Here is a 57671-nt window from a genome sequence, read left to right on the forward strand (position 1 = left end):
TATTTCAGCCTCTTGCTCTGTTTGAGTTTTAATTTGTTTATTTTTGTCTGCTGCTAAATTTGCTGCTAGATATTTACCTCCGTTGGTTGACATACCAACCATATCTTGTAAATATTTCTTAGCTTCGACAAAATCACAATTTTTTTCTCTTTGTACTAAGGTAAATAAATCTCCTCCCTCTCCTGTACTAAAATCATGCCAGATACCAGCTTTACTGCCACCTATCTTCATCGCTATTTTACCATCTTTCTCCCAGCGAAGTAACTGGCTATTTGATAAATGCTTATTTGGACTACCAAGTAAGCTTCGTCCTATTTCTTCAGCTTTAAATGATAATTTTTGTTTTAATTCCAGTGCTTCTTGTTTATTAATAGCATTATAATCTATTTTATTCTTTGCCATAATATCCTCTTGTAACTTAACACTTATTGTTGTATCTTGTTTATTACAATTCGTAAGGTTATAAGAAGAGCTTTTTTGCTCTTCTTGGGCTTTATGGCTTGCGGCAAAATTTGTGCTGGTACTTCTTAAAATTTCTGCTACTTTAGCAGGTGATCTTGATCTCACTTTTAAGTGGTAATAGTTATCATTACTACGTAATCTATCCTTAATATCTTCTACTACCCCTTTAAACCAATCATCTACTTTATTGATAATATTAGGACTCTTATTTTCTTGATCTTGAATCGCTACTAATTCTTCTAAAGTTTTAAAATTAATGCTAGATAGCCTATTATCTATTTTACTAAGTTGCGATATTAAACTTGCCATATCCCTTGTGCTATCTTTATTATAGTAGAGTTTTACCTCTTCTATATGTCTGGTCATTGCAACATAAGAATTTCTGCTATTTCCTGCTAGATTATGTAATACATAGACATCTTTAATTGAGCTTCCTTGTGCTTTATACACTGTAGAAGCATAACCATGTTTAAATTCTATATGTTCAGGATTAAAGGTTATTTCTTTTCCGCTATCTGTTTTAGCAACAAACTTATCATTACTTACTGAAGTAATTGTTGCAAATTCACCATTTTCTATTTGTAAATCTTTATTTGTACTTTTAAACAAAATACGATCTCCTGCCATATAATCTTCATACTGCTTAGGTGATAGATAACATCTATATTCTTTACCAGTAAGCAAGCCTTTAACTTTTAGTAACTCCCTGATCCCTTGATTAATACTATCGACTTCAGCATTACGTATGGTAATTATTAAACGCTCATTTAGAGCAAATTTACTGTTATTCCAATCATTAATTAATCTTGCCATTGATTCTTCTAGCGTATGATCAATCTTTAAACATTTATACTGTTCTAATAACCGCAGACCACCAGCAATATCTGATCTTGCAAAGCATGAAGCCATTTCTCTTGCCCATACTTTACTTTGTCTTCTAATGTTACTTAATTCATATGAGCCAAATTTACTAGCCAATACTGCAAACATTCCTCCTCGCTCAACTGAAGTTAGTTGTCTCTCATCTCCAGCAAGTATCAGATTACAATTATTACTCCTTGCTACTTTTAGTAATTCTAAATAATCATTATTACCTACCATCCCTGCTTCATCTACTACTAACAAGCTATTTCTTGGTAGATTAGCTTTACCATTATACAATTTAAATAAAAACCCTTTTACTGTATGACATTGCTGGTAACCTTTACTTTTAAGCTCCGATGCTGCTTTATGAGTAGGAGCGAGTCCTATAATATTTTGCCCATGATTAGTGGCAATTTTATAAGCTTCAGCAAGTACTTGCGACTTACCGGTACCGGCCCTACCTTGAAGGATTCTAATACCTTGACTATTAATTAATATATGATGCAGGCTTGCTCTTTGTGCTTCATTAACACTTGCAAGATTATCGATATCACTCTTAAGCTTAATAACGTTATTAAAATGAATCTGACTATTGATCTTATCTGCTATTCTTAGTATCCTTAATTCTTCATCCCTTATGTTTTGAGTAGTATAGTATTTAGTATCAGTGCCATCTTCATTATATAGTTTTACCAGCCTATCTGAATTTAATACCTCCCTTACTAGTTTTTGCTTTTCTGCTTCTTCCGGAATCTCTTTTACTGCTTTTTCTATATCCAATTTAGTAAAAATAGCTTGATGACGAATAATGCGATCAAGTACCCCATCTGCTCCTTTGATGATCTCAAGATGGGCTAGCCTGCATATTTTATTTTGCTCAGATATTTCATTGATAATACTTCGCATTCTAGTAGGACCAACATGCTGCTCAGGGCTAAAGCTTATCGGGTCTACTCTGATTTCTAAACCTAACTTAGCAAAATATTTATTGATTACTTCTTTAGCTCTTTCATGAATAATTTTATCTTCGGGGATAATAAACGCTTTGCCACTCACCTTGGCAAATTTAGGATTTAAATCTACTGCCTTAGCTCCTAATGTTTTTCCGTCTTCTGTAAATCTTCTGGTAGTCACAAGCACATGGGCATGCCAATTTTTTTCGTACGTCTGTGGCTTATGAATATCAACCTGAACTCCTAGGCCATTTCTTACCCACCCCATCTCTTCAATGATTTCATGAGTAATTGCTATTCTATCATCTAAATCCAATTCTTTATCATCAGGCAGTGCTATAACTATATCTTTTAATAATTGACTATTTTTTCTTTTCTCACTCCTTTCCACTTCGTTCATCAAGATACTTGGATTTTTGAATTTCTGATCTACGTGGCTAGGTAATAATACTGCATGATAAACATTATCGCCTTTTTTGCTAAAATTATAAGTAATGTTAGTTCTCTCATCTTTAATAATCAGCCTAGCATTATAGGCAGCTTTACAGCAGCTATTTCCTCCTGAACTTCTACCTACTATCTCTATTCTTGCAAACTGTATTGCCATGATTCTTTTTCTTATGATTATTACAATCCTGCATTACATTAGCATGAACGTTTTTCATCATCTATTGAATCAGCAATAAATTAGCAAATAATAAAAAATAAACCTTTAGGTTTATATATTGCGTGGTGCTTTGTTTTATCAAACAAAGACCAACCTCTCTATCTGCTAATTGTCAACGTAGTTTGATTAATAGCAACCATCTTTGCTTATTTCTGTTGATCTTAGTTTGCTGGTTCAGTTAGAGGTATGGGGATTATCTTGATTTTGCATGGCTGGTTATTTTCTTGCTATGCTAGACTCTGCAAGTTTGAAGTTGTATACAGTACTAACCTGTTTGAGAAAAAAATTTGTAGAATTCCTTAACACTGATAATTATGGAGTTGACTTCCATAATTTATTGATGATTCATGATGATTATAACAATCAAAAATAAAACTATCTCTATGGAGAATGTCATAAAACGTAGATTAAAATTAGAACAAAAAAAAGCTAAAATTATTACTGAAGAAGCAAGACTTAAAATTCAAGCAAGGAAAGCTCGCACCCGTCATTTAATTGAAATCGGCGGCTTAGTTGTTAAAGCTAAACTTGATGATTTACCCACTAACAGTTTACTAGGAGCTTTTGTTTCTTTAAAAGAAAAATTAATACAAAATCCTAATATCCAAGATCAGTGGACTAAAATCGGCAAAAACATTTTTGATCACCTTAAGGATTAAGAGACGCAACTATACTAAAATTATTGTTGTTTGAATCTTTTACAATGATTGTAATTATTATACCTTTTTCAGCTATATCTGCATTTTTGCGGAAGTCCTGACTGTGTACAAAAAAGGTATTATTACTAACTTTCATTATTAGATTTGAAAGTATTGGTACTATTATTATTTAGTACTACCTTAAACTTAAACTCTTTACTATAATTTTGTGGTTTATTGATTTTTTCCTTCTATATCCATTTTTTAAAATATGAAATAGTTTTTTTAGTAGATTACGCCTTTAAATTTCTTGGGAATCCCATAGTTTTTTATATAAGCTGTTTTGATTTTGGATTAATTGTCATTGTCAAATAAAAAGGGACCAGTAAATTGCACGAAAAAGGGACCACTATATGTAAAAATTTTTATGTCAAATGACCTCCAAATTTATAGTTATTAATACGATAACTTTTACCTGTGATGTTTAGTATATGTGCATGATGTACTACTCGATCAATAATTGCATGAGTTAATAACTCATCAGCAAATATTTCATTCCATCTTTCAAAATCCTTGTTTGTGGTAATAATGGTAGATTTATTTTCATATCGTTTAGCAATAATATTAAAAAAATCATCTACTGAATGTTTTGGTAATTGCTTAAAACCTAACTCATCAAGAATTAATAAGTCAAATGATAAGAGTAATTTAACTTTTTTGTGATAGCTATTATCTGCTCTTGCAATATGTAAATTATAAAGCATATCCGATACCGTAGTAAAATATACAGAGTATTCTCGTGTTAAAGCTTTTAATGCTAATCCAATAGCAAGATGAGTTTTGCCAGTTCCAGAATTACCTATGAATATGTGTAGAAGTCAAGATTTGATCTTACAGGCACTATAAAAATTATATCTGAATATCTGATAAATTATGACTGTCAGATGAGTATTCAAGATATAAGATTTCATTGTTCTTTTCAATAGCTAATTTCTTACTATCCTTAAAAGTTTGCATAGGCGTTTTACCATAACAATATTTTCCTGAATGTGGTCGCTCATTATTGAAATGCTCTAACCAAATATCAAGATCTAATTGTAAATCATCAAGATCAGTGTAGATCTTTTTCCGCATAGCTGTATCAAAGAATTCTTGTTTCATAGTTTTATTAAAACGTTCACACATACCATTTGTTTGAGGAGAATATGCTTTAGTAATAGTATGTTCTATACCTTCGATACTTAGAAATAATTCAAAAGCATGATGCTCTATATTTCCCTTATATTCTGACCCACAATCTGTCAGAATACGAAGTATTGGTATGCCTTGAGTTTCATACCATGGTAACACGCGGTCATTAAGCATATCAGCAGCAGTTAAAGCTGTTTTATCAGTATATAGTTTAGCATCAGCTACTCTGCTATAGCTATCAATAAATACCTGAGAATAAACCTTACCTATACCCTTAAAATTTCCTACATAATATGTATCTTGGCATCCTAGATAACCTGAATGCTGTGTCTCAATCTCGCCATGGGCTTCTTTTTCGCTACGTCGTTTCTCTAGTACTTGTAACTGAGATTCAGTAAGTACAATACCATCCTGAGCCATCCTTGCTTCTAATGCTTTAAGCCTTTTATTGATATTGTTTAAATCATTACGTAACCAAATTGATCTCACTCCTCCAGGTGATACAAGTATACCGCTCTTCTTAAGCTCATTTGATACTCGAATCTGTCCATATGCTGGATATTCTATTGCCATATCCATTACTGCCTTCTCTATCGCTGGATCAACTCTATTCGCTATTATTGGCTTCTTCCGGCTAATTGTCATTGCTAAAGTAAAAGGGACCAGTAAATTGCACGAAAAAGGGACCAGAGAATTTGGTGTAACCTAATAAGGTTATAATGTGCAATATTCACTAGATAATTAATTAAAATAAATATCTAGTGATACAATGATAAGAATAAATATGTACACAACAATTATCACCCTTTATAAGCAAGGCAATAGTCAAAGAAATATTGCCAAACTAACGAGAATAGACCGTAAAACAGTAAGAAAAATAGTAAACCGTTATGTAGAGTCTGGTACAGAATCTCCTGCACCCTATGAACGATCTTCAGCACTGGATTCTTGGCACGAACAAATAATTGAGTTATTAGAAAAGAATCTAAGTTACATAAGAATTTTTGAAGAGTTAAAAATTCAAGGTTATACAAAAAGTTATGGTTCGCTAACCCGTTATATCAAAAAATATAAGATACAAAATAACAGTTGCATTCGTTTTCATACTTTAGCAGGAGAGGAAGCACAAGTAGATTTTGGTGACATAGGCTTACAGTATAATTCTAAGGGGCGTAGAGTTAAAGCATATGTATTTAATATGCGTTTAAGTTATAGTCGCCTTGATTATTATGAAGTAGTGTTTGATCAAAGTTGTCAAACATGGATACAATGTCATATCAATGCATTTAATTATTTTGCTGGCAGTCCAAAAGTAATAAAACTTGATAATCTTAAAGCTGGAGTGGTAGATAGCAATTTCTATGAGCCCGTATATCAGAAGGAATACAAACGTTTAGCTGATCATTATGGAATTTTACTTTCTCCTTGTCGTGTATATCAACCTCAAGAAAAAGGCAAAGTAGAATCAGGAATAAAGTATGTCAAAAATAATTTTTTTGCTGGACGTAAATTTCATAGATATGAAGAATTAACACATGATCTTGCTAACTGGTTAAATAAAGCAAATAACCGAATACATGGTACTACTAAAAAAATTCCTCAGGAACTATTTGAGCAAGAAGAAAGTAATAATTTAATGCCTTTACCATTAGAAACGTTTGATTTGTCATCGTGGCATAATCGAAAAGTAGCAAAAGATTGTCATATCACCATAGATAATAATTATTATTCCGTACCGGCAAAATATATATACAGTGAGGTACTGGTACAATTATCACCAAAACTTGTTCAAATATTTTCTATCCAAAATGATTTAATAGCAAGGCACGTTAGAACAGATGGCAAAGGAATATTTACCACTAATCCGTCTCATTATGCCAAATATAAACGTCTATGCCCAGGTTTTATAGAATATAGTGAACATTATCAACAACAAATGCAGCAGATAGGAAATAATTGCAGTTTATTATTAGAGTTATTACAACAAACACGAGTAAATGATTGGCAACGTTGTGCTAGAGGTATTATTTCTTTACGTAAGGTTTACAATGATGAGTTAATAGATAAAGCTTGTCATAGAGCATTACATTACGGTATAAGTTCTTACTCTAAAATTAAAAATATCTTAAATAGTAATGCAGTAAACTTACCATTGCCAGAGTTTGGAGGTCAGAATGCAGAACTTGCTTAATGACCTACGTAGTTTTAGATTATCAGGTATAGTCAATAGCTTAAATGAAAGGATTATTTATGCTCAAAATAATAAACTAGGATTTAAAGAATTTCTCTCACTATTATGTGAAGATGAAAAATCTCACCGTAAGGATAATAATTACCGTCGTCGTAAAAGTGCTGCTAAATTACCAGTCACTAAAAATTTAGAAGACTTTGATTTTCAGTTCCAACCAAGTATTGATGCCAAAGTAATAAGTGATTTATCTACTTGTGATTATATTAATACTAAGGGCAATGTCATATTCATAGGTAATTCTGGAACTGGCAAAACTCATCTTGCTATTGGATTAGCATTAAAAGCTTTAACACGAGAATACTCTGTATATTTTACTACGGTATCGGATATGCTTTATAATTTACATATTGCAAGAGCAGATAATAGCTATCACAAAAAAGTTAAATTACTCTTATCATTTGACTTATTAATTCTTGATGAGTTAGGTTTTAAGCAATTACCAAAACATTCAGTAGATGATTTTTTTAATATTATTGCTAAACGATATGAAAATAAATCTACCATTATTACCACAAACAAGGATTTTGAAAGATGGAATGAAATATTTGCTGATGAGTTATTAACTCATGCAATTATTGATCGAGTAGTACATCATGCACATATACTAAACATCACAGGTAAAAGTTATCGTATTAATAACTATAAATTTGGAGGTCATTTGACATAAAAATTTTTACATATAGTGGTCCCTTTTTCGTGCAATTTACTGGTCCCTTTTTATTTGACAATGACACTAATCTCATACAACGCTTCTTCACCACCAGTTTCATACAGTTCTTTAAATCTGTAATAACTATCTCTACTATATCACATCGCTTTACATGCTGATGATATGCTACCAAGACTCTTAGCGAGTTCTAGTAATCCTAATTTTGGCTTTATTATTTTTTGATTTAAGTTCATTTCTTATCTCCATTTAATAATTATTTGACCAAAAACAAGATTTGTTACAAAAAAAGAAGAGAAGAATTAAATAGAAGAGTAAAAAGTTTACTTGAGCAAAAGAAGCAAGCCGCAAACACAACAAATTAATCTCTTAGGGTTTAATTCCCCGAAGCTCTGCTTCGTGATATACTAGATGCATGGAAGAAAGCAGTTATATACATAAAAGTCATAATGTCACAGTACTAATATATCATTTAGTAACACCGGCAAAGTATAGAAGAGTAATATTCAATGAGGAACTAGACGATTATTTATGTAAAATTTGTGAGGACATAGAAGCTCGTTATGAAATTAGCAGGAGTTTCGCACTTAGGAAAATTGCATATCAGTTAGAAGCCATCTAATGTTATTCTGAATTGATGTTTTTATAACTTCCCAAGTTTGTTGATATAAAGTAATTTTTTCATTTATCCTCCTTTTGTTCATATCAAGCCATGCCAATACAGCAAGGCAAATATGATTTCTTTGAGCTCGACCCGTGCGTGCCTGACAGCTTTCAATACCACAAGTTTGTTTTAATTCTCGATGATAAACTTCTATAGACCAACGTGCCTTAACAATTTTCTCTATTTGCTCACGTGTAGGGTTTTCTAAATTAGTTGTTATGTAATCAATGCGACCATTTTTTGCCACAAACTTAAATACCGTTACCCAACCGTATCCACGTAGATGAATTTTTAGCCCTTCATCGGGAATCTCCAAAGTGTCCAAGCTAACATTACGATTAACTTTTCTATTTCTTCTTAGGTTAGTAACCCATATCCAACCTAAATTACGTATATGTTTTAAATTATCCAAACCACTATACCAAGCATCCATGACTATGGCATCAGGATTGATACCTCTTTCTTTAGCTAAAGTAAGCATATCACAAAAATGCTCGTTCTTTGTTTTGCCATCAGTTTCTTTATCATATATTCTATAATCTACAGGAGTAGATTGATCAATTTGAGTATTGTAATGCAGTAAGTTTACCATTCCTATACCAGGTATAACATCATGTACAGCCCCAGAATATTGATACTTTACAAGCTCGATCCTCTTACTGTATTGCTTTGACAATAAGGTGTCATCTCCTACTAATAAACAAGGCTCCTCTAGATCAAGATATTTTGACACTTTGCTATAGATTTCGCTAGGGCGAAAATCTTTACTCTTTAACCATCGACTTGCACTATCGTGCGATAGATCTACTGGGCTTACTTCAGATAATGCTTTGCCAGTATATCTTACACTACTTGCTTGTAAAAACGATTGATATAAATCTTTGCTACATTTTGATCTTGTCATTTTTATCTAAAACTATTTTTCTCTAGATTACCATATTCTTTGCTAAGAGCCTATCTTGAAAGACGAATATGCTCATTAAATAGTACTGCAACATATTACTTTAGCACTGTTTGATGTATCAAAAAATTTACAATTTTTAGCAAAATTACTGCTTTTTTATACAAATTGTAAACTGCTTGCTATGAATTAGTGTATTGTTTTTGTTCTCAATACACTTTCAAGACAGGCTCTAAGTGCGAAACTCCTGATTAGATTTTTGGAAATAGGAGTAGATAAAGATCATGTACATTTTTTACTACAGTCAATACCAATGTATAGCCCAACAAAAATAACTCAAATCATAAAAAGTATTACATCTAAGGAAATGTTTAAGAAATATCCAAATCTTAAAGAAAAATTATGGGGAAGTGAGTTTTGGAGTAAAGGATATTTTATGAGCACAGTATGTAAACATGGTGATGAGCGGAAATTACGTAATCAACGCGAGTTTCGTATTCAAAAAGTCGCTGTATAGCTGATAAACAGTGGGTTACGGGGATATTGATAATACTGTTTTTGTTATAAAGTGAGTACAAAATACAAATTGCTAATTAAAATATGGTATTTATAGTATAAGAAAAAAGTTTATAGGTTATTGAAAAAACTTTAAGAGCAATAACCTATGATAATGGATTTTACAGAAATATTTTGTTACGTCGATGATTTTTTTCAAGAATTAGACAAGCATACAAATTCAATTACTAACCATAACAACAAATCTGGTCCTAAAAGTCGACTTAACAGAAGTGAGGTAATAACAATTATAATAGGCTACTGGCAGTCATCTTATGATTGTTTTAAGAATTATTATCTGAAGCAAATATGGATTTATCATCAAAGAGATTTTCAATTAGTAAGCTATAGTCAATTTATAAAAATAATAGGTCCACATTTACCACTATTAGTACTGATATTCAATTCTATTTTGGATCAGTGTGATGGCCTTTCTTTTGTAGATTCAAGTAGTATAGAGGTATGTAAGAGATACCGTATTTCAATGAATAAAGTGTTCGCCGGCATAGCAGCACGCAGTAAGACAACAAAAGGTTGGTTCTATGGACTTAAACTACATCTAATAATTAATAGAGCCGGTGGTATAGTTAAAGCATCTTTTAGCCCTGGCAATAAGGATGATAGAAAACAGCTGGAACTGATGATCAAAAATCTTTTTGGTAAAGTATTCGGAGATCGTGGTTATATTTCACAACAATTATTTCAACAACTTTTAGAGCAAGGAATTTTTATGGTAACTAGGGTAAAGAAAAATATGAAAAATAAACTTATGTCTATGTTGGATAAAATATTATTGCTTAAAAGAGCATTAATAGAATCTGTGTTTAGTAAAATTAAACTATTGGGGAAGTTTGAGCATTCAAGGCATAGATCAGTTACAAATGCCTTTGTGCATATGGTTGCAGCACTGATAAATTATCAAATGTCTGATAATAAACCTTCTATTACATCTCTCTTGATATGCTAAATCCTATGCTATATTAATTCGAAACTCGCGTTATTAAGAAATGCTAACGCCTCTTTTGAACTCATCTGTTTAATCTTTGCTTCTATAGCATCGTAAACCTCTAGATTATTATTTTGATCTAGCTTACTACTACTATCTGTAACTACTTTTTTATTGCTCTTATGCGACACTCTAAATAATTTAGTGATAAAATGTCTGATTTTATTTTCTTTCTTTGCCTTAATATCATTCTGATGTCCTTGATCCTTACCATCCTGTGTTATAATAGGCTCTACTTTGCTAAAAGCTTCCCGGTGATTTGCTAATTGTTCCTTGTAAAAACCATCTAGTGGTTTTGTCTTACTGTCTTTTCTACTCATTGTCTTATATCCCTATATTACTAAATTGTTCTATTATTCGTTAATTGATTTCACTTTTCTTTAAACTGCTTAAATATTCTAAAATATCTAAATAACCGCTGCCTGCTGCAAGTGATAAGGCAGTATCTCCTTGTGATGATCCCTAAAATATATATCAGCACCATCTAATAACATACTCTCTCACTTTTTCTATATCTTCCTCTGCCGCAGCTCTCATTAATTCTTGATTAAGATTCTGTATTTCTGCTTTTTTCATAACCGCCACCTTAAATCAAAATTAGATATTTATTTTTAGCTTCATACTCCCCGCATGCGATATATATCTTCTCGCTTTACTACCATTATAAAATATACCCATTTCTATATTCTTCGATTTCACACTAAATCCCGTACCATAGCTAAAGTTCACTCTAGACCTGCTAATACTGACATCAGGTAATACTTCATTATTAGTAGCTTGCTGTATCCAAAATCTAATCACAGGCATTTTTGCAGCTACGTTCTTATGTACAAAACCATAAATAACAGGGGTTATACTGACACTGTTACTCAATGAATAATCATAATTCATCTTGATACCTGCCATTGTCTCTATAATTCTTTCTTTCGTTCTTGCAACAGATAAATTGTACTCTTCCTTTGCTCCCCCTTCTGATACTTCATCATATGCCGCATCTCGTATCTTGCTGTATTTTATGCCTAATTGCGGCACAATCTTTAGTCGCTCAGATAATTTATATTGAGTGCCAACCATGCCCTGAATGATATTGCTATATGCCTTATAACTACTTATAGCACTACTGTCTAAACCTCTTTGTGCACTGCTTTTTATATTACTTATGCCGTATATCCCTATACCACTTATGAATATGTTTTTATTGTATGGCTCTATCTGTCCATATAATGTATAAAAATCACTCGTTACTTTCGATCTATCACCTAACTTGTTATTACTGAATTTCAGATGGTTATCTGCTTTTGTATAACTCATACCAAGCAGCATGTTATCTTGAGCATAAGTATCAAGACCTATTGTTATCCCCCGACTATGAGAATGATAACCGCTGATGCTCCCCGTTTCTTTTTGAGATGCCTTACCAATAATAGGATTTATGTAGCATCCGCTATCCATGCCTGTCCCTGATGCTTCCGTATCATCATCGCCCGCTGCTACTGCCGCCATCCCCATAACCTCAAATCTCTTCGATATATTAGATGACAAGGCATCTGTATTATGATTAATCGCATGCGAGGCTATTTCTACTCTAGCAGTATCAGTATGAGCGGGATCTGTATGATCTGCTTGCTGAATAATGGCATTATTACCTATAGCATCACTTGCAGCCCCTAGTGCTACATTTGTTACCTCATCTAAATCATAAGAATCTGAAACTATAGACATTGAACCTTGCTCATTTTCATCTGCACTAGTCACAAATAGGTCATTGCCTACCTCTAAATCAGATAGTTGTGCTACTTCCTGCCCGATACTAGGAGCTGTATCTTGAATATCAGCATGCTCTGCCCGATCTTCTAAATCCTGCATAGCTTCAAACTCACGGTAATTTAACTCTAAGTCCTCGTCACTAATACTTTCAACTACACTCTTGGGTATTGCATTGGCTAATACAGAATCTGCCTCCTCGCAAGTATCTGCAATCATCTCTGATAAATGACTAGTAGTTCCTAGCTGTTCAGGATAATATGATAAAGCTTCTACAACGAGATCATCGTCATCATAAGACCAGTCTTCTATAGATTTAATGCGTTTGCTTTCTTCTGATGCCATACCTGAGTGATCCCGCCCATATAACGCAGTACTAATCTCATTATCATCCCATGTTAAATCTACTGCATCATCAGCATAATTAAATTCATGCTTAACCTGCTCTTTGTTCTGTATTCTCTCATGATTTACTACATATTTGCTTGGTAACTTACCAGAACTCTTTGGCTTTTTAATACCTCTGAGTAACGTTCTTCTATCTAATTCAGGTAAGCTATCGACAAGGCTACTACTCGCCTGCACCTCACTTGTTGCTGTTAATACTGATATTGCCGCTATCCATACTCTAAGTACTTTATCTATCTTGTTTCTGTGCTTTTTCATAATATCCTCTCTGTCTAATTATTCGTATGCATACTTATCTCATAAATCCAAAGCTATAATTATCCCCTACTTTTACTCCCGTATATTGCTGATGATAACTACATTCCTCTATTGCTTTGTGAGCAGCAACATTCAATTGCATCCCTTGATTGCCGCTTTCTACCTTCTTAAAGCCTGCAAGCATATTATGTTTAAAGTACAAATCTTCTTGCCTCCCTTGAGCAGATACCGCTTTCTGCAACGCATCAATCCCTGCAGTCCCATTACCAACAGCGTAATAACTACTGGCTAAACCATAGTAATATGCTCCCTCCCTCGGCTTTAACTTTATGGCTAATTTAAAACTTTCTATTGCCTCATCATATCTGAAGGTTTACACCTTAATATCAAATCTATTATGGGGCCGTTGAAAGATAATTTTTGATAGTAAAATAAGAGGAAAGGAGGTAATAAATATTTTAAAAAAGAAATTCTGTTTAATATAGAGATAAATGTTATTCAATAGTGTAGTAATTTAATAGAGATTTGTTTACAGAGTTAGAATTTTTATTAATAAATTTCTTTAAGCCATTAAAGTTGTTAAAACCACTAATCGTTTTAAATTAAAACATATGGCATTCATAAATTCGGAGAATTGATTTTTGGCAATTCCTATATATCTAACCCGCTTATTATCTTTTGAAAATACCATCTCGAAAGGTGCTCTGATTTTCGTATAATATTTATCAAGGTCAAAATTCTTATCTTTCATATTATTTTTCTTTATTGCACAAAGATGGACTCCCTTTTTAGCTGCTGCATTCTTGGTAGAGATTGTACAATAACCTTTATCAACATATGTAGCACCAGAACTTGGCATAACATGCTTAAAACCTTTGCTATCGGTAACATTTGCAGGGGTAACTGCAACCTTATTGATCATGCCTGATTGAATATCAACACTCACATGTTTTTTATAACCATACCAAAATTTATTCCCTCCCTTACAGCCAATTTTGGCTTGTTTATCCTTTGCAACCTTAGGCAAAGTCTCATTATTCAATTTATCATATTTTTGTGCTCTTAGTTTATCACGTTCCTCCCAGAGATTAGCTTTTGAGATTAAATGAGAAGCATCTACAAAGGTAAATACTTCACCCATATAGCCTTGTACTCGTAGTTGATCGCGGAATTTTGTAAATATTTTTGATAGTAAATTAGTACCTATTTTTTTACGTATTTTACTAAATACACTATAATCAGGTGTCTTTTCTGTAAGAGCAAAATTACAAAACCATTTCGCCGCTGTGCTATCAGCTAAATAACGTTCTAATTCCCGATCAGATAAGTCTTCCATAAATTGTAGCAGCAAACATTTAAACAGCCTCTCTATACCATATCCTTTATAATTAGCTTCGCATTCTAATGCTAATAACTCAGCTTCAACTGCTTTGAATTTGAATAAACTTTTGAATTTACGATATTGATGATCCGCATTTACTAACTCATCTAAACTTACCATTAGCATTTGATACTCTGACATATAAACATATTTTTTATTTTTTTATTATACCTGCTACCCTCTCATCTCGCAACAGTCCCATTATTTCTCACATTGCTGCTACTATAGTTACTACCATTACGAACTTTTACTCTTTCCATCCCTAATACTGGATCTATATCAATAAAGAACGTAATGTCCGGCATTATAGAGGGCATGAGCTTTTTATGCAAGCTGTATACGAGTTCCATACCACCATCAATCTCTAATCCTTAATACACGACCGTTGAGTCAATGAATCTATCGCATATCACCGTATAGCCCGCTTCTATTGCAGGAAGAATCTTTTTTACAATATGATCATAGCGTGCTGCCATAACTTGTAATAACTCCGACATCGGCAGTAAATCTCTATGTACCAAGATACTACGCCAGGAGTTTCGCACTTAGAGCCTGTCTTGAAAGTGTATTGAGAACAAAAACAATACACTAATTCATAGCAAGCAGTTTACAATTTGTATAAAAAAGCAGTAATTTTGCTAAAAATTGTAAATTTTTTGATACATCAAACAGTGCTAAAGTAATATGTTGCAGTACTATTTAATGAGCATATTCGTCTTTCAAGATAGGCTCTTAGCAAAGAATATGGTAATCTAGAGAAAAATAGTTTTAGATAAAAATGACAAGATCAAAATGTAGCAAAGATTTATATCAATCGTTTTTACAAGCAAGTAGTGTAAGATATACTGGCAAAGCATTATCTGAAGTAAGCCCAGTAGATCTATCGCACGATAGTGCAAGTCGATGGTTAAAGAGTAAAGATTTTCGCCCTAGCGAAATCTATAGCAAAGTGTCAAAATATCTTGATCTAGAGGAGCCTTGTTTATTAGTAGGAGATGACACCTTATTGTCAAAGCAATACAGTAAGAGGATCGAGCTTGTAAAGTATCAATATTCTGGGGCTGTACATGATGTTATACCTGGTATAGGAATGGTAAACTTACTGCATTACAATACTCAAATTGATCAATCTACTCCTGTAGATTATAGAATATATGATAAAGAAACTGATGGCAAAACAAAGAACGAGCATTTTTGTGATATGCTTACTTTAGCTAAAGAAAGAGGTATCAATCCTGATGCCATAGTCATGGATGCTTGGTATAGTGGTTTGGATAATTTAAAACATATACGTAATTTAGGTTGGATATGGGTTACTAACCTAAGAAGAAATAGAAAAGTTAATCGTAATGTTAGCTTGGACACTTTGGAGATTCCCGATGAAGGGCTAAAAATTCATCTACGTGGATACGGTTGGGTAACGGTATTTAAGTTTGTGGCAAAAAATGGTCGCATTGATTACATAACAACTAATTTAGAAAACCCTACACGTGAGCAAATAGAGAAAATTGTTAAGGCACGTTGGTCTATAGAAGTTTATCATCGAGAATTAAAACAAACTTGTGGTATTGAAAGCTGTCAGGCACGCACGGGTCGAGCTCAAAGAAATCATATTTGCCTTGCTGTATTGGCATGGCTTGATATGAACAAAAGGAGGATAAATGAAAAAATTACTTTATATCAACAAACTTGGGAAGTTATAAAAACATCAATTCAGAATAACATTAGATGGCTTCTAACTGATATGCAATTTTCCTAAGTGCGAAACTCCTGTACGCATCTCTTCAGCAATTTCTGTTCCTCCAGGCTCCCTAGTTGACATAACAGGAATGTTCTGAGTACTTAAATATTCCTTTAACATGCGACATTGTGTGGATTTACCACTGCCATCTACACCTTCTAATGTTATAAATCTGCCACGTTTAACTCTATTAGTCTTGTTCATGGTTATTACCAAGAATACTTAATTATTTATCTTCCCCTGTCTTGATTACTCTTGCTTTGCGTGATAGTCGAAACCCAAGATACAGCGGATTTATTTTCTACAGCTACTTTGCCTTTCGTTGTGACCTCACTTGCCCCAACTATTTTTTTATTCGATAAATCATCTGTATTTAAAAACTGTAGAACCTCTTTTGAATTCATTTGTTGGATCTTTTCTTCTATAGCATCGTAAGCCTCTAGATTATTATTGCGATCTAGCTTACTACGCTCATCTGCAACTACTTTTTTATTGCTCTTATGCAAAACTCTAAATAATTTAGAAAGAGCTCTCATAATCTTACTTTCTTTCTTTGCCTTAATATTATTTTGTTCTCCTTGGTCCTTACCATCCTGCGTTATAATAGGCTCAACGCTCGCAAATATCTCTTTATGGTTCTCTAGTTGTGCTTTATGAAAATCATTTAATTTATTCTTCTTGCTTTCTTTTTTACCCATTGTCTTATATTCCTATGTTATTAAATTGTTCTATTTATTCGTTAATTGATCACTCTGTCTTCAGACTGCTTAAATATTCTAAAATATCTAAATAACCGCTGCCTGCCGCAAGTGATAATGCAGTATCTACTTGATGATCCCTAAAATATATATCAGCACCACGAAGCACAAGCTTTTTTACTATCTCTAAATTACCTTGTGATGCAGCTCTCATTAATTCTTGATTAAGATTCTGTTCTACTTGTTTCATACTCACCACCTGTGGTAAAAAACTTAAATATTTGCGTTTTAGCCTATGAAGATAGTATGGTAGCTACGCACTACCACGCAGGCATTGATTCCTAATACTCACCTAATAAATCTGTTTTAGTTAGATCATCAGTCACAGCTTTATCGTTTTCTGAATCAACAAGCAATACTGCATTATCAACACTCACAAATCCCGCCCTATCCTGTACTTTTTGCATAAACTCTTTAATCACTTGAGTTTTTTTGCTCATGATTAAATCTATATCCTGCCTTAAGTAAGGCTCTCCTGAGTAACTTGACATATACCCTGATTTAATCTGTAAACCTTCAGATTTGATCTGACATATTAAGATTGAAATTAGATGAGTTTGTGGGTATGTAGATAACTGAGAAGTTATCTATCATATCCATAAACTAAATATAAAAATCAATTAATAGGAAAAATATGTCAAACTATGATCAAAAAATAATCAAACCTAAATTAGGATTATTAGAACTTGCAAAACAACTAGGTAGTGTTAGACTGCGTGTAAAGTAATGGGCTATTCAAGAGATAGCTTTTACCGATTTAAAGAACTGTATGAGACAGGAGGAGAAGCTGCACTTACAGATATAAGTCGTAAGAAACCTATACTTAAGAATCGTGTATCAGAACATATAGAACAAGCAGTAGTTAACCACCCTGCATTGCAAATGCAGGGCTTAAGATTACGGCATCAATGCCTTAGCTATAGCTAGTTTTCAACTTGAAAGTTTCCAAACTTATCATCTCTCGATTCATGTTTATCAATATAATCCTTGATCATTTGGTCAGTCACATTGCCTGTGGTTCTGACAAAATATCCAACAGCCCATAAGTGTTTACCCCAATACTGTTTCCGTAATTCTGGAAATTCCTGCTGAATCTTCCTTGAACTCTTTCCTTTTAGATACTGTACCACCTTACTAATACTTTGATAAGGTGGCACAGATACATAGATATGTACGTGATTTGAAGCTATCTCCCCTCTTAATATCTCTACTCCATTATCCTTACATATCTCTTGGGTTAGGTCCTTGACTCTCCTACCAATATCACCAACCAATATATTATATCGATATTTAGTCACCCATACTATATGATAAGTGCAATCGTAAACTGTGTGGCTTATCTTCTTGTAATACTGCATCTCTACATTCTATATGTTAAAACGACGCACTGCAAGTGCGGGGTTTTTCTCCCAAATTTGGGACAATAAATCTTGCTATAGAAAACCCTGCTCTTGGTCAGCTTCGTGCTAGCCAAGAGTTATTAAAACAGGGTATTATAGTATCATATAGTGGGGTGCGTTCTATTTGGCTACGCAATGATCTTGAGACCTTAAAGAAAAGACTAAAGCGTTAGAAGCTAAATCCGCACAGGATGGTATCTTGCTTAGAGCCTGTCTTGAAAAGATATAAGAAATAATTTATATTGTCAAAAAATAATAAAGTAGGAATATGTATCCCAGTGATATAGTGGAAGAAGAAAGGATACATTTAGCTCCATTTGTTGGTCCTTGCAAGATAGGACGGTCACGTAAACATAATATAAGAGATATAATTAATGGCATTCGTTACGTAATTAGGAGTGGTTGTCAGTGGGGATTATTACCTAAAGATTTTCTCCCATGGCAAACAGTATATGACTATTATTTACGTTGGCGTAAGAATGGTAGATGGCAAGAAATACATGATAGATTAGTCCAAAAAGTAAGGGAGAAAGAAAGTAAGAAATCCACTCCTACTGTAGGGATTATAGATAGTCAGTCTGTTAAGACTACCCAAAAAGGGGAGCTAGAGGATATGATACAGGCAAGAAGATTAAGGGTAGGAAACGCCATATAGTTACAGATACACTTGGTTTAGTATTATCATGTGAAGTACATTCAGCAGGTATACAAGACAGAGATGGTACTAAAAATGTAATAATCAAGGCAAAAGCAAAATATCCTAGTATTATCAAATTTTTTGCAGATAGTGGTTATGCTGGAGCATTACAAATTTGGTGTTTTTTAACTGTAAGAGCATTACTGACAATTTCTCGTAAAATTGTTGATCAAGTGGGGTTTAAAGTGATTCCCAAGCGTTGGATAGTTGAACGTACTTTTGGCTGGCTCAATAATTTTCGTCGTATGAGTAAAGACTATGAGCATAACTATAAAACTTCTGAACATATTATTTATATCAATATGATTACACTTATGCTTAAAAAATTGACTAAACCTTAATTTCAAGACAGACTCTGAGATATTAATGATAAATCAGAATTAAATGAAGAAATTATTGAATTGTTAAGCATAGATAATGAATCAATATTTAGGAAAGAACTAGGTTATTTTTTATGGAACTACAATATTCCGGATGAATTGTTTATTTGTAGAAGTCAAGATTTGATCTTACAGACACTATAAAAATTATATCTGAATATCTGATAAATTATGACTGTCAGATGAGTATTCAAGATATAAGATTTCATTGTTCTTTTCAATAGCTAATTTCTTACTATCCTTAAAAGTTTGCATAGGCGTTTTACCATAACAATATTTTCCTGAATGTGGTCGCTCATTATTGAAATGCTCTAACCAAATATCAAGATCTAATTGTAAATCATCAAGATCAGTGTAGATCTTTTTCCGCATAGCTGTATCAAAGAATTCTTGTTTCATAGTTTTATTAAAACGTTCACACATACCATTTGTTTGAGGAGAATATGCTTTAGTAATAGTATGTTCTATACCTTCGATACCATAGTACCCTACAATTTTGTAGAGATATTGAAGAAAGGTTGATTTAAAGGGTAATAAAGTAGTATAAGGTGGATTTTTTGGAAAACAATGCACCAAATACTACTTCGAGAATTAATTTTATGGGACTGTTGCGAGATGAGAGGGTAGCAGGTATAATCAGGAGTTTCGCACTTAGGAAAATTGCATATCAGTTAGAAGCCATCTAATGTTATTCTGAATTGATGTTTTTATAACTTCCCAAGTTTGTTGATATAAAGTAATTTTTTCATTTATCCTCCTTTTGTTCATATCAAGCCATGCCAATACAGCAAGGCAAATATGATTTCTTTGAGCTCGACCCGTGCGTGCCTGACAGCTTTCAATACCACAAGTTTGTTTTAATTCTCGATGATAAACTTCTATAGACCAACGTGCCTTAACAATTTTCTCTATTTGCTCACGTGTAGGGTTTTCTAAATTAGTTGTTATGTAATCAATGCGACCATTTTTTGCCACAAACTTAAATACCGTTACCCAACCGTATCCACGTAGATGAATTTTTAGCCCTTCATCGGGAATCTCCAAAGTGTCCAAGCTAACATTACGATTAACTTTTCTATTTCTTCTTAGGTTAGTAACCCATATCCAACCTAAATTACGTATATGTTTTAAATTATCCAAACCACTATACCAAGCATCCATGACTATGGCATCAGGATTGATACCTCTTTCTTTAGCTAAAGTAAGCATATCACAAAAATGCTCGTTCTTTGTTTTGCCATCAGTTTCTTTATCATATATTCTATAATCTACAGGAGTAGATTGATCAATTTGAGTATTGTAATGCAGTAAGTTTACCATTCCTATACCAGGTATAACATCATGTACAGCCCCAGAATATTGATACTTTACAAGCTCGATCCTCTTACTGTATTGCTTTGACAATAAGGTGTCATCTCCTACTAATAAACAAGGCTCCTCTAGATCAAGATATTTTGACACTTTGCTATAGATTTCGCTAGGGCGAAAATCTTTACTCTTTAACCATCGACTTGCACTATCGTGCGATAGATCTACTGGGCTTACTTCAGATAATGCTTTGCCAGTATATCTTACACTACTTGCTTGTAAAAACGATTGATATAAATCTTTGCTACATTTTGATCTTGTCATTTTTATCTAAAACTATTTTTCTCTAGATTACCATATTCTTTGCTAAGAGCCTATCTTGAAAGACGAATATGCTCATTAAATAGTACTGCAACATATTACTTTAGCACTGTTTGATGTATCAAAAAATTTACAATTTTTAGCAAAATTACTGCTTTTTTATACAAATTGTAAACTGCTTGCTATGAATTAGTGTATTGTTTTTGTTCTCAATACACTTTCAAGACAGGCTCTAAGTGCGAAACTCCTGATAATAAAAAAATAAAAAATATGTTTATATGTCAGAGTATCAAATGCTAATGGTAAGTTTAGATGAGTTAGTAAATGCGGATCATCAATATCGTAAATTCAAAAGTTTATTCAAATTCAAAGCAGTTGAAGCTGAGTTATTAGCATTAGAATGCGAAGCTAATTATAAAGGATATGGTATAGAGAGGCTGTTTAAATGTTTGCTGCTACAATTTATGGAAGACTTATCTGATCGGGAATTAGAACGTTATTTAGCTGATAGCACAGCGGCGAAATGGTTTTGTAATTTTGCTCTTACAGAAAAGACACCTGATTATAGTGTATTTAGTAAAATACGTAAAAAAATAGGTACTAATTTACTATCAAAAATATTTACAAAATTCCGCGATCAACTACGAGTACAAGGCTATATGGGTGAAGTATTTACCTTTGTAGATGCTTCTCATTTAATCTCAAAAGCTAATCTCTGGGAGGAACGTGATAAACTAAGAGCACAAAAATATGATAAATTGAATAATGAGACTTTGCCTAAGGTTGCAAAGGATAAACAAGCCAAAATTGGCTGTAAGGGAGGGAATAAATTTTGGTATGGTTATAAAAAACATGTGAGTGTTGATATTCAATCAGGCATGATCAATAAGGTTGCAGTTACCCCTGCAAATGTTACCGATAGAAAAGGTTTTAAGCATGTTATGCCAAGTTCTGGTGCTACATATGTTGATAAAGGTTATTGTACAATCTCTACCAAGAATGCAGCAGCTAAAAAGGGAGTCCATCTTTGTGCAATAAAGAAAAATAATATGAAAGATAAGAATTTTGACCTTGATAAATATTATACGAAAATCAGAGCACCTTTCGAGATGGTATTTTCAAAAGATAATAAGCGGGTTAGATATATAGGAATTGCCAAAAATCAATTCTCCGAATTTATGAATGCCATATGTTTTAATTTAAAACGATTAGTGGTTTTAACAACTTTAATGGCTTAAAGAAATTTATTAATAAAAATTCTAACTCTGTAAACAAATCTCTATTAAATTACTACACTATTGAATAACATTTATCTCTATATTAAACAGAATTTCTTTTTTAAAATATTTATTACCTCCTTTCCTCTTATTTTACTATCAAAAATTATCTTTCAACGACCCCTTTATATATAGATGGAAATAAATCAAGATTAAAATGTTTGTCTGGAATGATAATCAGTCTAATGACTGGAAGTTCTATTTATCAAAAAGGTTTAGCCCTTGGTATTGTAGGTGATGCTAAAATATCATCAAAAACCCATAGGATTTATCGTTTTTTGAAAGAATTTACTTTTGATTATATGAAAGTTGCATCATTGATATTAAGCTTTTTTTGTATACAAAACTTACGCTATGAGTGGAAGAGTGATAAATTATTGTAAGAATAATTAAACATGTCAAAGAGGAACAGATTGCAAGCAATACCAATTAATAGAACAGATTACTGTCAATTTTTAACAATTAGCCAAAAGAATTATAGTTTAACCTACTACGCTGAACATGCCAAGAAATGTAGCCATGATGTTATTAATAGATTTTTAGAAAATGAAAAATATACTCCTTCTTTGTTATGGGAACACATTAAGAATGATGTTATCTTTTCATCTAACGGATATACAATATTTGATGATACGGTGTTAAACAAAAGGAACACAAAGAAAATAGAGGTTGCTAGATCGCAGTATAGTGGAGCTACAGGTGGAGTTACTACCGGTATAGGAGTAGTGAGTCTTGTATATTATAACCCCGATATTGATAAGTTTTGGGTAATAGATTATCGCATTTTTTCATCTGATCATGATGGAGCGACGAAACTAGATCACCTACTAAAGATGTTCAATAATGCTGTTTATAGTAAAAAGATTCCTTTTCAAACTGTACTTTTTGACACATGGTATGCTACACACAAAATTATGCAACATGTTGACTCCTTGGGCAAATATTATTATGCCCCTATTAAAGCCAATAGAAATGTTAGTAAAACGTGTGATTACGAGCCTTATAAAGCTGTTAGCAAGTTGACGTTTTCAGATGAAGAAATTAAGAATGGAATGGAGATTCATATAAAAGGATTTGCCAAAAATAAGCATGTTAATTTGTTTAAATTTACTGTTTCTACCAACAGAGTTGATTATGTTGTTACCAATAACAAAACTCAAAAATCTTCTAAAGCTGCACAAGATGAGTTTGGCTTGCGATGGGTAATTGAGAGCATGCATAGAAAAATTAAGCAACTGACTGGTATAGAACGTTGCCAATGCAGAAAACAGCGTATCCAACGTAATCACATTAGTTGTGCATTTCTAGTTTGGGCTTTTCTCAAAAGAACTGCAAATAAAATAGGTAAAACGGTCTACCAAATAAAGTTAGGGCTTTTAGATGACTATATGCAACAACAGCTTCGTTCTCCATCTTTACGATATTTAGAACCAAACATAGCGTAAGTTTTTGTATAGAAAATTATGTTGTAGCAATAGATTGAACAAACTGGAAATTTGGGAAATCAGATATTAATATTTTATTTTTAGTAATTATAATTGGTAAAATATCAGTGCCAGTGTACTGGAAATCTTTACCGCATGGTGGGGTATGTTCTGGAGAATTGATGGGAGAATTTTTACAGAAATTTATTAAAAATTTGGGTGTTGAAAAAATAAAGTATTTGCTTGCTGATCGGGAATTTATGAATAAAGAATGGTTAAATTTTCTGATAAATAATCACATAAAATTTGCTATTCCCTTAAAAAGAGATAACAAAATTCGCCTTGAAAAAAGTTTAAAAACTCTAAGCATTGTAAAAATATTTAATGATCTTAAAGCTTTAGAATATAAGGTTTGTAGCGGTGTATTGTGGGATAAAAAAGTTAATTTTGCTGCATATAAAAACGATAAAAGTGAACTAATGGTGTTGGTATCATCCATTGAGATTGAAGTTGATATTTTCGCTTTATATAGATATCGATGGTCAATCGAACGGTTGTTTAAGCATCTTAAAAGTGGTGGTTTTGATATTGAAAAAAGTCATTTAGTAAATTTGGACAGATTTGAGAAATTATTAGTGGTAGCTGCTATCAATTCAGCCTTAATAATCAAGAATGGATTAATACAAAATGCACTAAATCCAATTCGTATAAAAAGCTATAAAACCATTGAAAAACAACTATTTTCATTATTTACTTATGGCTTTGATTATATTAAAAATGCCTTCTATCAATCTATAATAGCTATAACTCAACTCATAGATACCTTATTACTACCTCCAAAAAAAGAGCTTTTTCACACTCTCAACGCCCCATTACAAAAATTGTAGGGTACTATGGTATAGAACATACTATTACTAAAGCATATTCTCCTCAAACAAATGGTATGTGTGAACGTTTTAATAAAATTATGAAACAAGAATTCTTTGATACAGCTATGCGGAAAAAGATCTACACTGATCTTGATGATTTACAATTAGATCTTGATATTTGGTTAGAGCATTTCAATAATGAGCGACCACATTCAGGAAAATATTGTTATGGTAAAACGCCTATGCAAACTTTTAAGGATAGTAAGAAATTAGCTATTGAAAAGAACAATGAAATCTTATATCTTGAATACTCATCTGACAGTCATAATTTATCAGATATTCAGATATAATTTTTATAGTGTCTGTAAGATCAAATCTTGACTTCTACAATTTATCAATTCTTTATAAGTAATATCTTGTGGATGATTTTCTAGCCACTTAGTAAATAAATATTTTCGCATTTCTAAAATATTTAGATTATTACCTCCTCTTTTTACAGGATTTTGCGGGATGACAGCTAAGCTTAAGATATCAATTAAGTTTAAACCTTTCAGATCACGATTAAAATAAATATAACTACTCGCCGATATCCCTTCAATATTACTACCATAAGGTACTAAGTTTAGATAAGCCGTTAAAATCTCATTTTTTGAGCAATGTAACTCTATGTGAATAGCTTTGATAATTTGATAAATTTTACCAAAAATAGTAGAGGAATTTATCCCATATTTTAGACGAGCTACCTGCATTGTTATGGTAGAGCCACCTATTTTACGATCATTTTTTAGATAAGTAGAATAAAAAGCTTTGATTAAAGAGATAGGATTAATACCGAAATGTTTATAAAAATGCTTATCTTCATATAGCAATACTGCTTCTATAAAGCTCTGCGGCACTTCATCAAGCGGAGTAAATATCCGATATTTATCATCTTTAGAAAGCGAAATACGCATTAACTCACCATTCCTATCGAATACTCTTTGAGAGAAACTTACTTTTTCAAGCAAGGGAGCAGGAGGAATAGCAAAATATAATATGGGGTCGTTGAAAGATAATTTTTGATAGTAAAATAAGAGGAAAGGAGGTAATAAATATTTTAAAAAAGAAATTCTGTTTAATATAGAGATAAATGTTATTCAATAGTGTAGTAATTTAATAGAGATTTGTTTACAGAGTTAGAATTTTTATTAATAAATTTCTTTAAGCCATTAAAGTTGTTAAAACCACTAATCGTTTTAAATTAAAACATATGGCATTCATAAATTCGGAGAATTGATTTTTGGCAATTCCTATATATCTAACCCGCTTATTATCTTTTGAAAATACCATCTCGAAAGGTGCTCTGATTTTCGTATAATATTTATCAAGGTCAAAATTCTTATCTTTCATATTATTTTTCTTTATTGCACAAAGATGGACTCCCTTTTTAGCTGCTGCATTCTTGGTAGAGATTGTACAATAACCTTTATCAACATATGTAGCACCAGAACTTGGCATAACATGCTTAAAACCTTTTCTATCGGTAACATTTGCAGGGGTAACTGCAACCTTATTGATCATGCCTGATTGAATATCAACACTCACATGTTTTTTATAACCATACCAAAATTTATTCCCTCCCTTACAGCCAATTTTGGCTTGTTTATCCTTTGCAACCTTAGGCAAAGTCTCATTATTCAATTTATCATATTTTTGTGCTCTTAGTTTATCACGTTCCTCCCAGAGATTAGCTTTTGAGATTAAATGAGAAGCATCTACAAAGGTAAATACTTCACCCATATAGCCTTGTACTCGTAGTTGATCGCGGAATTTTGTAAATATTTTTGATAGTAAATTAGTACCTATTTTTTTACGTATTTTACTAAATACACTATAATCAGGTGTCTTTTCTGTAAGAGCAAAATTACAAAACCATTTCGCCGCTGTGCTATCAGCTAAATAACGTTCTAATTCCCGATCAGATAAGTCTTCCATAAATTGTAGCAGCAAACATTTAAACAGCCTCTCTATACCATATCCTTTATAATTAGCTTCGCATTCTAATGCTAATAACTCAGCTTCAACTGCTTTGAATTTGAATAAACTTTTGAATTTACGATATTGATGATCCGCATTTACTAACTCATCTAAACTTACCATTAGCATTTGATACTCTGACATATAAACATATTTTTTATTTTTTTATTATACCTGCTACCCTCTCATCTCGCAACAGTCCCAATATTGTACCGCTAATTATTGTAATAAGAAATAGTTTAATCTCTTAGGGTTTAATTCCCCGAAGCTCTGCTTCGTGATATACTAGATGCATGGAAGAAAGCAGTTATATACATAAAAGTCATAATGTCACAGTACTAATATATCATTTAGTAATACCGGCAAAGTATAGAAGAGTAATATTCAATGAGGAACTAGACGATTATTTATGTAAAATTTGTGAGGACATAGAAGCTCGTTATGAAATTAGATTTTTGGAAATAGGAGTAGATAAAGAACATGTACATTTTTTACTACAGTCAATACTAATGTATAGCCCAACAAAAATAACTCAAATCATAAAAAGTATTACATCTAAGGAAATGTTTAAGAAATATCCAAATCTTAAAGAAAAATTATGGGGAAGTGAGTTTTGGAGTAAAGGATATTTTATGAGCACAGTAGGTAAACATGGTGATGAGCGGAAATTACGTAATTATGTAAAAAATCAAGGTTCAGGCAAACCTTCTTATAAAGCATTTCAACAAAAACAGTTAAAACTTTTTGGATAGATACCTCGTAGCTCTGCTGCGAGGAGTATCATTTTTAAGGGACAAAATAAATAGCCTATATAAAAATACATCATTGCAAGGATTTGTAAGATTTTCCACATGGATCGAGAGTCGTCACTGCGAAGAAAAACTGAAAGTTTTGACGAAGAAATCCAGTTGAAAAATGCTAACTTTTAGCATTTTTATTATTTTTTCTGGATTGCCACGCTCCTTACTGTCGCTCGCAATGACGCACCTCGATCCAAGCAACAAACCTTAAACAAGGATGACATAACAATAACTATACAACATTATAAAGCATCTTTTCAAGTTCCTCTAAACGTTGTTCTATTCTTTCAATATCTTCTTCTGTTGCGGGGTTTTCTAATAAATGTGCAACTTCATCTTTAAGAGTATTTATCTCTTTTTCAACGGAATCTAGCGTAATATTGTTGATGGCTTTTTTGTTTTGATTTGACATTTGATGACTCCCGATTAATTAAACCACCAAAGAAAATCTCAGGTGATTGGGGAGTTAGAAGAACCGTCGTAGAAACAGTTATAATAGCTTTTAGGTTTAAAGTTATGCACTTTAAACCCTGAACATATGCTATTATCTCCCCAACCATAAAGTTGAGGAGCATTTTTAAATGGATAATGCTAACCATCTACGTTAAAGGACTTCTACATCCCAGAAAAGCTTAATAGCCGTTCCGATTACGATTCTATATGTGACTACGAAAGTCAATAAGTTTATAGGTTGAATGTAATTTCCGCTTCTGTCACACTGTAGCGGCACTGTTGCGTGGATACTAAGTCGTCTGAGCTACGCGAATGAAATGAGCTTGGCAATCCAGAAAAAATAATCCACGCTGGCAATGCCTCCCGTGACTTGGGAACTAGAACCAGTAATAAAAATATATTAATTATTATTTAGCTCTTCTTTCTGCTGCTTATACCAAAGTTCTGCGTAATAGCCTTTTTGTTTCAACAGGGTTTTATGGTTGCCACGCTCGACTATATAGCCATTATCTAAAACAATAATCTCATCAGCGTCGATTATCGTTGATAACCTGTGAGCAATAATTAAGGTAGTATAATGCTCCGATATTTCTTTAAGACTTGCCTGAATTAACTTTTCAGTTTTGGTATCAAGCGAGCTTGTTGCTTCATCAAACACGTATATAGATGGATTTTTGAGTAACGTTCTTGCTATGGCGATACGTTGCTTTTCGCCACCAGAAAGTTTTAAACCACGCTCACCTACTTGAGTTTCATACCCCTCCGGCAGGCTAGTAATAAACTCATGAATATGGGCGTTTTTCGAAGCAGCTATAACCTCATCATAGCTAGCCGAATTATCACCATAAGCGATATTGTAATATATTGTATCATTGAACAGGACAGTATCTTGTGGCACGATTCCAATAGCTTTGCGAAGCGAGCTTTGTGTAACTCCTCTTATATCCTGCCCATCTATAGTAATACTGCCACTATTAATATCGTAGAATCTGAAAAGCAAACGTGAGATAGTCGATTTACCTGCTCCGCTACTCCCAACTATGGCAAGTGTCTTACCGCTATCTATAGCAAAACTGATATTATGCAAAATCGGACGTTCTGGATTATAAGCAAAATTCACTTCTTTAAAAGCAACCTCGCCTTTTGATATAATCAGCTCTTTAGCATCTTTAGCGTCCTCTACTTCTTTTGGTATATCTAAAAGATTAAACATATCTTCCATACCGACTAGGGCGTTCTTAATTTCCCTATAAGCAAAACCAAGTATTGAAAGCGGAATTGATAGCTGGAAGAGATAAGTATTAACCATAATTAAATCTCCGACTGTCATTTTACCTTGGTTTATTTTAGTCGCCGATAGTATCATAAGAGCTACAAGACCAAGGGATATTATAACATCCTGCCCTATATTTAAAATTGATAAGCTATTAGTTGTTTTTGTGGCTGATCTTTCATAAATTTGCAATGCTTCATTAAATTTAGAGGCTTCATATTCTTCATTGCTAAAATATTTAACAGTCTCAAAATTCAGCAAGCTATCGATTGCCCTATTATTTGCAGTATTGTCGCTTTGATTCATCTCGCGGGCAAACGAAATTCGCCAAGTACTAATTAGAAAAGTGAAAAGAACATAAATTGACATGGTTACTAGGATAGTAACAGAAAACCAAATACCATATACATACCATAATATCCCGCTTACAAGAATAATTTCTACACTTGTCGGAAGAATATTAAATAATGAATAACGCAGTACCGCTTCTATGCCTTTAGTTCCACGCTCTATTGATCTACTTAAGCCACCGGTTTTTCGGGTAACATGAAACCGCATGCTTAAATTATGCATGTGTTTAAAGACGTTCAGAGCAATAAGCCTAGTCGCTTGATGCCCTACTTTTGAGAAAATAATATTGCGTAACTCATTAAATATTCCAACAAATATTTTAGTCCCGCCATATGCAATAATTATGCCGATAATAACCGAAAGTGCTAGATTTTTATTTAATCCATCTATTACGTATTTATAAACTATTGGTACGAAAATATTTATTGCTTTAGCAAGAAGCAGACAAATAAGTGATGAAATAATACGCAAACGTATGTTAAAATCTTTCGACCATAAATAAGGCAGAAGTGAGTAAAATGAATTTTTATGTTGAGTTTGATTAGTCATTGTTTGGGCTTTATGAATAGGTTTTAACGTCATTGCGAGGAGATGCATAGCAGATGGCGGAGGCAATCTCAGGAATTATACATTATTTCATGAGATTGCCATGCTCACTTTGTTCGCTCGCAATGACGAGTTAGTATCTACGCAAAAATGACATAGAAGTTGCAGTATGAAAAATGTGGCAATACGCTCCTCACAATGATGATAGGTTTCAAGCACCGGCAACAGCTGAATCCTTCTTCGGTTGTCCTTCCAACAACTTATCTAATCTTCTTTCTTTATCAAGATCATATAAATCGTCACAACCGCCTATATGCATACCATCTATAAATATCTGCGGAAACGTTAATCTATCAGGATTATTTAACTTCTTTCTTAATTCTGCTGCATTTGGATCTTGAGCATTCTGAACTTCGATTTCTTGATAAGCAACTTCTTTTTTATCAAGTAGTGCTTTAGCTTTTATGCAATAAGGACAACCGGCAAGGGTGTAAATAATAATAGCGTGTAATATAGCTTTATTCATAATGTTGTACTCTTTTATTTAATTTTAATATATTATCTTAAACTATAATTATTAAAGCAAGAAAAAAGCGATGAACAACTTTTCTATTATATCAGATTATAAACCAGCAGGTGATCAACCGAAGGCAATTGATGAAATTATCAAAGGTTTAAACAGTAAAAAGCGTTCACAGATGTTGCTTGGTATTACAGGCTCAGGTAAAACCTTTACTATGGCAAATATTATAGAAAGAACTAACCGACCAACGCTTATTATGGCACATAATAAAACGCTAGCGGCACAAATTTATTCCGAAATGAAATCGATTTTTCCGAAGAATGCAGTTGAATATTTTGTATCATATTACGACTATTACCAGCCGGAAGCTTACATCCCAAAAACCGACGTTTTTATAGAAAAAGACTCCTCTATTAACGAGCAGATCGATTTGATGCGGCACTCAGCCACAAGATCATTATTAGAGCGTCGCGATGTTATAGTTGTGTCCTCTGTTTCTTGCATTTATGGTCTTGGCTCCCCTGATTTATATTACCAAATGACAGTCAATTTAGAGCCTGGTAAAAGTTACCCTCGTGATAAGCTACTTAATGATTTAGTGAATTTGCAATATGAGCGTAATGATATTGGTTTTGAACGTGGTTGCTTTCGGGTCAAAGGCGATAATGTTGATATTTTTCCATCACACTATAGCGATAAGGCTTGGCGTTTATCATTTTTCGGTAATGAACTTGAGTATATTCACGAATTCGATCCGCTAACTGGCGAAAAACTTGCCAAGCTTGATAAGGCTATAATATATGGTAATTCTCACTTCGTAATGCCGAAAGAGACAGTAAATAAAGCAATATCGGAAATTGAAGAGGAATTGCAAAAACGTATCGCATTCTTAAAATCGCAAGATAAATTACTAGAAACTCAAAGGATTAATCAACGTACCCAGTATGACCTTGAAATGTTAATCGAAACAGGAAGCTGTAAAGGTGTAGAAAATTACTCTAGGTTTTTCTCAGGTCGTAAAGCTGGTGAGCCACCGCCAACTTTGTTTGAATACCTACCAAAAGATACATTATTATTTGTTGATGAAAGCCACGTATCCGTCCCACAAATTAGAGCTATGTATAATGGCGATAGAGCAAGGAAAGAAGTGCTAGTAGAACATGGATTTCGTTTGCCGTCAGCTCTTGATAATAGACCGCTAAAATTTGAGGAATGGGAAAATTTTAGACCGCAAACTGTTTTCGTATCAGCAACCCCTTCACCTTTTGAATTAAATGAAACCGGCGGTGAAGTCGTAGAGCTGATAATTAGACCTACGGGGCTACTTGATCCTGAATGTATTATTAAGCCAGCTACTAATCAGGTTGAGGATTTAGTAGGCGAAATTCAAAGCACCATCGCAAAAGGCTTCCGTGTGCTGGTTACTACTCTTACTAAAAAAATAGCAGAAGATTTAACCAATTATTTGCAGGAGCTTAAATATAAGACTTCTTATTTGCATTCTAACGTCCACACATTAGAGCGTATCGAAATATTAAGGGATTTAAGGCAAGGAACAATTGATATTCTAGTAGGTATTAACTTACTACGCGAGGGTTTAGACATTCCCGAATGCGGCTTAGTTGCCATACTTGATGCTGATAAAGAAGGGTTTTTGCGTTCGGAAGTGTCGCTAATACAAACAATTGGTAGAGCTGCAAGAAATAGCGAAGGAAGAGTTATTCTTTATGCCGATAAAATGACTAAGTCCATCGATAAAGCTATTAGCGAAACGATGCGTAGACGCACAATACAGCAAGAACATAACGAAAAACACGGTATAATCCCAAAAACCATCAACCGCACTATCCATGCTTTAGCAGAGCTTGAAAAGGTAGATATTAAGCTTGATAAAAAACAAACCCATAATTTATTTGATAATCCTGCTAAACTGAAAGCTCATATTGATAAATTACGAAAAGAAATGCTCAAAGCTGCAAGTAATCTTGAATTTGAACAAGCAGCAAAGCTTCGTGATCAACTCAAAACTTTAGAAGCGGCAGCATTAGAATTGAGTTAAATTTACGATAAGTACACTTCTTTATCTAAAGTCCCCTCACTATTATCGATAAGCATAGTAATCGTTGCATCACCGGTAATATTGATAGTAGTACGAAGCATATCAAGTATACGGTCAATACCTGCAATAATTGCTACTCCCTCAATTGGTAGATGTACAGATGAAAGCACCATAGGCAGCATTATTAAAGAAGCTCCTGGAATACCAGCACCACCAATTGAGCCAAGAGTTGAGGTTAGAATAATTACTAAATAATCATGTGGAGCAAGTGTTACTCCCATCATTTGAGCAAAAAAGATAGTGGTAAGCGATAAATTTATAGCAAAACCGTCCATATTAATTGAAGCACCTATCGGCAATACAAACGAAGTACTAGACTCTGAAATTCCAAGTTTCTCACGACAAACTTGCATAGTAGTTGAAAGAGTCGCTTTACTACTTGAAGTGGAAAAAGCAAGTATCTGATACTCAAAGCTTTTCTTATAAAAAGGTATAGGGGATACACGACAAAATATATATATAAGCAAACCGAATACTAGATATTGGAATGTCATAGCCACAACAACTGCTATAACAAGTTTTGAAAGGCTTATCATTACTTCTATACCTTGCGTACCTATAATCCAAGCTGTTAAAGCAAAGGCACCATAAGGTGATAATTGAATAACAAAAGATATCATTTTTAGTACTAATTTTGACATTAAATGTACTAAATCAGTAATAGGTTCTGCTGCTGCTTTCATTTTATTTAAGGTAATACCGACAAAGACGGCAAAGAATACTACTTGCAAAACATCACCATTTGCAAAAGCACCGACAGCATTATCAGGAACTATATTGACAAAAAAATCTATTATATTAAACGATGTTCTTTCAATTTTACTAGAGCCCGAAGGAGAAAAATCTATATGCATGCCTACGCCAGGCTTTAATATTGCAGCAACAGTAAGACCAAAAACCGTAGCAAAGAAAGTAGTTCCTAAAAAGGCTGCTACCGCTTTCATGCCTACCCTGCCAAGTGCAGAAGTATCATTCATACTAGTAATGCCTGAAACCAAGCTAGAGAAAATTAGCGGTGCAATGATCATTTTTATCAAACGTAAAAATATGTCACCTGCCGGCTTAATATAATCAACATATTGCGGTAGGTAAATACCGAATATAATACCGAAGATTAGACCTAAGGTAACTTTTTGCCATAATTTCATTTTTTACTCCGAGTATACTTACTTTATTTTTCGATTTAAATTATTCAACCATAGGTTTACTTACTATTTTGATTAATCCATTCTAAGTATTTTTGAAGACCGCCGTCAATGTTTATTTTTATTATTTGCGGTAATTCATAATTATGAACTTCAAGGATTTTATTTTCAATCTTTTTATAATTAGAAGATTTTGCTTTAATCACAATTCTATATTCTTTTTCTAAAGCTACTTTAGCATCCCATTTAAAGTAACTTTTCACATCATCAATTTGTATACAAGCAGCAAGATCTAACTCTAATAATAGAGAGGCTATTTTTTCAGCAATTTGTAAATCATTAGTCGTGGTCAAAACTAAGCAAAACTCTTGCATGCTTAGACCTCAACAAAACAATTAGGCGTTTCAAATAGTTTTATATTGGTAATAAAGAATTTTTGACTTTCAAAAAGCTTAGGGAAAATCTCGTTTTTTAAATGCATAGCAATATTTTCAGCCGTCGGATTATTCTTCAAATAATATACTTTCTGACCTGTATGACTTTCAATTTTCTGCCCAATTTCTTTATCATCCTGATGCAAGATTAGGCTGTGATCAAAATTCTTATCAACCCAAACTTTAGCTAAATCTTTGATCAAACCGAAATCCGCTACCATACCAAGTTCGTCAGTATCATTTGCTGCTATAGTTATTTCAAGAACATAGCGATGACCGTGCAGATATTGACATTTATTTTGATGACCGATAATTCTATGTCCTGCATCGAACTCAATACGACGAGTACATTTTATCATTAATTATACTCCAAACTATAAGTTTAGCAGCAGCTTTTCAGGACTTTCTATTAGCTCTTTAATTTTCACTAAGAATGAAACGGCTTCTTTTCCATCAATTATACGGTGATCATACGATAGAGCTATATACATCATCGGGCGTATTTCAATTTTACCGTCTATAGCTACCACTCTTTCCTCAGTTTTATGTAACCCTAAAATACCGGATTGAGGCGGGTTAATAATAGGAGTAGATAAAAGCGAACCATATACACCGCCGTTGGAAATCGAGAATGTACCGCCTGATAAATCACCCATAGAAAGCTTACCATCTCTTGCTTTTTTAGCGAGTCCCCCTATCGTCTTTTCAATATCAGCAAATCCCATTTTATCCGCATCTCTAACCACCGGTACAACAAGACCTTGCTCAGTTCCAACAGCTACACCTATATCGTAATAATTTTTATATACTAAATCATCACCATCTATCTCAGCATTTACTGACGGAATAAGTTTTAAAGCTTCGATAGTTGCTCTAACAAAAAATGACATAAAGCCAAGCTTCACGCCGTGCTTTTTCTCAAACTCATCTTTATACTTACCACGCAGAGCTATAACTTTTGACATATCAATTTCATTAAAGGTAGTCAAAATAGCAGCTGTATTTTGTGAATCTTTTAAACGCTGTGCAATAGTTTTACGCAAACGTGACATACGCACACGCTGCACTCTTTCTTCATTAGTTTTAGCTGAAGAAGTAGTGACAGGAACAGGAGCGTTCATTGTTTCCAACACATCACCTTTAGTAATTCTACCGTCCTTACCTGTCCCTTTTATATTATTTGGATCAAGCTTGTTTTCAGTAACTAGTTTTTGTACGGATGGAGAAAGATTATTATTAACTACTGCTGGTTTTTCTGCTGGCTTTTCTGGAGCAACCTGGGGAGCTGCTTGAGGCTTTGCTGCTTCGTTATTATTTGTTGCTACAGCTTCTCCCTCATTTATCTCGCCTATTTCTTCACCAACTCCAACATTTGCTCCGTCAGCTTTTGTTATTTTGCCTATAGTACCATTGCATGGGGAATTAACTTCCAATGTTACTTTCTCAGTTTCAATTTCCAATAATAATTCATCGGTTTTAACAGCATCGCCCTCTTTCTTATACCACTTGGCAATAGTCGCTTCTGTTACCGATTCACCGAGAGACGGTACTATAATTTTAACACCCATATTATTTTACTCCTAAGGCTTCTTTTAATAATTTTTCTTGCTGCTTATTATGTGCTTGTAGTGAGCCTACTGCCGGAGATGCTGATTCTTCTCTACCTATATATTTGAATTCATTATTAATTCCTGCTTCTTTTAAAGCATTATTTAGGTGAGAGGTTATATATCTCCAAGCTCCCATATTCATTGGCTCTTCCTGACACCAAATAAATTCACTTGCTTTATTATATTTTTTTAACAGCTCTACTACAACCTTTTTTTCAAATGGGTATAATTGTTCAAGCCTAATAATCACTATACTATTATTACTGCCACGCATTTCAAATAGATCATAATACACCTTACCGCTACATAAAATTACTTTAGTAATATTGCTTGCTTCTAGTTTATTTACTTCATCTAAAACCGGTAAAAAAGTAGTATTGCTATCTAATTCATCAAGTTTAGAAACCACATTTTTATGACGCAATAAAGATTTCGGTGACATCACGATTAGTGGCTTTCTAACATTATCAATTATTTGACGACGAAGTAGATGGAAAATTGAAGCAGGCGTAGTAGGATATGTAACATACATATTATCCTCAGCTGCTAGCTGTAGGAATCTCTCAAGTCTTGCTGAGCTATGCTCTGGTCCTTGCCCCTCAAAACTATGTGGTAGTAAAACTACTAGTCCGCTCATGCGAAGCCATTTTGTTTCACTACTTGAAATAAATTGATCAAAAATAATCTGAGCTCCGTTAGCAAAATCGCCAAACTGTGCTTCCCATAAAACTAAATTTTTTGGATTTGCGAGTGAATAACCATATTCAAAACCAAGTACTGCATATTCAGATAAATTACTATCTGCTACTTCATATGTTGCTTGTTCTTTGGACAAATTATTTAGAGGCATATAGGTAGTATCATCAACTTGACTATGTAATACCGAATGGCGATGCGAGAAAGTGCCACGTCCGCAGTCCTGCCCTGTTAATCTTATATTAGTACCAGATGTTAGCAAGCTTGCAAAAGCGAGCTGCTCAGCTGTTGCCCAATCAATAGGCTGATCTGCGGTTAAAGCAGCTTTTCTAGCGTCAAATAGCTTAACTAATTTTGGATTAACGGCAAAATCTTTTGGCATTTCGCATAGCTTAGTCCCTAGACTTTGTAAGGTCTTTTTATCTACCCCAGTTACTGCCGGTTGTGTGCGAGTGCGAGTAATACCTTGCCACAAACCACCTAAGAAATGAGCTTCTTGCTTATAATTCTTAGCCTGCTCATATTCCTTATCTAGTTTTGCTTTAAACTGTTCTTTTAATTTAGCAAAATAATTATTATCGATCACACCACTTTTCACTAGCTCATTTGCATAGATATTTCCAGGCGTTAGCTTACTCTTGATAATGTTATACATTTTACCTTGTGTATACATTGGCTCATCGCCCTCATTATGCCCATATTTTCGGTAGCAAATGATTTCCACAATAACATCTTTACCGAATTTCTGCCTATATTCCACCGCAATATTTGTGGCTTTTAATACTGCTTCTATATCATCACCATTAACATGCAAAATCGGTGCTGATATTATTTTTGCAAATTCTGTAGAATATCTACTGGCTCTGGTATCTGCTGCATTCGCTGTAAAACCTAGCTGATTGTTAATTACGAAATGTAGCACTCCGCCAATATTGTAAGCAGCTAGGGGGGACATAGATAAGCCCTCCGCAACAACTCCTTGACCACAAAAAGCAGCATCACCATGCACTAAAATAGCTTTGACTTTACTACGTTTAGTATCTTTAAGTATGTCCTGTTTTGCTCTTACTTTACCTGCAACTATCGGGTTTACAGCTTCTAAATGCGATGGGTTATAAGCAAGCGATAAATGTATTTTCTTATCACCTACGACCCTATCCGATGAATAGCCTAAATGGTATTTTACATCACCTGAAACATTTAGCTCATCAGGAAAAACGCTACCGCTTATAAAGCCTGCAATAACAGCTCTATAAGGTTTACCGACTACTTTAGTTAGCGAGTTTAATCTACCACGATGAGCCATTCCTATGACGATTTCTTCTACACCTTGATGCAGAGATAAATCAATAGCCTTATTCATGGCAACTATGGAAGCATCACCGCCCTCTACCGAGAAACGCTTAGCCCCTGGGAATTTTGTATGTAGATATTGCTCAAATCCTTCTACTTCCACTAAGTCATTTAGGATATTTTTCTTTTCTTCAGAGGAAAATGAAATAACACCTGATTCTAATTTAGAATATAACCAATTTTTTTCCTCTTCGTTTTCTACCTGCTCAAATTCAGTTCCAATAGAACCTGAATAAGTTTTATCAAGAAAATTAACCAACTCACCTAAGCTATATGTTTTGTCTAAAAATTTATGTTCTATTACTTTATTAAGCTGATCATTTGTGAAACCAAAATTCTCTATACTAAGTTTTAAATCTTCTTTAGTTTTAGTAACTTCAAGCCCTAGCGGGTCTAGCTTTGCAAGATAATGGGCATATTTACGGTAATTTTTTATCATCGCACCAACATTAAAATTATTTGTGGTGGATGCAGGATTTTCTGAAATTTTGGAATCGTCTGTGGCTACTGTTTTTAAAATTACTTTAGCAGTACTCTTATTAAGAAGTTCATTGCTATCCTTAACGCCCGTGAAAAACTCTTGCCAAGTTTGATCAACTGAAGCAGGGTTTTCTAAATATTGTTTATATAATTCTTCAATAAAAACAGCGTTCCCACCGAATAAAAAACCTGTTTTCTTTAAATTTTCTTCCATATTATTTTTATGATAATTTAATTTTTTAACGTCATTGCGAGGAGATTCGTAGAAAGAAGGCGGAGGCAATCTTAGGAATATTATATTGCCTCATGAGATTGCCACGCTCATTTCATTCGCATAGCTTATGACATAATTCACTACAAATACTTCTCTTCCAAGTACTTAATAAACACCTCAGGATTTATACTTTCCTCACCGCTAGCACTTTTTAGCAAGTCAGGTGAATTTTTTAGTGAACCGAAATTTCTAAAATTTTTATTTAAATAATTATTTAAGTTACTAAAGTCACCTTTTAAAATATCATCTTTTACATCTTTGTGCATCTCTTTTACTTTCTTCATCACCATTGATGCGATAATTGCACCATTTGTATAAGCAGGAAAATAACCGAACCAACCACTAGACCAATGAATATCTTGCAGACATCCTTTGCTAAAACTTTTAGGTTTTATTCCTAAATATTCTTGCATCTTACTATCCCAAAAATTTGGCAATTCATCAAGATTTAATTCACCGTTGATAAGTAATTCTTCTATTTCAAAACGCAATATTACATGCATTGGGTAAGTTACCTCATCAGCGTTAACTCTGATAAAATCAGGCTCAACTTTTGTAATTGTCCTATATAAATTATCTACCGAATATTCTTCCGACTTAAGGTTAAATTCATCACGAAGTAGTTTTGCTAAAAACTCCGTAAACTCTCTTGATCTACCTACTTGCATCTCCATAAATAAAGACTGACTTTCGTGAAAAGCCATGCCTTTAGCACGCCCAACCGGCTGCCCTTTATATATTTCTGGTAAATTTTGTTCATATAAAGCATGTCCAGTTTCATGAATAATACCCGTTAAACCGCTTATGAAATTATCTTTATCATATCTGGTAGTTAAGCGTATATCATTTGGCGTTCCACCGCAAAAAGGATGAGTAGATTCATCAAGCCGCCCTCTGCTCTCATCAAACTGCATAATTTCCATTATACGCTTGCCGATATTTTTTTGTATTTCAGGACTTAATTCAGTACTTTTTACTAGTTCTTTTTGACTTTTCTGTTTTTCTAAAACCTTACCAATAAGCTCGGAAAGATTTTCTTTAACGTGTGAAAAAACTTTTTTAATCCCGCTGCTTGTTCTACTTGGGTCATACATATCAATTAATGCGTCGTACGGACTGCAATTAAATACACTTGCTCGTACTTTAGCAACTTCTCTTGTATAATCTAAAACTTTCTGCAAATGAGGCTTAAATAAATTATAGTCATTAGTCTCTCTAGCTTTTCGCCAAACAAGTTCAGATTTAGTAGTTGCAGCTACTATTCTTTTTTGTAATTCCTCATCGATACAATTTGCATCTAATATCTTCCGCTCAATTTCTCTTATATTAGCATTTTGCCATTCATCAAGATTTTTTGTCTCTTCTTTTGCTCTGATAACTAACTCTTTAAGCAACGGAGATTTAACCAAAGAATGAACTAGAGAAGTCAGGGATACCATCTCGTTTGTCCTACTCTTACCTGAACCTATAGGCATATTTACCGCTATATCCCAATATAATATGCTTAAAATATTCTCAAAATTTGAAATTGTTGAAAGTTCATTTTCTAGTTTTTTGTAATTGTTCATGTTTTTTTCCTATTGTCATTCGGTGACTTGTGGCGTTGTTGTCTAACTCATATGACATTACTAGTTCATAAATACAGGTAGACGAAGATCAAATTCAAAAAGAGCAAGGCGTCCACAAAACGAGGAACGGAAGTAGTTACTTAATACGTGAGTACCGAAGTATTTGTAGGATGACGTAGCCAATTTTTGAAGTTCTATCTACGTATACAGTAATTCTTTCGCCGCTTTTAAACTCGCCTCAGTAATTGTTTTGCCTGAGATCATACGAGCAAGCTCCTGCTGTCTTTCAGCTAAATTTAAAATTTTTACTGTTACTTTTGTTTCTTTTTCTAACTGCGTTTTCTCAATTTTTATATGCAAATCTGCTTTTCCTGCCACTTGAGGTTGATGCGTTATAACTATCACTTGCGTAGCTGAACTAAGCTTTTTAAGCCGCATCCCAACTTTATCCGCAACCTCACCACCAATCCCAACGTCTATTTCATCGAATATAATAGCAGGTTTCACCATCTTGTTAAATAAAGAAGTTTTTAAAGCAAGCATAAATCTTGATAATTCGCCACCTGAAGCGATTTTATTAATTGCCTCCGGAGTCATCCCTGGGTTAGTGGAAGCTTTAAAAACTATATCATCTATGCCATATGCTGCTGCTTCTTTTCTTTCTGCTATATTAACATGAAAAGTAGCTTTTTCCATTTTCAGCTGCTTTAATTCATAGTGCAGCACTTCTTCTAAACGTTTTGCTGCGGCAAGACGTTTTTCTGATAAATTTTTGCCAAGTTTATAATATTCCGTATTTAACTTTACTTCTTGCACTTGCAGCTCTGCTTGATTTGCTATTTTACCTTTCAAGCTATTTAACTGATTTGAAGACTCCTCTAAAAATGTCTTGAGTGCGTCAGCAGAAACATTATATTTGCGACTAATTGCTTTTATTGCAAATAATCTTTCTTCTATTTCTTCAAGGTTATAATCTAACTTGTTAAAATTTTCTAGAAGATTCGATAAATTTTGTCTTGCCTCTTCCAAATTATTATAAGCTTCTTCAAGATTTGTCGAAATATTTACGAATTCTTCATTTTGACTTTGCTTTGCTAATAGTTTTTCCGCTTTACTAATTGAGTTATTTATTTCAGGATTATTAACTTGCTCGAGAATATCTTTGATTAGCTGCAAATCCTTATCTTTATTTTGCAAATCTTTTCGTATATTTGTTAGCTGCTCTTCTTCACCTATTTGAACATTAAGCTTAGTCAACTCTTCGGTTACGAAGCTTAAATAATCAATTTCTTGTTCAATAGAATTTTTTTTAAGTGCTATTTCGGCAATTTCATTGCGAATATTCTGCCAAGCTTGATAACATTTAGCAAGCTGCATTCGAAGTTCTAAAAGATCTCCAAAACTATCTAAAATGTCACGCTGAGTATTGATTTCTAAAAGAGAGATATTATTGTTTTGTCCGTGAAGTTCAAATAAATAAGTAGCTAATTGCTGCATAATAGCTTTGTTAACTACTTGATTATTGATAAAGAAATTTTTGCGTCCTTCTGCTTTTTGGACACATTTTATAAGTAGCGATTCCTCTAATTCAATAAAATTTTGAGTTAGAAAATTTTTTATTTCATCATTTAATGAAAAGACTATATTAACGGCTGCATAATCTTTCCCATGCTTTATTATGCCGGCACTTGAAGTTTTATAGCCCAAACAAAATAAAATAGCATCCAGTAAAATAGACTTACCGGCACCGGTTTCGCCGGTAATAACGCATAAACCACTAATAAATTCGATTTCTAACTCGTCTATCAGGATAAAGTTTTTAACTGAAAGACTCTGGAACATTTATATTCCCCTAATAAATAAAGAGCAATAGACGAAGATCAACTTTAAAAAGAGCTAGGAGTTCACAAGGCAAGGAGCGGATCATATAATAATATGTGAGCACCGCAGCTCTTGTAGAATGACGACGCCAATTTTTAAAGTTCATCGAGTATAGCCTTTAACCAGTCTATACGCATAACTATACCATTTACTATCAGGATAGTTATGACCAAGAACCGAAGCATATTTCATTGCCTCATCTGGCAATCCAAGCATCATATAGCTTTCAGTTAAACGATAAAGTGCTTCTACACAATGAGAGGTAGTTTGATAATTTTCGACTACTTCTTCAAATCGATTAATTGCTGCCATCGGATTCTTTTTCTTTAAATAGAATCTACCAATCGTTAACTCTTTACCAGCCAAATGGTCATTTACTAAATCAATTTTTAAAGATGAATCAATAGCATATTTAGTATTTGGGAATTTTGTAATTAGATCTTCGAAACTATCTTTAGCCAAGAAAGTTCTAGATTGATCATGATTCACATCCGAAATTAGCATATAATATGAAAGAGCTTTAAGGTAATACGCATAAGCAATATCAACATTCGCAGGATGTAAATTAATGAAAATATCAAGTACATCAACTGCCTCTTCATATTGAGCAGCAAGGAATAATGAGTATGCTTGCATCAATTCTGCCTGGGGCGTAAATTCATTACCTGGATGCTGATAAAATATTTTTCCAAATTCTTCAGCAGCATTTTTATACTTCTTTTTCTCAAGCAAAGTAATGCCCTCATTATAAAGAGTAGAAATAGGAGTAACTAAATCATCACTATTTTTCTTGCTTTTACATCCGTTTAGAATGAGCCCTAAGCATAAAAGGACACTTAATATTTTTGCTAATTTCATAAGAACTTAAATTCAGTTAATACCTAAATATACATACAGGTTTAAAGGATTTCAAGAATTCAATTTCTAAAATTTTGTAAACTTATATATTTTTGCTAGGTTTTGTGTGTTTTTGATAAGTATTTTAGTTATTTTAATAAAAACTAGAATTTATAATTTTGAGTTTTTAAACCTTAAAAAAGAAAAAAGTACCCACAAGAGCAAAGCTTATGGGTACTTTTATTTTTAGAACTTAAATGTTAACGATTATGAAGTAACGCTGGTGGTACCACAATCAGCATTACCAGTACTACCTGATACCATAGATACTATGTCTGGAGCTTTGAATAATATTATGATCGCAGCAACTATAACTAAAGCCACTTCCCATTGCAGTTTTCCTCTAAGTGTTTGAATACCTAGCACGATTATACCAACAACAGCTATACCTCTTGCTGTATTACCTCTAAATATTAAAATTACATTACATAATGCCGCACCTACTGGATCACCGACACTACCACCAGCTAAACTATCCATGGACATTGTTATAATAGCTAAACCAAGTACCATAAATAATAGACGTAGCGACATGTTGTAATCAATTAAGTCTTCATTTAATTTACACAAATTCATATTTTTACCTCAATTATGATTAGTTATTTAACGATTAATGTATATTCTATTTATATATAAATCAACTCATAAATATATGTAATTTAAATTAATATACCAAAATATTGCAAAAATACTTGTTTTAAGTAACATTATAATCACATATTATGGTCTATAGTCTATGACTAACTACCAAATATATAAACAAAAGTAAATAAAAATAGCCATACTACATCAACAAAATGCCAATACCATGCTGCGAATTCAAATCCTAAATGCCCATTATTTTTAATAGCAAAATCACCTCTTTTCGCCCTAAAATAGCATACTATTAAAAATATAGTACCTATAATTACATGTGCACCATGAAAGCCGGTTGCTAAATAAAAATTAGAAGGATATATACCATCAGTAAATTTAAAAGCAGCATGGTAATATTCATATGCTTGCATACAAGTAAAGAATATTCCAAGAATTATAGTAAGACCAAGAGCTGTTACACAATCCTTTTGATTACTTTCTTCTAAAGCATAATGAGCCCAAGTAACGGTAGTACCAGATAAAAGCAATATTAAAGTATTAATAAAAGGAATATCAAATGGGTCAAAAACTTTAATACTAGGTGGCGGCCACACACCTTGTTTTATTACCCATACACCATCTAAAAGACCAACAGGTGATAAACTTGATTTAAAGAAAGATGCAAAAAATACTCCAAAAAACATTATTTCGGTTAAAATAAATAAAGCCATCCCAATTCTTAGACCATGCCTAACAGGCTCAGTATGACTATGATCTATTATTCCTTCTTTTATTACATCTCTCCACCAAGAATATAAACAATAAGCTACTGAAATAAATCCAAAAGCTAGTATGTAGTGGTTAAATTTATAGCTATGCATAAATGAAACCCCACCAGCGACTAAAATAAGCAAAGCAAATGAAGTTAAAATAGGCCAAGGGCTTGGATCAACTATATGAAATAAATGAGATTTAGTATTAGGGTGAGAGTTATTCATTTTTATTTTTTTATTTCTGATTACACATGTAAATATAAATTATTATTTATCCAAAAGCAAATTTTACCACAAAATATCACCCAAAAAATATAAAAAATAGTACTTATTAACTAAAAATTACATTTTTTATCAATATAACAACTAAAACCTCTTGACTATTTATATTATTCAACTAATATATGAAACGTTGATGATGTTTAAGCTCCATTGTTGCAAGACCAATCTGTCAAAAACTTATAAGTCAAGTTTATGCCAGGGGTCTGTTATTATAAGTGAGTAAAATCATGAAGTATAATGGAGGTTGTTACATTGTAACAACGGAGCTTAACCCCACAGCTGTCGAAAGTAGAAGAGAAGAAATAAGTATGTAAAAAAGTATTAGGAAGAGGTAAACAGGTAACTAAAAAATTAAAAAGGTTACCCTGAATGGAAATAAAAGAAATAATGAACTTAATTAGTGATAAGAGGCTGATAGAAGTAGGGGAAAAATATACCGTAGATAAAGCCAATCATAAAATAACGGGAGCATTTATTTTAAAAAGTTTTGTTAGGTCATCACTACTTGGTAGACCGATTAGCTTAAGGACATTAGAGGAAATAGTACCGGCAACTTTAGAGTTAAGTAGTCTTCTTAAAACAAAAAAGGTTGGTAAAAATAAAATAGACCATAGTTCTATTGGTAAAAGATTAAAAACAATAAAGACAGAATATTTCAAAGCAATTTATGATGAACTAGTAGAAAAGTATAATAGCCATTTTAATAAGATAGAAAGAAAACAATTACACATATTTGATTCAACAACTATTAATCTTTCCGGCAGAGTAATTAAAGATGGATTAAAAATAGGAGGAAAAAAGAATGATAGTCAAGTAAAGCTTAGTGTAGGTTTAGAGGGACAAATACCATCTAATATAAGATTTTGCAATGATAAATCTGAAGCAAGTGATGATGTAGCATTAGTTAAAGCTATAAATGAATCTAAGCTAGATAAGGAAGATATATTAATATTTGATAGGGGAATTTGTAAAACAACTACCTATGAAGATTTCAGTAACAAAGAAATAAAATTTGTTACTAGAGTACAAACTAACAGACGCTATAGAGTTATTAAAAAGTTAGAGATCAAGCAGAATCAAAACAATCATAGTAACTTACAAATACAAAGTGATGAGATTATTAATTTATACAGTGCTAACAAAATAATCAAATGTAATTTAAGATTAATAAAAACCATTGATTATAAGAACAAAGAAATATGGTTTTTAGCAAATTTATCGGATAGTTCTGCTGAAGAGATAGCAGAGATATATAAGAAAAGATGGGATATAGAAGTATTTTTTAAATTCATAAAACAGCATTTACAGTTTAAACATTTTATCAGTCATTCTCAAAATGGCATGATAGTATATTTATATAGCATATTAATAGCTGCAATTCTATTTACCATATTTAAAAATATAAATAAATTAAAGGGTTTTAAGATTCCATTATTACGATTTTGCTTATTACTAGAGAAGGAAATAATTCGTGATATTGTAATATTGTCTGGGGGCAATATTGATCTTATAAAGTTTAGATTATAACTATATCTACTTTCGACAGCTGTGAGCTTAACCCCTGGCACCCTATTTTTTCTTAATTTCTAATACATTAGAAGACTAAAAACCACAGTTTAAGCAATTTAGAATTATATACTGCTGAAGATGCTACCGTAATTTTGGACTTGGCTTTACAAGAACTTGAAATAATTAAATTATTTGGCAGCAATAACTATTGTCAAGACACGAAGAAAACGTTTTCTAAGATTGGGTATTGCTATAAAAACTTGGGGATATTGAAAAAAGTAAGAAATATTTTGAACAAGCAGAACTGTATAATTTACAGCCTACCCAAGACATAGAAAATATATATTCAGAACTTCTTAGATATGAAAATGGTGAAGATTAAATCTTTTTGCTTAGTTTAATAGCAATTCTACAAATCGCTTTTACTATACTATTTGTTGTTTTTGCAAATATTGCTTGCTCGCTATCATTTATTATAGCTGTGTCTTTATGCTCAATCTCATCTAACCGAAATTTTATAATATTATTTAATAATTCTGGTTCAATGTCTTTATTTTCTAAATAATTTATTTGCTGGGCGTAATGCTTCTCTATTACTTCTTCTACACTCTCCGTAACTAACATTGCAGTTTTTGTACCAATCCTAGAAGATACAGCCCCAAGTAAAAACCCATAATGATGCCAAAAATATAATAAGGCAGTAGGTCTTACTTTCTTCTCTAGCAATTTTTCCTCAAAATAATTTAGATGCACTTCTTCTTGCTCTAGCATCTCTTTAATTAATACATAGTCATTTTGAGATTTAGTATATTTTAACTGTCCTTGATAAATCCTTTTTGCCCCATACTCACCAGCATGGTTAACTCTAATTATCTCTTGAATTTGTTTATCAGGATCAGAAAAATCAGGTCTTGGCATATCTGCTACTTTATCTTTCTTTTAAATAATCTATAAACTTCTCTATCATTTCTTTTTTCTACTAAAAAAATATATGTATTAATCTTATCTTTTTGATAAATTATTCTAAATTCGCCTACATCTACTCTATAATACTGCTCTTCCAAACCTTTTAAAACTTACTATCATTAGGTTGACCTATTAACAGGTGTAATTCTTTAATCTTAATTACTATTTGTTGAGCTTGCTTTTTATTTAATTTTTCAATAAAATTTTGTGAATTTTTAGATATTATTAAAGTCATGCTATTCCTTTAATATTTTATTTAAAAAATCTTCACTTTCTTTTTCTGATAAAAAACCTTCTTTAGCTGCGTTCTTTGCTTGTATTGTCCAATACATATCTTCAAACTGGCTAAATTTTTCATACTCCTCATGTGATATGAGTACTGCAGCAGGTTTACCATATCTATTTATAATAATTGGTTCTTTTATTACTTGTATCATCAATTCTCCAAAATGATTTTGAGCCTCTCTACTACTTATATTTTTCATGCATTTACCTATCTTATATATAAAAAAATATATCATAAATAATAGCTATTATCAATATGATAGCTATTATTTAATGATACTCCTCGCAGCAGAGCTACGAGGTATCTATCCAAAAAGTTTTAACTGTTTTTGTTGAAATGCTTTATAAGAAGGTTTGCCTGAACCTTGATTTTTTACATAATTACGTAATTTCCGCTCATCACCATGTTTACATACTGTGCTCATAAAATATCCTTTACTCCAAAACTCACTTCCCCATAATTTTTCTTTAAGATTTGGATATTTCTTAAACATTTCCTTAGATGTAATACTTTTTATGATTTGAGTTATTTTTGTTGGGCTATACATTGGTATTGACTGTAGTAAAAAATGTACATGTTCTTTATCTACTCCTATTTCCAAAAATCTAATTTCATAACGAGCTTCTATGTCCTCACAAATTTTACATAAATAATCGTCTAGTTCCTCTTTGAATATTACTCTTCTATACTTTGCCGGTGTTACTAAATGATATATTAGTACTGTGACATTATCACTTTTATGTATATAACTGCTTTCTTCCATGCATCTAGTATATCACGAAGCAGACCTTCGGGGAATTAAACCCTAAGAGATTAAATTAAAATTTTTAGCTTTATAACATGTAATTATAAAATAATGATAAAAATAAAGCTTTGCTTAAATATAAATTTTTTGCAATAAGTCAAAACCAGCAGGATTCAGTTTATAATCCACTTCCGCTTGTTGCAATATTCTTAAAGTCTTCAAGCACTCAGATAGACTAAGGCTATTTGCTATTTTAGTAAAATCATTAATATACTGATAAAAAATAGGCGGTGATAGCGATTTTATTGCAGAATCAATATGCTCCCCATTTTTTACTTTCGACAATACTATGTATAAATTTAGATAATGCCTTATTAAGGCTCTAATCATCAGCACTTCATTTATATTTTGCTTTTTTAATATATCTAGTTCGTTTAAAAAACTGATATAATTTTTTTGTGAAAAGTACATTGCTAAATCGCTACCATTAGCCATGATCTCACTACTGAGCACTTCTCTAATATCATTTAAGGTAACTTCTTGTTTATCATGAACAAAATATATCAACTTATTTATCTCATTGGAAACTAACTCATGATCCCCCTTTAAATGATTTTTTAAATAAATTAGTGCTTCCCTATCTATAATTTTACTACATTTAGCTAATTTTTCTAAAACTATCTTCTCAATCTTTGCTTCATCATCATGATAACAAGCAAGAGAAGCTAGCGATTCTTCAGTTTCAAAAAATTTTCTAAAGCTGCTGCTTGAGCTAATATCTTCACCGATAAACACAGGAAAATTAATATAATTATCATTTAGAATTACTTTTAAATTCTTATCAATTGAATTTCCCACGCCTCTAATTCTAATTAATTCTTTCTGATTGAAGAAGTTAGGCGAATTAAGTAATATCTCTAAAGAAGAAATATTAAGGTCACTATATTCTATAGAAGTTTGCAGCATGTTAAGCTTTTTCACTAAGTGACGACAAATTTTATCTATATAACCTTTATCAGGACCATATAATAATAGAGCCTTAACCTTACCACTGGCTATTAATTCAAATAAACGATTAATTTGCGAAAAATAGAATTTCATAAATTATTATTTCGAGTAAAGTATAAAATTATTCTGCGGCGAATTTCTTCAGCTGCCGCATAGGCAAGGTCTATTCCTGTTTCATCTCGCTCAACACTCGAAGCATAAGGGGTAAAGATAGAGTTATATGATGTTGATTGATAAAACTTTTCTTTGATTAATACTTTTTGGCTTTCTATATCAACTAATTGGTATTTGACTGACTGATTAATATACTCCCTTAAAACATTCGAGTTTTTTTCTATAGTAGCAGGCGTAGTTGCCCCTGCTAGTTCTGCTTTAAGAATATATTTCGCTTTTGTTTTTTGTGGCAAGATACTTGTTAATCGGTGATAAAATTCAGCCCCTTCTATTGTTTTAATAGACTCTACCTCAATAGATTCTAAATTTTTAACTACCTCACTATTACTATATTCTGTATCATAAACAGGTTTTAAATTACAACCATTTACAAATAAGAGTAGTAAAACAATAAATAAATAACGCATAATTTTTTAGACTTTTTTTGATTAATAAGATGCTGGTGGTTTCACTGTAGTCTTATGTCATTCAACAACAATGATCAAACCACGAGATAACAAACAATCCCCTAACATCTTACTATATTAATATCAGTTTATTTTGATTTTGTGAAAGGAAATTATGATAATTACTTTTTAAAATGATACTCCTCGCAGCAGAGCTACGAGGTATCTATCCAAAAAGTTTTAACTGTTTTTGTTGAAATGCTTTATAAGAAGGTTTGCCTGAACCTTGATTTTTTACATAATTACGTAATTTCCGCTCATCACCATGTTTACCTACTGTGCTCATAAAATATCCTTTACTCCAAAACTCACTTCCCCATAATTTTTCTTTAAGATTTGGATATTTCTTAAACATTTCCTTAGATGTAATACTTTTTATGATTTGAGTTATTTTTGTTGGGCTATACATTAGTATTGACTGTAGTAAAAAATGTACATGTTCTTTATCTACTCCTATTTCTAAAAATCTAATTTCATAACGAGCTTCTATGTCCTCACAAATTTTACATAAATAATCGTCTAGTTCCTCATTGAATATTACTCTTCTATACTTTGCCGGTGTTACTAAATGATATATTAGTACTGTGACATTATCACTTTTATGTATATAACTGCTTTCTTCCATGCATCTAGTATATCACGAAGCAGACCTTCGGGGAATTAAACCCTAAGAGATTAATTTAGGCATAGCCTCTAATAATGTTTTTATCATCACTAATTTAGCTTTTCCTCCAAGTGCAGTATGTAATATAGTGTAACCTGTAGGAGATAGACGATCTATCCAATGCGGAGCTAACTCTAATATTTTGTCTACTAATTTCTGCTTATTCTCTTCTACTGCATCATGCAATATATTTATTTTTTGAATCAAATAAAAATTCTTTTAATTCATTTTTATTATTTCTTCTTACTAATTTTTCTAGTTGCTTTAAGGCATCTTCTTTTTTAAAAACTTCTTTTTCCATATCGTCATCTGAACCAGGTGATGGGTACGGAGCGGCATAAGATTCATTAATCTCTGTAAGAGATAGTTTTGGTATCGTTGTCTTTTCTTCTTTTTTATTGAGCTTTTTTTTGTCATTTATTCTCCTAATTTTAGAATTGATAGCAATAATATTATCTAACTGTATTCGTTTAATTTCTCATATATAAAATAGTTTATTATTTCTTCGGAAGAAAAATCTTCAGAAGTAAATTCCGGTGGTGTAAACATTTTTTCATAGTTTTCTAATACCAATTCAACTTTTCTATCTACAAGATTACATTTTTCTTCACATTCTTTTTTGAGCATAGAAGGAGTAAAATCTTTTGCTATTATTAAATTAGGTTTATTTTGCAATAATATCTCTACCATTTCACCACCTGCTATACCCAAAACGGCAATATGCAAAATATTATGGTTACTTGGCTCAGTAGTTACATTTATTAAATTAGAATTTATTTCCAATATATTTTTCACTAATTGTATTTCATTTTGTTCTACTGCCTGGCAAAAAATATTTTGATTATGATATGGTGTATTGTGACTAAAATAAATTTTTAATTCATTTTTATTTAAGCTTTTAACATCTTTTAATTCTGGAATATCGCTCGAATGAACATCTGAATTAATTTTAAATAAAGATAGTAAAGCTCTTAATCCACTTTTTTTTAACTAGTGAATCTACTAGCACTATTTTTCTGGACATCTTTTCTCCTAAATTATAATCAGTTTCAGCTTTTTAAAGCTTATTATCTATAAATTATTTCTCCCAAAAAGTTAGTTTCTTCTATTTCATGTGTTGATGATTGCTGATGGCTTATGGTTGCTTCCATAAAATTAATCTCTTAGGGTTTAATTCCCCGAAGGTCTGCTTCGTGATATACTAGATGCATGGAAGAAAGCAGTTATATACATAAAAGTCATAATGTCACAGTACTAATATATCATTTAACGCGAGTTTCGTATTCAAAAAGTCGCTGTATAGCTGATAAACAGTGGGTTACGGGGATATTGATAATACTGTTTTTGTTATAAAGTGAGTACAAAATACAAATTGCTAATTAAAATATGGTATTTATAGTATAAGAAAAAAGTTTATAGGTTATTGAAAAAACTTTAAGAGCAATAACCTATGATAATGGATTTTACAGAAATATTTTGTTACGTCGATGATTTTTTTCAAGAATTAGACAAGCATACAAATTCAATTACTAACCATAACAACAAATCTGGTCCTAAAAGTCGACTTAACAGAAGTGAGGTAATAACAATTATAATAGGCTACTGGCAGTCATCTTATGATTGTTTTAAGAATTATTATCTGAAGCAAATATGGATTTATCATCAAAGAGATTTTCAATTAGTAAGCTATAGTCAATTTATAAAAATAATAGGTCCACATTTACCACTATTAGTACTGATATTCAATTCTATTTTGGATCAGTGTGATGGCCTTTCTTTTGTAGATTCAAGTAGTATAGAGGTATGTAAGAGATACCGTATTTCAATGAATAAAGTGTTCGCCGGCATAGCAGCACGCAGTAAGACAACAAAAGGTTGGTTCTATGGACTTAAACTACATCTAATAATTAATAGAGCCGGTGGTATAGTTAAAGCATCTTTTAGCCCTGGCAATAAGGATGATAGAAAACAGCTGGAACTGATGATCAAAAATCTTTTTGGTAAAGTATTCGGAGATCGTGGTTATATTTCACAACAATTATTTCAACAACTTTTAGAGCAAGGAATTTTTATGGTAACTAGGGTAAAGAAAAATATGAAAAATAAACTTATGTCTATGTTGGATAAAATATTATTGCTTAAAAGAGCATTAATAGAATCTGTGTTTAGTAAAATTAAACTATTGGGGAAGTTTGAGCATTCAAGGCATAGATCAGTTACAAATGCCTTTGTGCATATGGTTGCAGCACTGATAAATTATCAAATGTCTGATAATAAACCTTCTATTACATCTCTCTTGATATGCTAAATCCTATGCTATATTAATTCGAAACTCGCGTTAAAAAGATTCCTTTTCAAACTGTACTTTTTGACACATGGTATGCTACACACAAAATTATGCAACATGTTGACTCCTTGGGCAAATATTATTATGCCCCTATTAAAGCCAATAGAAATGTTAGTAAAACGTGTGATTACGAGCCTTATAAAGCTGTTAGCAAGTTGACGTTTTCAGATGAAGAAATTAAGAATGGAATGGAGATTCATATAAAAGGATTTGCCAAAAATAAGCATGTTAATTTGTTTAAATTTACTGTTTCTACCAACAGAGTTGATTATGTTGTTACCAATAACAAAACTCAAAAATCTTCCAAAACTTACGCTATGTTTGGTTCTAAATATCGTAAAGATGGAGAACGAAGCTGTTGTTGCATATAGTCATCTAAAAGCCCTAACTTTATTTGGTAGACCGTTTTACCTATTTTATTTGCAGTTCTTTTGAGAAAAGCCCAAACTAGAAATGCACAACTAATGTGATTACGTTGGATACGCTGTTTTCTGCATTGGCAACGTTCTATACCAGTCAGTTGCTTAATTTTTCTATGCATGCTCTCAATTACCCATCGCAAGCCAAACTCATCTTGTGCAGCTTTAGAAGATTTTTGAGTTTTGTTATTGGTAACAACATAATCAACTCTGTTGGTAGAAACAGTAAATTTAAACAAATTAACATGCTTATTTTTGGCAAATCCTTTTATATGAATCTCCATTCCATTCTTAATTTCTTCATCTGAAAACGTCAACTTGCTAACAGCTTTATAAGGCTCGTAATCACACGTTTTACTAACATTTCTATTGGCTTTAATAGGGGCATAATAATATTTGCCCAAGGAGTCAACATGTTGCATAATTTTGTGTGTAGCATACCATGTGTCAAAAAGTACAGTTTGAAAAGGAATCTTTTTACTATAAACAGCATTATTGAACATCTTTAGTAGGTGATCTAGTTTCGTCGCTCCATCATGATCAGGTGAAAAAATGCGATAATCTATTACCCAAAACTTATCAATATCGGGGTTATAATATACAAGACTCACTACTCCTATACCGGTAGTAACTCCACCTGTAGCTCCACTATACTGCGATCTAGCAACCTCTATTTTCTTTGTGTTCCTTTTGTTTAACACCGTATCATCAAATATTGTATATCCGTTAGATGAAAAGATAACATCATTCTTAATGTGTTCCCATAACAAAGAAGGAGTATATTTTTCATTTTCTAAAAATCTATTAATAACATCATGGCTACATTTCTTGGCATGTTCAGCGTAGTAGGTTAAACTATAATTCTTTTGGCTAATTGTTAAAAATTGACAGTAATCTGTTCTATTAATTGGTATTGCTTGCAATCTGTTCCTCTTTGACATGTTTAATTATTCTTACAATAATTTATCACTCTTCCACTCATAGCGTAAGTTTTGTAATATTATCCATTACTACTATCTGACCAGGCTTTAACTCTTTGATCAATATCTCTTGTACATAAGTTTCAAAAATGTCCTTATTACATGTCCCATCAAATATTATTGGGGCAATAATATCTTTGGCAGACACCCCAGCAATCATACTAATCAGTGATTTATGTTGATAGACCCTTTCACCATAACATCTTTGACCGATAATGCTCCACCCGTGTTCTCTACAGCTATTATCTTCTATCCCAGATTCATCGATAAATACTAAATCTTGTTTGTCTATAGTTTTTAGTTTCAATATAAACTCATTCCTTAGACCAACATCTCTTTTGGGATGAAGAAAAGTTTTTTTTATAACTATAACCTAATTTATTAAGCAATCTTGATATCGTACTTGCAGATACTTTTTGACTCCAGTTGTTAGCTAGTTCCATGGTGGTTTTATCAAAATTTAATTCTATAAATTTTTTAAATCCCTCTATGTCTCTTATTATTCTACGATGTCCTGTATGATAACCACTTTTTGCTTTGATATCGCCGGTTTGTTTCTTTAATTTTTTCCATTCTATTATAGTCTTCCTACTAATAGAGTATATCTCAGAAGTCTCTTTTATTGTTTTACCATCTGTTAAACTTTTTATTACTCGTATTCTTAAATCGTATGAATATGCCTTTGCCATAAGTTTTTCATTTAGTATACGCGAGTGTCGTATTAAGATGCCTAATTATGGTTAATTAACTTGAAAAATCCTTGTTACTCCAATCTTTTAAGCACTTTGATAAGTTTCACACCTCAATACTTGACATAAAAAATGCAATTTATGATTTTTAGCTAATTTTATAACAAAAATAGTATTATCAATATCCCTGTATCCTAGTATTTATCAGCTATTCCGCTCCTTTGTGAATACGAAATTCGCGTTAGTATAATCTAACTCATACTCTAAGTCACTATCTTATCGCATTAAGCTATACCTATAGAAGACTTAAGATTAATAGAAATGATTGAAAATAAATTAGATATAGAGGAAGCCAAAGAAGCTGTTAAAGAGGCAAAATTAAACGATACTATTTCTTTAGATGAATTAAAAAAAGAAATATTATAAGCTATGAGTTCTGAATATAAAATTGAGCTTGCACCTAATGCTCAAAGGCAATTTAAGAAAATATCTTTGCTATATTTATGCTTTTTTTACTGGATTCCTGCTTTTAGCTAAGAATGAAATCGGAATCACGCAACAATGTCGTCATGGGGTGACACTCAAGACGTTTGTCGATCTACGCAATAAGGCTATTTATTTTCTACCAAATAAACGTTCGATATCTTTAAGCTTAAGTTCAATATATGTAGGTCTGCCATGATTGCACTGCCCTGAAAATGGAGTATCTTCCATTTGACGGAGTAGTGCGTTCATTTCATCTCCTGATAATTTTCGTCCTGCTCGGATAGAGTAGTGGCAAGCATAGGTCTCGGTAACATGCTCAATTAACTCGGTTAGGGCTATATTCTCACCGCATTCCGCTAGATGGTCAGCCAAATCTTGAATTAGTTTTTGTACGTTTATATCACCAAGAATATTGGGAATTTCGGTTACTATGATAGATTTTTCGCCAAATTTTTCTAAGCTTAATCCTAGTTTAGATAATTTATCCTTATTCTCATATAAAATATCTGCTCTCTTTTCGTCCGGTAGCTCCACTATTTCGGGAATAAGTAAACGCTGCTTTATTAGCTCTTCATTTTTAATATAATTCTTGATTTTTTCATAGCCAAGACGTTCGTGTGCCGCGTGTTGATCAGTAACCACTATACTATCTTCTGTTTGAGAAATAATATAAGTAGTATGAAGTTGTGCTTTTGCCGCCCCAAGCCTATATTGTGAAGGTTTTTGTTGCTCGTTTTGTATACGCTTCTCTACTTCTTGTTCGATTTTAGCGTGAGGCAGTGTATCAATTAATTTTTGACAGCTATTATTTGGTGTATATTTAGGTATAGCATGCGATACAGCCGGTCTATATTCGCTAGGTTTACTATTCACGTTTAAGGGTTTGCTGCTTACAGATGACTCTTTATTAACAAATGGGTTTTTAAATAATTCAATAGCACTAGATGCAATAGTAGTTGATGCTATATGGCTTTTATTCGACAAGGCGTTTTTGATGGAATCTATAAGTAAATTCCTTACATAATTTGGATCATGAAATCTAACTTCAGCTTTTGCGGGATGGACATTTACGTCAACAAGTTGCGGATCGATTTGTAGGAAGATAGCACATAAAGGATAGCGATCACGCGGCATATAATCTTGATATGCTACCCTTAGAGCTACTTGCAGCAATTTATCTTTTACCGGTCTGTTATTAATGAATAAAAATTGATCTTCGCTAGATGCTCTGTTATATGTCGGGATACTTGTATAGCCGTAAATAGAGAAATCAGGGGATTTAAAATCTATATAAGAGGCATTTTTTATAAAATTTTCCCCTATTACGTCAATTATTCTTTGTTTCAAGTTATTTTCGGCATCCTTATTCTGTCCTTTAAGCTTTAGTAAAGTTTTACCATCATGTGTTAGGCTAAAAGAGATTTCAGGATGTGCAAGTGCAATTTTTTTAACTATATCTACAGTAGCTGCAAGCTCGGTTTTATCAGTTCTTAAGAATTTTAGGCGTGCGGGGGTGGCAAAAAATAAATCTCTTATCTCAATTTTAGTACCTTCATTATGAATAGAAGCTGTAATTTGTTTTTCGTCACCGCCAATTAATTTAATTTGGAAAGCTTTTTGATTATCACGTTTTTTAGAAGTAATTAGCATTTTGCTAATAGCGGCGATAGAGGGTAATGCTTCGCCCCTAAAACCAAAAGTATGGATATTTAAGAAGTCACTTTCATCAAGCTTAGAAGTCGTATGACGCTCAACGGCAATCTCTAACTCCTTATCCGTCATACCGACGCCGTCATCGGAAATAATGATTAGATTTTTACCAGCACGTTCTAAGATAATATCTATTTTAGTGCTACCTGCATCAACGGCATTTTCAACCAATTCCTTCACAACCGATGCAGGACGCTCTATAACCTCACCGGCAGCAATGCGGTTGATAGTACTGTCTGAAAGAAGCTTTATAGTCATTTTGGTTCTATTAATCTAAATTTCTTACTACAATAAGGGCAGCTAATTTCCTTTTTTTCTTTATCAATTTCTAAATAAACTCTTGGATGATCATAAGGCGGTTCTTTGCCACAACAAGATACAGATGCA

59 protein-coding genes and 11 pseudogenes (2 of these 70 cut by a window edge) are annotated in these 57671 nt (G+C 32.6%); 23 read left to right on the top strand and 47 right to left on the bottom strand.

What is annotated here, in order from left to right:
• On the bottom strand, window positions 1-2886 hold the 5' portion of the coding sequence (locus ACOAL3_RS08315; RefSeq protein ID WP_419234815.1) for an AAA family ATPase. 1263 nt of this gene lie to the left of the window's left edge; 2886 of the gene's 4149 nt are visible here — the first part of the coding sequence; the start codon lies at window positions 2884-2886; the stop codon falls past the left edge of the window.
• A gap of 268 nt (window positions 2887-3154) precedes the next feature.
• Here ACOAL3_RS08315 and ACOAL3_RS08320 point away from each other — a divergent pair, with 268 nt between their 5' ends.
• On the top strand, window positions 3155-3319 hold the full coding sequence (locus ACOAL3_RS08320; RefSeq protein WP_419234816.1) for a hypothetical protein: 165 nt from the start codon (window positions 3155-3157) through the stop codon (window positions 3317-3319).
• 10 nt (window positions 3320-3329) lie between these two features.
• On the top strand, window positions 3330-3605 hold the full coding sequence (locus tag ACOAL3_RS08325; RefSeq protein WP_419235630.1) for a conjugal transfer protein TraD: 276 nt from the start codon (window positions 3330-3332) through the stop codon (window positions 3603-3605).
• Window positions 3606-4009: 404 nt separating this feature from the next.
• On the opposite strand, the gene ACOAL3_RS08330 is transcribed toward ACOAL3_RS08325, so the two are convergent.
• The gene (locus ACOAL3_RS08330) at window positions 4010-4453 is read right to left on the bottom strand and encodes an ATP-binding protein (RefSeq protein ID WP_419235631.1); all 444 of its coding nucleotides are present in this window, start codon (window positions 4451-4453) and stop codon (window positions 4010-4012) included.
• 40 nt (window positions 4454-4493) lie between these two features.
• Window positions 4494-5414: pseudogene (locus tag ACOAL3_RS08335) on the bottom strand (IS481 family transposase); the annotation flags it as partial.
• A 145-nt stretch (window positions 5415-5559) separates the two neighbouring features.
• Here ACOAL3_RS08335 and istA point away from each other — a divergent pair.
• Both istA and istB read left to right on the top strand, forming a co-directional pair.
• Window positions 5560-6966, top strand: coding sequence for an IS21 family transposase (istA, locus tag ACOAL3_RS08340; RefSeq protein ID WP_419234561.1), 1407 nt, complete (start codon window positions 5560-5562; stop codon window positions 6964-6966).
• Window positions 6950-7693: an IS21-like element helper ATPase IstB gene (gene istB / locus ACOAL3_RS08345; RefSeq protein ID WP_419234522.1), complete on the top strand. Its 744-nt coding sequence runs from the start codon at window positions 6950-6952 to the stop codon at window positions 7691-7693. Before istA ends, istB begins: the two co-directional genes overlap by 17 nt.
• A 65-nt stretch (window positions 7694-7758) precedes the next feature.
• Here istB and ACOAL3_RS08350 read toward each other — a convergent pair.
• A pseudogene (locus tag ACOAL3_RS08350) lies at window positions 7759-7929 on the bottom strand (helix-turn-helix domain-containing protein); the annotation flags it as partial.
• 179 nt (window positions 7930-8108) lie between these two features.
• On the opposite strand from ACOAL3_RS08350, the pseudogene ACOAL3_RS08355 reads away from it, so the two are divergent.
• Window positions 8109-8211 (top strand): annotated as a pseudogene (locus tag ACOAL3_RS08355) (IS200/IS605 family transposase); the annotation flags it as partial.
• Window positions 8212-8280: 69 nt separating this feature from the next.
• On the opposite strand, the gene ACOAL3_RS08360 reads toward ACOAL3_RS08355, so the two are convergent.
• Entirely contained in the window at window positions 8281-9261 is a 981-nt protein-coding gene (locus ACOAL3_RS08360; RefSeq protein ID WP_419234551.1) for an IS701 family transposase, read from the bottom strand.
• 256 nt (window positions 9262-9517) lie between these two features.
• Here ACOAL3_RS08360 and tnpA (ACOAL3_RS08365) point away from each other — a divergent pair, with 256 nt between their 5' ends.
• Together tnpA (ACOAL3_RS08365) and ACOAL3_RS08370 are read left to right on the top strand one after the other, a co-directional pair.
• Window positions 9518-9775, top strand: a complete 258-nt coding sequence (tnpA, locus tag ACOAL3_RS08365) for an IS200/IS605 family transposase (protein WP_419234817.1) — start codon at window positions 9518-9520, stop codon at window positions 9773-9775.
• 147 nt (window positions 9776-9922) lie between these two features.
• Entirely contained in the window at window positions 9923-10780 is an 858-nt protein-coding gene (locus ACOAL3_RS08370; RefSeq protein WP_419234519.1) for an IS982 family transposase, read from the top strand.
• 8 nt (window positions 10781-10788) lie between these two features.
• Here ACOAL3_RS08370 and ACOAL3_RS08375 read toward each other — a convergent pair whose 3' ends face one another.
• The 5 genes and pseudogenes from ACOAL3_RS08375 to ACOAL3_RS08395 all read right to left on the bottom strand — a co-directional run.
• Window positions 10789-11139, bottom strand: coding sequence for a hypothetical protein (locus ACOAL3_RS08375; protein WP_419234818.1), 351 nt, complete (start codon window positions 11137-11139; stop codon window positions 10789-10791).
• A gap of 277 nt (window positions 11140-11416) precedes the next feature.
• Window positions 11417-13249: an autotransporter outer membrane beta-barrel domain-containing protein gene (locus tag ACOAL3_RS08380; protein ID WP_419234819.1), complete on the bottom strand. Its 1833-nt coding sequence runs from the start codon at window positions 13247-13249 to the stop codon at window positions 11417-11419.
• Between the two features lie 34 nt (window positions 13250-13283).
• A complete protein-coding gene (locus ACOAL3_RS08385; RefSeq protein WP_419234820.1) occupies window positions 13284-13490 on the bottom strand; it encodes a hypothetical protein in 207 nt (68 codons plus the stop codon).
• Window positions 13491-13811: 321 nt separating this feature from the next.
• Complete coding sequence (locus ACOAL3_RS08390) at window positions 13812-14771, bottom strand: transposase (RefSeq protein ID WP_419234543.1); 960 nt, start codon at window positions 14769-14771, stop codon at window positions 13812-13814.
• An 86-nt stretch (window positions 14772-14857) separates the two neighbouring features.
• A pseudogene (locus tag ACOAL3_RS08395) lies at window positions 14858-15160 on the bottom strand (dTMP kinase); the annotation flags it as partial.
• 248 nt (window positions 15161-15408) lie between these two features.
• On the opposite strand from ACOAL3_RS08395, the gene ACOAL3_RS08400 reads away from it, so the two are divergent.
• Window positions 15409-16389, top strand: coding sequence for an IS701 family transposase (locus ACOAL3_RS08400; protein ID WP_419234551.1), 981 nt, complete (start codon window positions 15409-15411; stop codon window positions 16387-16389).
• 15 nt (window positions 16390-16404) lie between these two features.
• Here ACOAL3_RS08400 and ACOAL3_RS08405 read toward each other — a convergent pair.
• The 4 genes and pseudogenes from ACOAL3_RS08405 to ACOAL3_RS08420 form a co-directional block, all read right to left on the bottom strand.
• A pseudogene (locus ACOAL3_RS08405) lies at window positions 16405-16575 on the bottom strand (dTMP kinase); the annotation flags it as partial.
• A gap of 26 nt (window positions 16576-16601) precedes the next feature.
• Window positions 16602-17069 (bottom strand): hypothetical protein, encoded by a 468-nt coding sequence (locus tag ACOAL3_RS08410; protein WP_419234821.1) that lies wholly within the window; start codon window positions 17067-17069, stop codon window positions 16602-16604.
• 49 nt (window positions 17070-17118) lie between these two features.
• Window positions 17119-17319, bottom strand: coding sequence for an ankyrin repeat domain-containing protein (locus ACOAL3_RS08415; protein WP_419234822.1), 201 nt, complete (start codon window positions 17317-17319; stop codon window positions 17119-17121).
• Window positions 17320-17410: 91 nt separating this feature from the next.
• On the bottom strand, window positions 17411-17620 hold the full coding sequence (locus tag ACOAL3_RS08420; RefSeq protein ID WP_395476640.1) for a hypothetical protein: 210 nt from the start codon (window positions 17618-17620) through the stop codon (window positions 17411-17413).
• A gap of 143 nt (window positions 17621-17763) precedes the next feature.
• Here ACOAL3_RS08420 and ACOAL3_RS08425 point away from each other — a divergent pair.
• Window positions 17764-17996: pseudogene (locus ACOAL3_RS08425) on the top strand (helix-turn-helix domain-containing protein); the annotation flags it as partial.
• Between the two features lie 56 nt (window positions 17997-18052).
• Here the strand turns inward: ACOAL3_RS08425 and tnpA (ACOAL3_RS08430) are convergent.
• Window positions 18053-18487, bottom strand: coding sequence for an IS200/IS605 family transposase (gene tnpA, locus ACOAL3_RS08430; RefSeq protein ID WP_419234651.1), 435 nt, complete (start codon window positions 18485-18487; stop codon window positions 18053-18055).
• Window positions 18488-18552: 65 nt separating this feature from the next.
• Between tnpA (ACOAL3_RS08430) and ACOAL3_RS08435 the strand changes: the two are divergent.
• From ACOAL3_RS08435 to ACOAL3_RS08445, 3 genes and pseudogenes are all read left to right on the top strand, one after another.
• Window positions 18553-18734 (top strand): annotated as a pseudogene (locus ACOAL3_RS08435) (IS481 family transposase); the annotation flags it as partial.
• Window positions 18735-18797: 63 nt separating this feature from the next.
• Window positions 18798-19184, top strand: a complete 387-nt coding sequence (locus tag ACOAL3_RS08440) for a transposase (protein ID WP_419234823.1) — start codon at window positions 18798-18800, stop codon at window positions 19182-19184.
• A complete protein-coding gene (locus tag ACOAL3_RS08445) occupies window positions 19181-19567 on the top strand; it encodes a transposase (RefSeq protein ID WP_395477655.1) in 387 nt (128 codons plus the stop codon). The genes ACOAL3_RS08440 and ACOAL3_RS08445 overlap by 4 nt, the downstream gene beginning before the upstream one ends.
• Window positions 19568-19753: 186 nt before the next feature.
• On the opposite strand, the pseudogene ACOAL3_RS08450 reads toward ACOAL3_RS08445, so the two are convergent.
• Window positions 19754-20092: pseudogene (locus tag ACOAL3_RS08450) on the bottom strand (integrase core domain-containing protein); the annotation flags it as partial.
• Between the two features lie 165 nt (window positions 20093-20257).
• Window positions 20258-21238: an IS701 family transposase gene (locus tag ACOAL3_RS08455; RefSeq protein WP_419234551.1), complete on the bottom strand. Its 981-nt coding sequence runs from the start codon at window positions 21236-21238 to the stop codon at window positions 20258-20260.
• Between the two features lie 275 nt (window positions 21239-21513).
• Between ACOAL3_RS08455 and ACOAL3_RS08460 the strand changes: the two genes are divergently transcribed.
• The 5 genes and pseudogenes from ACOAL3_RS08460 to ACOAL3_RS08480 all read left to right on the top strand — a co-directional run.
• On the top strand, window positions 21514-22473 hold the full coding sequence (locus tag ACOAL3_RS08460) for a transposase (RefSeq protein ID WP_419234540.1): 960 nt from the start codon (window positions 21514-21516) through the stop codon (window positions 22471-22473).
• Between the two features lie 224 nt (window positions 22474-22697).
• Entirely contained in the window at window positions 22698-22895 is a 198-nt protein-coding gene (locus ACOAL3_RS08465; RefSeq protein ID WP_419234824.1) for a hypothetical protein, read from the top strand.
• Between the two features lie 30 nt (window positions 22896-22925).
• Complete coding sequence (locus tag ACOAL3_RS08470; RefSeq protein ID WP_473198143.1) at window positions 22926-23957, top strand: IS701 family transposase; 1032 nt, start codon at window positions 22926-22928, stop codon at window positions 23955-23957.
• Between the two features lie 113 nt (window positions 23958-24070).
• The gene (locus tag ACOAL3_RS08475; RefSeq protein WP_419234826.1) at window positions 24071-24823 is read left to right on the top strand and encodes a transposase; all 753 of its coding nucleotides are present in this window, start codon (window positions 24071-24073) and stop codon (window positions 24821-24823) included.
• Between the two features lie 8 nt (window positions 24824-24831).
• Window positions 24832-25155: pseudogene (locus ACOAL3_RS08480) on the top strand (integrase core domain-containing protein); the annotation flags it as partial.
• Between the two features lie 39 nt (window positions 25156-25194).
• Here ACOAL3_RS08480 and ACOAL3_RS08485 read toward each other — a convergent pair.
• Both ACOAL3_RS08485 and ACOAL3_RS08490 read right to left on the bottom strand, forming a co-directional pair.
• Window positions 25195-25758: pseudogene (locus ACOAL3_RS08485) on the bottom strand (transglycosylase domain-containing protein); the annotation flags it as partial.
• A gap of 247 nt (window positions 25759-26005) precedes the next feature.
• A complete protein-coding gene (locus tag ACOAL3_RS08490) occupies window positions 26006-26965 on the bottom strand; it encodes a transposase (protein ID WP_419234540.1) in 960 nt (319 codons plus the stop codon).
• Window positions 26966-27114: 149 nt separating this feature from the next.
• Between ACOAL3_RS08490 and tnpA (ACOAL3_RS08495) the strand changes: the two genes are divergently transcribed.
• Window positions 27115-27573: an IS200/IS605 family transposase gene (tnpA, locus tag ACOAL3_RS08495; protein ID WP_419234827.1), complete on the top strand. Its 459-nt coding sequence runs from the start codon at window positions 27115-27117 to the stop codon at window positions 27571-27573.
• 280 nt (window positions 27574-27853) lie between these two features.
• On the opposite strand, the gene ACOAL3_RS08500 is transcribed toward tnpA (ACOAL3_RS08495), so the two are convergent.
• The 3 genes from ACOAL3_RS08500 to grxC form a co-directional block, all read right to left on the bottom strand.
• Window positions 27854-28033: a hypothetical protein gene (locus ACOAL3_RS08500; RefSeq protein ID WP_395476616.1), complete on the bottom strand. Its 180-nt coding sequence runs from the start codon at window positions 28031-28033 to the stop codon at window positions 27854-27856.
• Between the two features lie 441 nt (window positions 28034-28474).
• The gene (locus tag ACOAL3_RS08505; RefSeq protein ID WP_419234828.1) at window positions 28475-30247 is read right to left on the bottom strand and encodes an ABCB family ABC transporter ATP-binding protein/permease; all 1773 of its coding nucleotides are present in this window, start codon (window positions 30245-30247) and stop codon (window positions 28475-28477) included.
• A gap of 208 nt (window positions 30248-30455) precedes the next feature.
• Window positions 30456-30770: a glutaredoxin 3 gene (gene grxC / locus ACOAL3_RS08510; protein WP_419234829.1), complete on the bottom strand. Its 315-nt coding sequence runs from the start codon at window positions 30768-30770 to the stop codon at window positions 30456-30458.
• Between the two features lie 70 nt (window positions 30771-30840).
• Here grxC and uvrB point away from each other — a divergent pair, with 70 nt between their 5' ends.
• Complete coding sequence (uvrB, locus tag ACOAL3_RS08515; RefSeq protein ID WP_419234830.1) at window positions 30841-32826, top strand: excinuclease ABC subunit UvrB; 1986 nt, start codon at window positions 30841-30843, stop codon at window positions 32824-32826.
• A gap of 2 nt (window positions 32827-32828) precedes the next feature.
• Here the strand turns inward: uvrB and ACOAL3_RS08520 are convergent, their stop codons facing one another.
• The 10 genes from ACOAL3_RS08520 to ACOAL3_RS08565 all read right to left on the bottom strand — a co-directional run bounded on the left by ACOAL3_RS08520 (window position 32829) and on the right by ACOAL3_RS08565 (window position 44798).
• Window positions 32829-34034, bottom strand: a complete 1206-nt coding sequence (locus ACOAL3_RS08520; RefSeq protein WP_395476612.1) for a dicarboxylate/amino acid:cation symporter — start codon at window positions 34032-34034, stop codon at window positions 32829-32831.
• Between the two features lie 56 nt (window positions 34035-34090).
• A complete protein-coding gene (cutA, locus tag ACOAL3_RS08525) occupies window positions 34091-34405 on the bottom strand; it encodes a divalent-cation tolerance protein CutA (RefSeq protein WP_419234831.1) in 315 nt (104 codons plus the stop codon).
• A gap of 2 nt (window positions 34406-34407) precedes the next feature.
• On the bottom strand, window positions 34408-34824 hold the full coding sequence (locus tag ACOAL3_RS08530) for a 6-pyruvoyl trahydropterin synthase family protein (protein WP_395476610.1): 417 nt from the start codon (window positions 34822-34824) through the stop codon (window positions 34408-34410).
• Window positions 34825-34839: 15 nt separating this feature from the next.
• Window positions 34840-36033 carry a 2-oxoglutarate dehydrogenase complex dihydrolipoyllysine-residue succinyltransferase gene (gene odhB / locus ACOAL3_RS08535; protein ID WP_419234832.1) on the bottom strand — a complete coding sequence of 398 codons (1194 nt, stop codon included), beginning with the start codon at window positions 36031-36033 and terminating at the stop codon, window positions 34840-34842.
• A 1-nt stretch (window position 36034) separates the two neighbouring features.
• Complete coding sequence (locus ACOAL3_RS08540) at window positions 36035-38818, bottom strand: 2-oxoglutarate dehydrogenase E1 component (protein ID WP_419234833.1); 2784 nt, start codon at window positions 38816-38818, stop codon at window positions 36035-36037.
• Between the two features lie 140 nt (window positions 38819-38958).
• Complete coding sequence (locus ACOAL3_RS08545) at window positions 38959-40446, bottom strand: carboxypeptidase M32 (RefSeq protein ID WP_419234834.1); 1488 nt, start codon at window positions 40444-40446, stop codon at window positions 38959-38961.
• A gap of 198 nt (window positions 40447-40644) precedes the next feature.
• A complete protein-coding gene (gene recN, locus ACOAL3_RS08550; protein ID WP_419234835.1) occupies window positions 40645-42288 on the bottom strand; it encodes a DNA repair protein RecN in 1644 nt (547 codons plus the stop codon).
• 141 nt (window positions 42289-42429) lie between these two features.
• Window positions 42430-43185: an outer membrane protein assembly factor BamD gene (locus ACOAL3_RS08555; protein ID WP_395476605.1), complete on the bottom strand. Its 756-nt coding sequence runs from the start codon at window positions 43183-43185 to the stop codon at window positions 42430-42432.
• Between the two features lie 246 nt (window positions 43186-43431).
• A complete protein-coding gene (locus ACOAL3_RS08560) occupies window positions 43432-43800 on the bottom strand; it encodes a TrbC/VirB2 family type IV secretion system protein (protein WP_419234836.1) in 369 nt (122 codons plus the stop codon).
• Between the two features lie 164 nt (window positions 43801-43964).
• Window positions 43965-44798 carry a cytochrome c oxidase subunit 3 gene (locus ACOAL3_RS08565; RefSeq protein WP_395476603.1) on the bottom strand — a complete coding sequence of 278 codons (834 nt, stop codon included), beginning with the start codon at window positions 44796-44798 and terminating at the stop codon, window positions 43965-43967.
• Window positions 44799-45242: 444 nt separating this feature from the next.
• Between ACOAL3_RS08565 and ACOAL3_RS08570 the strand changes: the two genes are divergently transcribed.
• Complete coding sequence (locus tag ACOAL3_RS08570) at window positions 45243-46382, top strand: IS4 family transposase (protein ID WP_419234559.1); 1140 nt, start codon at window positions 45243-45245, stop codon at window positions 46380-46382.
• 360 nt (window positions 46383-46742) lie between these two features.
• Here ACOAL3_RS08570 and ACOAL3_RS08575 read toward each other — a convergent pair whose 3' ends face one another.
• The 10 genes from ACOAL3_RS08575 to ACOAL3_RS08620 all read right to left on the bottom strand — a co-directional run bounded on the left by ACOAL3_RS08575 (window position 46743) and on the right by ACOAL3_RS08620 (window position 51436).
• Entirely contained in the window at window positions 46743-47282 is a 540-nt protein-coding gene (locus ACOAL3_RS08575; protein WP_395476602.1) for a demethoxyubiquinone hydroxylase family protein, read from the bottom strand.
• Window positions 47283-47287: 5 nt separating this feature from the next.
• Window positions 47288-47428: a hypothetical protein gene (locus ACOAL3_RS08580; protein ID WP_419234837.1), complete on the bottom strand. Its 141-nt coding sequence runs from the start codon at window positions 47426-47428 to the stop codon at window positions 47288-47290.
• 138 nt (window positions 47429-47566) lie between these two features.
• Window positions 47567-47815 carry a type II toxin-antitoxin system Phd/YefM family antitoxin gene (locus tag ACOAL3_RS08585; RefSeq protein ID WP_395476601.1) on the bottom strand — a complete coding sequence of 83 codons (249 nt, stop codon included), beginning with the start codon at window positions 47813-47815 and terminating at the stop codon, window positions 47567-47569.
• A 105-nt stretch (window positions 47816-47920) separates the two neighbouring features.
• Window positions 47921-48379 (bottom strand): IS200/IS605 family transposase, encoded by a 459-nt coding sequence (gene tnpA, locus ACOAL3_RS08590; RefSeq protein ID WP_419234605.1) that lies wholly within the window; start codon window positions 48377-48379, stop codon window positions 47921-47923.
• A 114-nt stretch (window positions 48380-48493) separates the two neighbouring features.
• Window positions 48494-49462, bottom strand: a complete 969-nt coding sequence (holA, locus tag ACOAL3_RS08595) for a DNA polymerase III subunit delta (RefSeq protein ID WP_395476600.1) — start codon at window positions 49460-49462, stop codon at window positions 48494-48496.
• Window positions 49459-49950, bottom strand: a complete 492-nt coding sequence (locus ACOAL3_RS08600; RefSeq protein ID WP_341791222.1) for a hypothetical protein — start codon at window positions 49948-49950, stop codon at window positions 49459-49461. The genes holA and ACOAL3_RS08600 overlap by 4 nt, the downstream gene beginning before the upstream one ends.
• A gap of 205 nt (window positions 49951-50155) precedes the next feature.
• Complete coding sequence (gene tnpA, locus ACOAL3_RS08605; protein ID WP_419234838.1) at window positions 50156-50614, bottom strand: IS200/IS605 family transposase; 459 nt, start codon at window positions 50612-50614, stop codon at window positions 50156-50158.
• Window positions 50615-50656: 42 nt separating this feature from the next.
• On the bottom strand, window positions 50657-50860 hold the full coding sequence (locus ACOAL3_RS08610; RefSeq protein WP_419234839.1) for a hypothetical protein: 204 nt from the start codon (window positions 50858-50860) through the stop codon (window positions 50657-50659).
• Entirely contained in the window at window positions 50832-50954 is a 123-nt protein-coding gene (locus ACOAL3_RS08615; protein ID WP_419234840.1) for a hypothetical protein, read from the bottom strand. The genes ACOAL3_RS08610 and ACOAL3_RS08615 overlap by 29 nt, the downstream gene beginning before the upstream one ends.
• Window positions 50955-51109: 155 nt before the next feature.
• Window positions 51110-51436 carry a hypothetical protein gene (locus ACOAL3_RS08620; protein ID WP_419234841.1) on the bottom strand — a complete coding sequence of 109 codons (327 nt, stop codon included), beginning with the start codon at window positions 51434-51436 and terminating at the stop codon, window positions 51110-51112.
• Between the two features lie 426 nt (window positions 51437-51862).
• Between ACOAL3_RS08620 and ACOAL3_RS08625 the strand changes: the two genes are divergently transcribed.
• The 3 genes and pseudogenes from ACOAL3_RS08625 to ACOAL3_RS08635 all read left to right on the top strand — a co-directional run.
• Window positions 51863-52006: a hypothetical protein gene (locus tag ACOAL3_RS08625; RefSeq protein WP_419234842.1), complete on the top strand. Its 144-nt coding sequence runs from the start codon at window positions 51863-51865 to the stop codon at window positions 52004-52006.
• 97 nt (window positions 52007-52103) lie between these two features.
• Window positions 52104-52961, top strand: a complete 858-nt coding sequence (locus ACOAL3_RS08630; RefSeq protein WP_419234519.1) for an IS982 family transposase — start codon at window positions 52104-52106, stop codon at window positions 52959-52961.
• A 32-nt stretch (window positions 52962-52993) separates the two neighbouring features.
• Window positions 52994-53308: pseudogene (locus ACOAL3_RS08635) on the top strand (IS701 family transposase); the annotation flags it as partial.
• Between the two features lie 2 nt (window positions 53309-53310).
• Here the strand turns inward: ACOAL3_RS08635 and ACOAL3_RS08640 are convergent.
• The 5 genes from ACOAL3_RS08640 to ACOAL3_RS08660 all read right to left on the bottom strand — a co-directional run.
• Window positions 53311-54342 carry an IS701 family transposase gene (locus ACOAL3_RS08640; protein WP_473198140.1) on the bottom strand — a complete coding sequence of 344 codons (1032 nt, stop codon included), beginning with the start codon at window positions 54340-54342 and terminating at the stop codon, window positions 53311-53313.
• 55 nt (window positions 54343-54397) lie between these two features.
• The gene (locus tag ACOAL3_RS08645) at window positions 54398-54706 is read right to left on the bottom strand and encodes a transposase (RefSeq protein WP_419234844.1); all 309 of its coding nucleotides are present in this window, start codon (window positions 54704-54706) and stop codon (window positions 54398-54400) included.
• A gap of 7 nt (window positions 54707-54713) precedes the next feature.
• Window positions 54714-55088 (bottom strand): helix-turn-helix domain-containing protein, encoded by a 375-nt coding sequence (locus ACOAL3_RS08650; protein WP_395476636.1) that lies wholly within the window; start codon window positions 55086-55088, stop codon window positions 54714-54716.
• 615 nt (window positions 55089-55703) lie between these two features.
• On the bottom strand, window positions 55704-57542 hold the full coding sequence (mutL, locus tag ACOAL3_RS08655; protein WP_419234845.1) for a DNA mismatch repair endonuclease MutL: 1839 nt from the start codon (window positions 57540-57542) through the stop codon (window positions 55704-55706).
• A protein-coding gene (locus ACOAL3_RS08660; RefSeq protein ID WP_395476968.1) for a zinc-finger domain-containing protein crosses the window boundary here: on the bottom strand, window positions 57539-57671 show its 3' portion. It continues 35 nt past the right edge of the window; only the last 133 of its 168 coding nucleotides appear in the window; its start codon lies beyond the right edge, outside the window; its stop codon occupies window positions 57539-57541. The genes mutL and ACOAL3_RS08660 overlap by 4 nt, the downstream gene beginning before the upstream one ends.

Origin of the sequence: Rickettsia endosymbiont of Nabis limbatus (assembly GCF_965196655.1) — a bacterium.
GTDB lineage: Bacteria > Pseudomonadota > Alphaproteobacteria > Rickettsiales > Rickettsiaceae > Rickettsia.

Bases quoted from the DNA above. Each gene is read 5' to 3' on its own strand.
- ACOAL3_RS08320 (WP_419234816.1), top strand. From the start codon at position 3,155: ATGGCTGGTTATTTTCTTGCTATGCTAGACTCTGCAAGTTTGAAGTTG.
- ACOAL3_RS08325 (WP_419235630.1), top strand. From the start codon at position 3,330: ATGGAGAATGTCATAAAACGTAGATTAAAATTAGAACAAAAAAAAGCT.
- istA (WP_419234561.1), top strand. From the start codon at position 5,560: ATGTACACAACAATTATCACCCTTTATAAGCAAGGCAATAGTCAAAGA.
- istB (WP_419234522.1), top strand. From the start codon at position 6,950: ATGCAGAACTTGCTTAATGACCTACGTAGTTTTAGATTATCAGGTATA.
- ACOAL3_RS08360 (WP_419234551.1), bottom strand. From the start codon at position 9,261: ATGACAAGATCAAAATGTAGCAAAGATTTATATCAATCGTTTTTACAA.
- ACOAL3_RS08370 (WP_419234519.1), top strand. From the start codon at position 9,923: ATGATAATGGATTTTACAGAAATATTTTGTTACGTCGATGATTTTTTT.
- ACOAL3_RS08375 (WP_419234818.1), bottom strand. From the start codon at position 11,139: ATGAGTAGAAAAGACAGTAAGACAAAACCACTAGATGGTTTTTACAAG.
- ACOAL3_RS08380 (WP_419234819.1), bottom strand. From the start codon at position 13,249: ATGAAAAAGCACAGAAACAAGATAGATAAAGTACTTAGAGTATGGATA.
- ACOAL3_RS08390 (WP_419234543.1), bottom strand. From the start codon at position 14,771: ATGTCAGAGTATCAAATGCTAATGGTAAGTTTAGATGAGTTAGTAAAT.
- ACOAL3_RS08400 (WP_419234551.1), top strand. From the start codon at position 15,409: ATGACAAGATCAAAATGTAGCAAAGATTTATATCAATCGTTTTTACAA.
- ACOAL3_RS08410 (WP_419234821.1), bottom strand. From the start codon at position 17,069: ATGGGTAAAAAAGAAAGCAAGAAGAATAAATTAAATGATTTTCATAAA.
- ACOAL3_RS08415 (WP_419234822.1), bottom strand. From the start codon at position 17,319: ATGAAACAAGTAGAACAGAATCTTAATCAAGAATTAATGAGAGCTGCA.
- ACOAL3_RS08420 (WP_395476640.1), bottom strand. From the start codon at position 17,620: ATGTCAAGTTACTCAGGAGAGCCTTACTTAAGGCAGGATATAGATTTA.
- tnpA (WP_419234651.1), bottom strand. From the start codon at position 18,487: ATGCAGTATTACAAGAAGATAAGCCACACAGTTTACGATTGCACTTAT.
- ACOAL3_RS08440 (WP_419234823.1), top strand. From the start codon at position 18,798: ATGTATCCCAGTGATATAGTGGAAGAAGAAAGGATACATTTAGCTCCA.
- ACOAL3_RS08455 (WP_419234551.1), bottom strand. From the start codon at position 21,238: ATGACAAGATCAAAATGTAGCAAAGATTTATATCAATCGTTTTTACAA.
- ACOAL3_RS08460 (WP_419234540.1), top strand. From the start codon at position 21,514: ATGTCAGAGTATCAAATGCTAATGGTAAGTTTAGATGAGTTAGTAAAT.
- ACOAL3_RS08465 (WP_419234824.1), top strand. From the start codon at position 22,698: ATGACTGGAAGTTCTATTTATCAAAAAGGTTTAGCCCTTGGTATTGTA.
- ACOAL3_RS08490 (WP_419234540.1), bottom strand. From the start codon at position 26,965: ATGTCAGAGTATCAAATGCTAATGGTAAGTTTAGATGAGTTAGTAAAT.
- tnpA (WP_419234827.1), top strand. From the start codon at position 27,115: ATGGAAGAAAGCAGTTATATACATAAAAGTCATAATGTCACAGTACTA.
- ACOAL3_RS08500 (WP_395476616.1), bottom strand. From the start codon at position 28,033: ATGTCAAATCAAAACAAAAAAGCCATCAACAATATTACGCTAGATTCC.
- ACOAL3_RS08505 (WP_419234828.1), bottom strand. From the start codon at position 30,247: ATGACTAATCAAACTCAACATAAAAATTCATTTTACTCACTTCTGCCT.
- grxC (WP_419234829.1), bottom strand. From the start codon at position 30,770: ATGAATAAAGCTATATTACACGCTATTATTATTTACACCCTTGCCGGT.
- uvrB (WP_419234830.1), top strand. From the start codon at position 30,841: ATGAACAACTTTTCTATTATATCAGATTATAAACCAGCAGGTGATCAA.
- ACOAL3_RS08520 (WP_395476612.1), bottom strand. From the start codon at position 34,034: ATGAAATTATGGCAAAAAGTTACCTTAGGTCTAATCTTCGGTATTATA.
- cutA (WP_419234831.1), bottom strand. From the start codon at position 34,405: ATGCAAGAGTTTTGCTTAGTTTTGACCACGACTAATGATTTACAAATT.
- ACOAL3_RS08530 (WP_395476610.1), bottom strand. From the start codon at position 34,824: ATGATAAAATGTACTCGTCGTATTGAGTTCGATGCAGGACATAGAATT.
- odhB (WP_419234832.1), bottom strand. From the start codon at position 36,033: ATGGGTGTTAAAATTATAGTACCGTCTCTCGGTGAATCGGTAACAGAA.
- ACOAL3_RS08540 (WP_419234833.1), bottom strand. From the start codon at position 38,818: ATGGAAGAAAATTTAAAGAAAACAGGTTTTTTATTCGGTGGGAACGCT.
- ACOAL3_RS08545 (WP_419234834.1), bottom strand. From the start codon at position 40,446: ATGAACAATTACAAAAAACTAGAAAATGAACTTTCAACAATTTCAAAT.
- recN (WP_419234835.1), bottom strand. From the start codon at position 42,288: ATGTTCCAGAGTCTTTCAGTTAAAAACTTTATCCTGATAGACGAGTTA.
- ACOAL3_RS08555 (WP_395476605.1), bottom strand. From the start codon at position 43,185: ATGAAATTAGCAAAAATATTAAGTGTCCTTTTATGCTTAGGGCTCATT.
- ACOAL3_RS08560 (WP_419234836.1), bottom strand. From the start codon at position 43,800: ATGAATTTGTGTAAATTAAATGAAGACTTAATTGATTACAACATGTCG.
- ACOAL3_RS08565 (WP_395476603.1), bottom strand. From the start codon at position 44,798: ATGAATAACTCTCACCCTAATACTAAATCTCATTTATTTCATATAGTT.
- ACOAL3_RS08570 (WP_419234559.1), top strand. From the start codon at position 45,243: ATGAACTTAATTAGTGATAAGAGGCTGATAGAAGTAGGGGAAAAATAT.
- ACOAL3_RS08575 (WP_395476602.1), bottom strand. From the start codon at position 47,282: ATGCCAAGACCTGATTTTTCTGATCCTGATAAACAAATTCAAGAGATA.
- ACOAL3_RS08585 (WP_395476601.1), bottom strand. From the start codon at position 47,815: ATGAAAAATATAAGTAGTAGAGAGGCTCAAAATCATTTTGGAGAATTG.
- tnpA (WP_419234605.1), bottom strand. From the start codon at position 48,379: ATGGAAGAAAGCAGTTATATACATAAAAGTGATAATGTCACAGTACTA.
- holA (WP_395476600.1), bottom strand. From the start codon at position 49,462: ATGAAATTCTATTTTTCGCAAATTAATCGTTTATTTGAATTAATAGCC.
- ACOAL3_RS08600 (WP_341791222.1), bottom strand. From the start codon at position 49,950: ATGCGTTATTTATTTATTGTTTTACTACTCTTATTTGTAAATGGTTGT.
- tnpA (WP_419234838.1), bottom strand. From the start codon at position 50,614: ATGGAAGAAAGCAGTTATATACATAAAAGTGATAATGTCACAGTACTA.
- ACOAL3_RS08615 (WP_419234840.1), bottom strand. From the start codon at position 50,954: ATGGAAAAAGAAGTTTTTAAAAAAGAAGATGCCTTAAAGCAACTAGAA.
- ACOAL3_RS08625 (WP_419234842.1), top strand. From the start codon at position 51,863: ATGGAAGAAAGCAGTTATATACATAAAAGTCATAATGTCACAGTACTA.
- ACOAL3_RS08630 (WP_419234519.1), top strand. From the start codon at position 52,104: ATGATAATGGATTTTACAGAAATATTTTGTTACGTCGATGATTTTTTT.
- ACOAL3_RS08650 (WP_395476636.1), bottom strand. From the start codon at position 55,088: ATGGCAAAGGCATATTCATACGATTTAAGAATACGAGTAATAAAAAGT.
- mutL (WP_419234845.1), bottom strand. From the start codon at position 57,542: ATGACTATAAAGCTTCTTTCAGACAGTACTATCAACCGCATTGCTGCC.